This window comes from Micromonospora sp. NPDC005257, assembly GCF_042872445.1.
GTDB lineage: Bacteria > Actinomycetota > Actinomycetes > Mycobacteriales > Micromonosporaceae > Micromonospora.
The window spans coordinates 278,791-336,461 of the sequence record NZ_JBIAKL010000002.1 but is presented as its reverse complement, the minus strand read 5'-3'; the positions used below and the strand labels follow the sequence as shown (position 1 = coordinate 336,461).

The 57,671-nt window shown below is 72.4% G+C and carries 36 protein-coding genes and 1 pseudogene (2 of these 37 only partly in view); 21 read left to right on the top strand and 16 right to left on the bottom strand.

Features of this window, described 5'->3' with window-relative positions; translation table 11 throughout:
- Positions 1-1,152: the 5' portion of an acyl-CoA dehydrogenase gene (locus ACFYO8_RS05030; protein WP_354868396.1), read on the bottom strand. 954 nt of this gene lie to the left of the window's left edge; 1,152 of the gene's 2,106 nt are visible here — the first part of the coding sequence; it begins with the start codon at positions 1,150-1,152; its stop codon lies beyond the left edge, outside the window.
- A 188-nt stretch (positions 1,153-1,340) separates the two neighbouring features.
- Between ACFYO8_RS05030 and ACFYO8_RS05025 the strand changes: the two genes are divergently transcribed.
- The 5 genes from ACFYO8_RS05025 to ACFYO8_RS05005 all read left to right on the top strand — a co-directional run bounded on the left by ACFYO8_RS05025 (position 1,341) and on the right by ACFYO8_RS05005 (position 6,572).
- Positions 1,341-2,117 (top strand): alpha/beta fold hydrolase, encoded by a 777-nt coding sequence (locus tag ACFYO8_RS05025; RefSeq protein ID WP_354868398.1) that lies wholly within the window; start codon positions 1,341-1,343, stop codon positions 2,115-2,117.
- Between the two features lie 230 nt (positions 2,118-2,347).
- A complete protein-coding gene (locus ACFYO8_RS05020) occupies positions 2,348-3,427 on the top strand; it encodes an acyl-CoA dehydrogenase family protein (RefSeq protein WP_387187630.1) in 1,080 nt (359 codons plus the stop codon).
- A complete protein-coding gene (locus ACFYO8_RS05015) occupies positions 3,424-4,905 on the top strand; it encodes an amino acid adenylation domain-containing protein (RefSeq protein WP_387256826.1) in 1,482 nt (493 codons plus the stop codon). Before ACFYO8_RS05020 ends, ACFYO8_RS05015 begins: the two co-directional genes overlap by 4 nt.
- A 42-nt stretch (positions 4,906-4,947) precedes the next feature.
- On the top strand, positions 4,948-5,226 hold the full coding sequence (locus tag ACFYO8_RS05010; RefSeq protein ID WP_354868405.1) for a hypothetical protein: 279 nt from the start codon (positions 4,948-4,950) through the stop codon (positions 5,224-5,226).
- Positions 5,223-6,572, top strand: coding sequence for an NAD(P)/FAD-dependent oxidoreductase (locus ACFYO8_RS05005; protein WP_354868407.1), 1,350 nt, complete (start codon positions 5,223-5,225; stop codon positions 6,570-6,572). The genes ACFYO8_RS05010 and ACFYO8_RS05005 overlap by 4 nt, the downstream gene beginning before the upstream one ends.
- Positions 6,573-6,594: 22 nt before the next feature.
- On the opposite strand, the gene ACFYO8_RS05000 is transcribed toward ACFYO8_RS05005, so the two are convergent.
- A complete protein-coding gene (locus tag ACFYO8_RS05000) occupies positions 6,595-7,269 on the bottom strand; it encodes a 4'-phosphopantetheinyl transferase superfamily protein (protein WP_357707205.1) in 675 nt (224 codons plus the stop codon).
- A 75-nt stretch (positions 7,270-7,344) separates the two neighbouring features.
- On the opposite strand from ACFYO8_RS05000, the gene ACFYO8_RS04995 reads away from it, so the two are divergent.
- Positions 7,345-22,194: an SDR family NAD(P)-dependent oxidoreductase gene (locus ACFYO8_RS04995; protein WP_387256824.1), complete on the top strand. Its 14,850-nt coding sequence runs from the start codon at positions 7,345-7,347 to the stop codon at positions 22,192-22,194.
- Positions 22,191-28,757: an SDR family NAD(P)-dependent oxidoreductase gene (locus ACFYO8_RS04990; RefSeq protein ID WP_387188796.1), complete on the top strand. Its 6,567-nt coding sequence runs from the start codon at positions 22,191-22,193 to the stop codon at positions 28,755-28,757. Before ACFYO8_RS04995 ends, ACFYO8_RS04990 begins: the two co-directional genes overlap by 4 nt.
- Before the next feature lie 106 nt (positions 28,758-28,863).
- Here ACFYO8_RS04990 and ACFYO8_RS04985 read toward each other — a convergent pair whose 3' ends face one another.
- Positions 28,864-29,085: a DUF5988 family protein gene (locus ACFYO8_RS04985; protein ID WP_354874914.1), complete on the bottom strand. Its 222-nt coding sequence runs from the start codon at positions 29,083-29,085 to the stop codon at positions 28,864-28,866.
- 272 nt (positions 29,086-29,357) lie between these two features.
- Here ACFYO8_RS04985 and ACFYO8_RS04980 point away from each other — a divergent pair, with 272 nt between their 5' ends.
- Together ACFYO8_RS04980 and ACFYO8_RS04975 are read left to right on the top strand one after the other, a co-directional pair.
- Positions 29,358-30,392: an ATP-binding cassette domain-containing protein gene (locus ACFYO8_RS04980; RefSeq protein ID WP_387187623.1), complete on the top strand. Its 1,035-nt coding sequence runs from the start codon at positions 29,358-29,360 to the stop codon at positions 30,390-30,392.
- Between the two features lie 58 nt (positions 30,393-30,450).
- The gene (locus tag ACFYO8_RS04975) at positions 30,451-31,287 is read left to right on the top strand and encodes an ABC transporter permease (RefSeq protein WP_354874910.1); all 837 of its coding nucleotides are present in this window, start codon (positions 30,451-30,453) and stop codon (positions 31,285-31,287) included.
- 32 nt (positions 31,288-31,319) lie between these two features.
- Here ACFYO8_RS04975 and ACFYO8_RS04970 read toward each other — a convergent pair whose 3' ends face one another.
- From ACFYO8_RS04970 to ACFYO8_RS04955, 4 genes are all read right to left on the bottom strand, one after another.
- On the bottom strand, positions 31,320-34,061 hold the full coding sequence (locus ACFYO8_RS04970) for an AAA family ATPase (RefSeq protein WP_354874908.1): 2,742 nt from the start codon (positions 34,059-34,061) through the stop codon (positions 31,320-31,322).
- Positions 34,062-34,140: 79 nt separating this feature from the next.
- The gene (locus tag ACFYO8_RS04965; RefSeq protein ID WP_354874906.1) at positions 34,141-35,418 is read right to left on the bottom strand and encodes a cation:proton antiporter; all 1,278 of its coding nucleotides are present in this window, start codon (positions 35,416-35,418) and stop codon (positions 34,141-34,143) included.
- Between the two features lie 42 nt (positions 35,419-35,460).
- Positions 35,461-36,051 (bottom strand): response regulator transcription factor, encoded by a 591-nt coding sequence (locus ACFYO8_RS04960; RefSeq protein WP_354874904.1) that lies wholly within the window; start codon positions 36,049-36,051, stop codon positions 35,461-35,463.
- A 1,364-nt stretch (positions 36,052-37,415) separates the two neighbouring features.
- Positions 37,416-38,102 carry a TetR/AcrR family transcriptional regulator C-terminal domain-containing protein gene (locus tag ACFYO8_RS04955; RefSeq protein ID WP_354874902.1) on the bottom strand — a complete coding sequence of 229 codons (687 nt, stop codon included), beginning with the start codon at positions 38,100-38,102 and terminating at the stop codon, positions 37,416-37,418.
- 208 nt (positions 38,103-38,310) lie between these two features.
- Between ACFYO8_RS04955 and ACFYO8_RS04950 the strand changes: the two genes are divergently transcribed.
- Positions 38,311-39,780, top strand: a complete 1,470-nt coding sequence (locus ACFYO8_RS04950; protein WP_355047517.1) for an MFS transporter — start codon at positions 38,311-38,313, stop codon at positions 39,778-39,780.
- Positions 39,781-40,087: 307 nt separating this feature from the next.
- Positions 40,088-41,029: a cation diffusion facilitator family transporter gene (locus ACFYO8_RS04945; protein ID WP_354874898.1), complete on the top strand. Its 942-nt coding sequence runs from the start codon at positions 40,088-40,090 to the stop codon at positions 41,027-41,029.
- Between the two features lie 197 nt (positions 41,030-41,226).
- Here ACFYO8_RS04945 and ACFYO8_RS04940 read toward each other — a convergent pair.
- Both ACFYO8_RS04940 and ACFYO8_RS04935 read right to left on the bottom strand, forming a co-directional pair.
- Positions 41,227-41,478 (bottom strand): annotated as a pseudogene (locus ACFYO8_RS04940) (hypothetical protein); the annotation flags it as partial.
- A gap of 38 nt (positions 41,479-41,516) precedes the next feature.
- Positions 41,517-43,154 carry an ABC-F family ATP-binding cassette domain-containing protein gene (locus tag ACFYO8_RS04935; protein WP_354874822.1) on the bottom strand — a complete coding sequence of 546 codons (1,638 nt, stop codon included), beginning with the start codon at positions 43,152-43,154 and terminating at the stop codon, positions 41,517-41,519.
- 85 nt (positions 43,155-43,239) lie between these two features.
- Here ACFYO8_RS04935 and ACFYO8_RS04930 point away from each other — a divergent pair, with 85 nt between their 5' ends.
- The 3 genes from ACFYO8_RS04930 (at position 43,240) to ACFYO8_RS04920 (ending at position 44,795) form a co-directional block, all read left to right on the top strand.
- Positions 43,240-44,010 (top strand): ROK family protein, encoded by a 771-nt coding sequence (locus tag ACFYO8_RS04930; RefSeq protein ID WP_354874824.1) that lies wholly within the window; start codon positions 43,240-43,242, stop codon positions 44,008-44,010.
- A gap of 88 nt (positions 44,011-44,098) precedes the next feature.
- The gene (locus tag ACFYO8_RS04925) at positions 44,099-44,461 is read left to right on the top strand and encodes a tetratricopeptide repeat protein (protein ID WP_354874826.1); all 363 of its coding nucleotides are present in this window, start codon (positions 44,099-44,101) and stop codon (positions 44,459-44,461) included.
- 79 nt (positions 44,462-44,540) lie between these two features.
- A complete protein-coding gene (locus ACFYO8_RS04920; RefSeq protein WP_013288724.1) occupies positions 44,541-44,795 on the top strand; it encodes a Smr/MutS family protein in 255 nt (84 codons plus the stop codon).
- Between the two features lie 786 nt (positions 44,796-45,581).
- Here the strand turns inward: ACFYO8_RS04920 and ACFYO8_RS04915 are convergent.
- Together ACFYO8_RS04915 and ACFYO8_RS04910 are read right to left on the bottom strand one after the other, a co-directional pair.
- Positions 45,582-46,151: a YciI family protein gene (locus ACFYO8_RS04915; RefSeq protein ID WP_354874829.1), complete on the bottom strand. Its 570-nt coding sequence runs from the start codon at positions 46,149-46,151 to the stop codon at positions 45,582-45,584.
- Between the two features lie 123 nt (positions 46,152-46,274).
- Positions 46,275-46,625: a helix-turn-helix domain-containing protein gene (locus ACFYO8_RS04910; RefSeq protein ID WP_354874831.1), complete on the bottom strand. Its 351-nt coding sequence runs from the start codon at positions 46,623-46,625 to the stop codon at positions 46,275-46,277.
- A 29-nt stretch (positions 46,626-46,654) separates the two neighbouring features.
- Between ACFYO8_RS04910 and ACFYO8_RS04905 the strand changes: the two genes are divergently transcribed.
- Complete coding sequence (locus ACFYO8_RS04905; RefSeq protein ID WP_354874833.1) at positions 46,655-47,539, top strand: NAD(P)-binding domain-containing protein; 885 nt, start codon at positions 46,655-46,657, stop codon at positions 47,537-47,539.
- Positions 47,540-47,649: 110 nt separating this feature from the next.
- Here the strand turns inward: ACFYO8_RS04905 and ACFYO8_RS04900 are convergent, their stop codons facing one another.
- The 5 genes from ACFYO8_RS04900 to ACFYO8_RS04880 form a co-directional block, all read right to left on the bottom strand.
- On the bottom strand, positions 47,650-48,360 hold the full coding sequence (locus ACFYO8_RS04900) for a hypothetical protein (RefSeq protein WP_354874835.1): 711 nt from the start codon (positions 48,358-48,360) through the stop codon (positions 47,650-47,652).
- Between the two features lie 128 nt (positions 48,361-48,488).
- Complete coding sequence (locus tag ACFYO8_RS04895) at positions 48,489-48,884, bottom strand: CrcB family protein (RefSeq protein ID WP_354874837.1); 396 nt, start codon at positions 48,882-48,884, stop codon at positions 48,489-48,491.
- The gene (locus ACFYO8_RS04890; RefSeq protein WP_355093540.1) at positions 48,884-49,036 is read right to left on the bottom strand and encodes a hypothetical protein; all 153 of its coding nucleotides are present in this window, start codon (positions 49,034-49,036) and stop codon (positions 48,884-48,886) included. Before ACFYO8_RS04890 ends, ACFYO8_RS04895 begins: the two co-directional genes overlap by 1 nt.
- Before the next feature lie 29 nt (positions 49,037-49,065).
- Positions 49,066-49,281, bottom strand: a complete 216-nt coding sequence (locus ACFYO8_RS04885) for a CrcB family protein (protein ID WP_354874839.1) — start codon at positions 49,279-49,281, stop codon at positions 49,066-49,068.
- 119 nt (positions 49,282-49,400) lie between these two features.
- A complete protein-coding gene (locus ACFYO8_RS04880; RefSeq protein WP_354874841.1) occupies positions 49,401-51,779 on the bottom strand; it encodes a M28 family peptidase in 2,379 nt (792 codons plus the stop codon).
- Between the two features lie 267 nt (positions 51,780-52,046).
- Between ACFYO8_RS04880 and ACFYO8_RS04875 the strand changes: the two genes are divergently transcribed.
- The 6 genes from ACFYO8_RS04875 to ACFYO8_RS04850 form a co-directional block, all read left to right on the top strand.
- The gene (locus tag ACFYO8_RS04875) at positions 52,047-53,285 is read left to right on the top strand and encodes a fused response regulator/phosphatase (protein ID WP_354874843.1); all 1,239 of its coding nucleotides are present in this window, start codon (positions 52,047-52,049) and stop codon (positions 53,283-53,285) included.
- 58 nt (positions 53,286-53,343) lie between these two features.
- Positions 53,344-55,089, top strand: a complete 1,746-nt coding sequence (locus tag ACFYO8_RS04870; RefSeq protein ID WP_355047200.1) for an ATP-binding protein — start codon at positions 53,344-53,346, stop codon at positions 55,087-55,089.
- Positions 55,086-55,538 (top strand): response regulator, encoded by a 453-nt coding sequence (locus ACFYO8_RS04865; protein WP_354874845.1) that lies wholly within the window; start codon positions 55,086-55,088, stop codon positions 55,536-55,538. Before ACFYO8_RS04870 ends, ACFYO8_RS04865 begins: the two co-directional genes overlap by 4 nt.
- Positions 55,531-56,340 (top strand): inositol monophosphatase family protein, encoded by an 810-nt coding sequence (locus ACFYO8_RS04860; protein WP_354874847.1) that lies wholly within the window; start codon positions 55,531-55,533, stop codon positions 56,338-56,340. The genes ACFYO8_RS04865 and ACFYO8_RS04860 overlap by 8 nt, the downstream gene beginning before the upstream one ends.
- Positions 56,341-56,524: 184 nt before the next feature.
- Positions 56,525-57,562, top strand: coding sequence for a hypothetical protein (locus ACFYO8_RS04855; RefSeq protein ID WP_354874849.1), 1,038 nt, complete (start codon positions 56,525-56,527; stop codon positions 57,560-57,562).
- Between the two features lie 35 nt (positions 57,563-57,597).
- Positions 57,598-57,671, top strand: partial view of a fused MFS/spermidine synthase gene (locus ACFYO8_RS04850; protein ID WP_387256821.1) — the beginning only. Its footprint extends 1,483 nt past the window's final position; only the first 74 of its 1,557 coding nucleotides appear in the window; its start codon is at positions 57,598-57,600; its stop codon lies beyond the right edge, outside the window.

Genomic DNA, 57,671 nt, shown 5'->3' with positions numbered 1-57,671 from the left:
TTCGGCGAGAGTGGCGCCGGCGCCGCCCTGCTCGACCGGCCAGGTGACGCCGAGCCAGTTGCGGGTCGAGATCGCGGTCACCAGGGCTGGATCGTCGCCCTTGGCGAACGACCTCTCCCGGGAACGCCGCTCGATGCTCAACGCCCGGACCTGGGCACGCAGGTGGGCGGCCGGGGTGCCGGCGTCGACGGCGGGCAGGCTGCCGGCGGTCCCGATCAGGATGTCGGCGACGGTGCCGTGGGGCGGTGGATACGCCGGCAGCAACGCGATGTCGGCATGGACCCGCCGGAACAGCCAGGGCGCCTCGTGCCCCTCGAAGTAGCCGCCCGCGCCGAGAGTCTGCTGCGCTCCCACCTGGATACGCGAGGCGACGGCGGCGGCGTGGGACACGGCGAGTTCGGTGGCGAGGAGCCGGTCCGGGGCCTCGTCGTCATGTCTGCGGACGGCGTCGGCGACGAGCATCTCGCCGGCCACGAGGTCGATCTCGCGGGCCGCCGTCCGTTGCTGGACCGCACCGAAGCCGCCGATCGTCTGACCGAACTGCCGGCGGACCTTCGCGTGGGCGATGGACCGCTCGTGGGTGCGGCGTGCCGCCGCCGTCGCCCGTGCCGCCAAGCCCAGCCGGAGCAGCGACAGCGCCCACGCGGCGCGCTCTGCGCCGACGTCGACCACGGCCTCCACCGGCCCCAGGTGGAGCCGGTCCCACGCGGGCGCCGCCAAGCCGGCCTGCGGGACGGTGAACTCCACCGGCCGTACCGGCGCCGGTCCACCCGCCGCAGGCAGGAGCAGGACGTGCGAGGCGGCACTCCCCGCCTCCGCGAACGGCACCGTCTCGGTCGCTGCGTCGGCCGGCACCACCAGGAGGCGGATGTCGCCCGCGGCGATGCCGGCCCGCAGTTCCGGGGCCCGGGTCAGGAGGCCGGCGGCGACGAAACCGTCCATCACGGGCAGCGGGCAGGCGGCCGCGCCCACGGCACGAACGAGCGCCACGGCCTCGGCGAGGTGGCGCGGCCCGAACCATCCCCGCGCCGCGGCCAGTCTCCACAGCCGGGTCAGTGCGGCACGGTCCGCCTGATCGGGGAAATGCCATTGGCGATCCAGCAGTTCGACGGCTTCCGCCGTCAATTCGGTGATTTCGACCGTGCTGACCATTCGGCCTTCCCCGCCCGCAGTATTAGTCGCCACACCGTGTGTCTCGGAAGCGTAGTAGTGCCATCGATTCCGGGCAATCAGGGGTTCCGATGTAGGGGCTCGATAGGGGTCTGCGGTGCGGGCTTGACGGATATGGTCGGATCGGCCGGCGAAACGGCCTTCCGGGCACCGTTCAGGGGGTCGCACTGGTGGAGAACACCGAGGATGACAGGTGGGTCCGTGTCTACCACCCGGCGCCCGACGCCGTACGCCTGTTCTGTTTCCCCCACGCGGGCGGCACCGCCAGTTACTTCTATTCCTGGTCGAAGGCGCTGGCGGGCAGCGTCGAGGTGCACAGCGTGCAGTACCCGGGCCGGCAGGACCGCAGGGGCGAGCCCCGCGTCCGTAGCATCCCGGAGCTGGCCGACCGGATCCATGCCGCGATCCAGCCGCGGCTGACGGAGCCGTTCGCGTTCTTCGGCCACAGCATGGGGGCGATCCTCGCCTTCGAGGTGGCCTGCCGGATCGCCCGGGACGGGCAGGCGGAACCGGCGCACCTGTTCGTCTCCGGCCGGCGGGGACCCTCGCGGGTCCGGCACGAGGAGTGGCACCGGGCGACCACTGCCGCGTTCACCGCGGAACTGCGTTCGCTGGGCGGCACCGACCCGCGTGTCTTCGCGGAGCCGGATCTGCTCGACCTCGTCCTGCCGACGATCCGCGACGACTACCGGGCGATCGAGACGTACCGGTTCCAGCCGACGCCGCCGCTGGCCTGCGGCATCACGGCGTTGGTCGGTGACAGCGACCCGAAGGCCGGCATCGACGACACCTCGGCCTGGTCGCAGCACACTCTCGGCCGGTTCGACCTCCGGGTCTTCCCGGGTGGTCACTTCTATCTCGACGAATGCCGGTCGGGGGTGCTGAACGTGATCTCGTCGGTGCTCGGCGGGGTGCCGCAGGACGCGGCCCGTGTCTCCGGTTGGTGACACCCCTGTTCGGGGTCTCCGCATAGGGGTGCGTTAAGGGTTGGGGCCGGCGCGGCGTGAATCTACGTTTGCTGACAGGTCGCAACGAAATGTGGCGGTGCCGTCCTCTCCGAATACGACCGTCGAGGTGGGACTGAAATGGCAATGGCCGAATACGCACCGAGGCGCTGCTGATGGACTTCGAGCCGTCACCGATTCAGCGGAAACGCTGCAACGGGATAGCGGAAGCTGTGGCCGAGCGGTTCACCGCACATGAGACGCGCACCGATCCGAAGTCGTTGCGGGTGGCCTGGAAGGACGCGGCGGGCATCGGCCTGGCCGGGCTGTGCCTGCCCGAGGAGCACGGCGGCGGCGGCCTGGGCGCACTGGACACCGCGCTGAGCCTCGAGGCGTTCGGCCGATCCTGCCCCGACATGGGCCTGGTCTTCGGCATCGCGGCCCACCTGCTGTCCTGCGCCGTACCCATTCAGGAGTTCGGGACGGACGAGGCCGGGCGGCTTCTCGCGGGCATGGCCTCGGGCGACCTCATCGCAGGTAACGCCATGACCGAGGACGAGGCGGGCTCGGACGTGGGCCGGCTCCGGACGACGGCCGTGCGTTCCGGCGAAGGGTACCGGCTCGACGGGGAGAAGTCCTTCGTCAGCAACGCCCCGGTCGCGGACGTCTTCGTGACCTATGCGGTCACCGACCCGTCCGCCGGGTTCCTGGGCATCTCGGCCTTCGCCGTGCCGCGGGACCTCGACGGCGTCGTCGTCGGTCCTCCGCTGCCGAAGATGGGGCTGCACGGCTGCCTGGCCGCACGGGTGCGGTTCGACGGCTGCGTGGTGCCGGCGCAGTACCTGCTCGGAGCCGAGGGCCGCGGCGGGGCGATCTTCCAGCATTCGATGGCGTGGGAACGGGGCTGCCTCTTCGCCGCGTACCTGGGGCTGATGGACCGGCAGTTGGCCGAGTGCGTGGCCCGCACGACCGGCCGGCGCCAGTTCGGGCGCAGGCTCGCGGGCTTCCAGGCCGTCGCGCACCGGATCGCCCGGATGCGGCAACGGCTGGAGAGCGCACGCCTGCTGCTGTACCGCGCTTGCTGGCTGCTCGACCAGGGCCGCTCGGACGTCACCGCGATCGCGATGGCGAAGGTCGCCGTGTCGGAGGCGGCGGTCGCGAACAGCCTCGACGCCATGCAGTTGTTCGGCTCGAGCGGCTACCTCGCCGGTACCGGGATCGAGGAGCAGCTCCGCGACTGCCTGCCGACCACCGTCTTCTCCGGCACGACGGAGATCCAGCTCGAACTGATCGCGAGGGAGACCGGCCTGTGACCCTCCATCAGCTCGTCATCGACGCCGCCGCGCGCCGTCCCGACGCGCCGGCCGTGAGCGGGCCGTCCGGTTCCCTGACGTACGGCGAGTTGGGCGCCGTGGCCGACAGCATCGCGGCCCGGCTCCAGTGCCGAGGTGTCCGGCGCGGTGACCGGGTGGTGTTGTGGGCGGGCAAGAGCCCCGAGGCGGTCGCGGCGATGCAGGCGGCCCTCCGGCTCGGCGCGGTCTACGTCCCGGTCGACGGCAGCAGCCCGGCGTCGCGCGTGGCGACCATCGCCCGGGACTGCGCGGCCCGCGTCGTCGTGACGCCACGGTCGTGGATCGAACGGATCGCGGACGAGCTGGGCGGGGAGGTCGGCTACACGGAACTCGACGGCCCGTACGAGCCGTCGCCGCCCGTCGACACCGCCACCGCCGAGGACGACCTGGCGTACATCCTCTACACGTCGGGGTCCACCGGCACGCCCAAGGGCGTGTGCCTGACCCACCGTAACGCGGGGGCGTTCGTCGACTGGGCGGCCGACGTACTCACCCCCACGCCGGACGACCGGTTCGCCAACCACGCCCCGTTCACCTTCGACCTGTCCGTGCTCGACCTCTACCTGGCGTTCCGGGCCGGCGCGTCGGTGCGCCTGATACCCGCTGAGCTGTCCTTCGCGCCGGCCCAGCTCGTCGAGTTCCTGCACCGCGAGCGGATCACCGTCTGGTACTCCGTGCCGTCCGCGCTGGCGGTGATGATGCGTCACGGTGGGCTCCTCGACCGCCCGGCGCCCGACACGCTGCACACGGTGTTGTTCGCGGGCGAGCCGTTCCCCATCACGCAGCTGCGGGACCTGGCCACCTGGACGAGTGCGCGGCTGATGAACCTCTACGGTCCGACGGAGACCAACGTGTGCACGTTCCACGAGGTCACCAAGGCGGATCTGGACCGCGACCGGCCGGTGCCGATCGGGAAGCCGGCCAGCGGGGACCAGGTCTGGGCGCTGCGCGAGGACGGGGCCGTCGCCGGTGTGGGCGAGGAGGGCGAACTCGTCGTGGAGGGCCCCACGGTGCTGGCCGGCTACTGGGGGCATCCGCCGCAGACCGGCCCCTACCGCACCGGCGACCTGGTCCGGGTCCTTCCCGACGGCGCCTTCGACTATCTCGGGCGCCGCGACCAGATGGTGAAGATCCGCGGGCACCGGGTCGAACTCGGCGAGGTCGAGGCGCTGCTCGGGAAGCACCCCGAGGTCGCGGACTCGGCCGCCGTGGCCGTGGGCGAAGGAGTCGACACCCGCCTGGTGGTGTTCGTGGCCCCACGCGCCGGCTGCGATCCGGGGCTCCTCGCCCTTCGCCGGTACCTCTCCCAGCATCTGCCGCGGTACCTCATCGCGGACGAGGTGCGGGTCATGTCTCCGCTGCCCAGGAACGGCAACGGCAAGGTCGACCGACTGCTCCTCAAGGAGCTCGCCGCCCGGACGGGCGGGGGCGTCTCGTGACCCGGATCCACCCTTTCCCTCCGACAACGAAAAGGGGCGACCATGACCGCCGATGAGGTCACACCGCGAATCATGACCTTCATCAGAGAGAGCTTTCTCGACGGTGACCCGAAGGGCGAGCTCACCGAGTCGACCCCGCTGCTCGAGTGGGAGGTGCTCAATTCGATGAACAGCGCCCTGCTGCTCAACTTCCTGCGAGAGCAGTTGCGGGTGGATGTGCCGCTCGCGGCGATCAACGCGGCCAACTTCCGCGATGTCGCCTCCATCAGCAAGCTCGTCTCCGGCCTGAGGGTCGTCGCAACGGAAGGCGTGACGCGATGAGTGTCGACTACGACGTGGTGATCGTCGGTGGCGGGCCGGCCGGCTCCTCCGCCGCCGCGTACCTGGCCATGGCCGGGGTGTCGGTCGCCCTGTTCGAGGGGGAGAACTTCCCCCGGCCGCACGTGGGTGAGTCGCTGGTGCCGGCCACGACACGCGTGCTGCTGGAGACCGGCGCGATGGACAAGATCGAGAAGGCGGGCTTCCCGCGCAAGTACGGCGCGGCCTGGACCTCGGCCCACTCGCGCAACGTCACAGCCGAGCAGGCCGACCTGCTCACGCACGAACTCGGCGTGGCCGACATCCTGTTCAGCGAGCGTGACCAGCCGGGCGTCGACCGGGACTACACGTTCCACGTCGACCGCAGCAAGTTCGACCTGATCCTGCTCAAGCACGCCGAAAGTCTCGGCGCGAAGGTGTTCCAGGGGATCCGGGCGCTGCGCGTGGACTTCGGCGACCCGGACAAGGTCACCCTGACCTGCCGACTGGGCAGCGCCGAGGTGGACATCACCGCCAAAATGATCATCGATGCCTCCGGCCGGCAGACCATGCTGGGCCGGCAGTTGAGGCTCAAGGAGGCGGACCCGGTCTTCAACCAGTACGCCATCCACGCCTGGTTCGAGGGTCTCGACCGCGCCTCGGTCGCCACCAACCCCGAGAAGGTCGACTACATCTACGTGCACTTCCTGCCGGACAGCGCCAGCTGGGTGTGGCAGATCCCCATCACCGACACCGTCACCAGCGTCGGGGTGGTCACCCAGAAGCACCAGTTCGTCAAGGCGAACATGGACCGCGAGGAGTTCTTCTGGCACTTCCTCGAGAGCCGGCCGGACCTGCACGCGGCGCTCAAGAAGACCGAGCAGGTGACGGCGTTCAAGGTCGAGGGCGACTACAGCTACGCCATGCGCCAGATCTGCGGCGACCGGTGGGTGCTGCTCGGTGACGCGGCGCGCTTCGTCGACCCGATCTTCTCCAGCGGGGTGAGCGTCGCGTTGAACAGCGCGCGGCTCGCCTGCCGGGACATCGTCGAGGCCGTCAAGGCGGACGACTTCTCGCAGGCCCGGTTCGCCACGTACGAGAAGACCATCCGCAGCGGCGTACGGAACTGGTACGAGTTCATCACCGTCTACTACCGGCTGAACATCCTGTTCACCACGTTCGTGCAGGATCCGCGCTACCGGCTCGACGTGCTGCGGCTGCTGCAGGGCGACCTCTACGACGAGGAGGAGCCGGAGGTGCTGCGGGTCATGCGTGAGACGGTCGCCGCCGTCGAGGCGGACCCGTCCCACCTGTGGCACTCGCACCTGGGGAACCTGCGCTCCTCGGCCCTGGCGTCGTCCTTCCGATGACCCGCGGTGGCCCTTCCGGAGGTCAGGCCTCGTCGGCGGGCAACGCCAGCGTCCGGGACGACACCCGGACGCGTGGCGCCCGGACGGCGACCGAGGCGATCACGTCGTCCGCCACGGTGAGGTCGGCCAGCGACCAGGCGGACGCCGGGCCGCACTCGTCCGGAAGGGACACCACGACACCGTCGACAGTGGTGACGATGGCGCGCAGATCGGTGGCGAGCCCGGTGCCGAGGGCCTTCGCCACGGCCTCCTTCCGGGTCCAGAACCGGAGCACCCGCGCGTCGCGGAGGGCTTCCGGCGCCTCGTCCACCGACCGCTGCTCGACGTCGGACAGGGCCGTGCGGGCCAGCCCGGCACGGTCGGCGAGCGGCCGCAGTCGCTCGACGTCGACACCGACCGGGACGTCCCACGACAGGGCGGCCGCCACCACGGCCTCGGCGTGGCTCAGGCTCACCTGGAGCCCGCCGGGTTCGACGACGAGCGGCCGCCCTCGGGCGTCGTGTGCCCAGACCTGCCGGTCCGGCGCACATGCCGCGTACGCCGCGACGAGCCGCCGGCCGATCCGGTGCGCGTCGGCCCGCGCCCGGCGATATCGCCGGGCGCGCTCGTCCAGGCGGAGCAGGGTGCTCGGCGACCGTGTGCCGAGCGCTACCCAGACGACGGCGCAGCCAGGCCCCGCGCGACGCGGGTCGTTCATCGGTCCCTCCTTCCCGTGCCGTCGTGAAACCGGTGCGGGACAGCGGAAAGTCAGTGTAGGGAAGGGTCTTCTGTGATGGCTGAACGGTCGTCGAGAACCGCGCACGATTCGCCGATCGCCGTCGTCGGTGTGGGCTGCCGATTTCCCGGTGGCGTCCGCGACCTGTCCTCGTTCGGGGCGGTGCTCCGGTCCGCCACCCCTGTCTTCCAGGACGTGCCGGCGACCCGCTGGAACCCGGCCGACGCCGGCGCGGACACGGCCGGCCGCGTCGGCGCCTTCCTCGACGACATCGACCGGTTCGACGCCTCCTATTTCGGGATCTCCGCGCGCGAGGCCGGCGCGATGGACCCGCAGCAGAGGCTGATGCTCGAGGTGGCCTGGGAGGCCATGGCCGACTCCGGGCGGCCCGCGCAGGCGTGGGCGGGCACCCGCACCGGGGCGTACTTCGGGGTGTTCACCCACGACTACGCGACGCTGCACACCAAGACGCTCGGAGTCAGGGGCATCGGGCCGCACTACGGCAGCGGAACCGAACTCAGTTTCGTGGCGGGCCGCCTGGCGTACACCTTCGACCTGCGCGGGCCCATGGCCTCGGTGACCACCGCCTGCTCCTCCTCCATGCTCGCCGTGCACCTCGCCGCGCAGAGCCTGCGGTCCGGGGAGAGCGACGTCGCCCTCGCCGGTGGCGTCAGCCTCATGATCACGCCCGAGCTGAGCGTCTTCATGGGCCGCATCGGTGCGATCTCGCCGACCGGGCGGTGCCGGCCGTTCGCGGCGGACGCCGACGGCATCCTGCGTGGCGACGGGTGCGGTGTCGTCGTTCTCAAGCGCCTGTCCGACGCCCTCGTCGACGGGGACCGGATCTACGCGGTCATCCGGGGGTCCGCCGCCAATCACGACGGCCGCAGCCTCGGCATCACCGCCCCGAACGGTCTCGCCCAGACCGAGCTGCTCCGCTCGGCGCTCGACACCGCGGCGATCGGCCCGTCGGATGTCGACTACGTGGAGGCCCACGGCACCGGAACCCCGCTCGGCGACCAGGTCGAGCTCATGGCGCTGGACCAGGTGTACGGCAGCGGACGCGGTCCGCACCTCCCACCGCTCTACGTGGGCTCGAACAAGGCGGTGTTCGGGCACACCGACAGCGCCGCCGGCATCGCCGGTCTCCTCAAGGGCCTGTGGGTCGTCAACGCGCGGGAGGTGCCCGCCCAGCCCGATCCCGGCCGGCTCACCTCGGCGGTCGCCTGGGACTCCGGCACGCTGGCGGTGCCCACCGGCGCGGTCGACCTCACCGCGCTGGGCCGTCCGGTCCGCGTCGGGGTCAGCTCCTCGGGGCTCAGCGGCACCAACCTTCACCTGATCATGGAGGGTGTCGAGTCTGCCGACGTCCCGCACGAGGACGACCGGCCGGTGGGTCCGCATGTGCTGCTGGCCTCCTCCTTCCACGAGCACCACCTGGCCGGCCAGGTCGCCGCGATGCGGGAACGGGTGGTCGACGCCTCGGGCGGACTGGGCGACCTCGTCGCCTCCGCCGCCACGCGGCGCACACACGAGCGGCACCGGTTCGCCGCCGTCGCGGCGGGACCTGACGAACTGGTGGCGGCCCTCGGTGAGTTCGAGGAGGTGCCGGACGGCACCTACGTCGGCGACGTCGATCCCGATGCCGCCCCCGACCCGGTGTTCGTGTACTCCGGCCAGGGCGCGCAGTGGGCGGGCATGGCGGTCGACCTGTACGAAGTCTCGCCCACGGTGCGCGCGGTGCTCGACGAGTGCGACGCGTTGATCCGGCGCGACGCGTCGTGGTCGCTCATCGACGAACTACGCGCCGACGCCGGGCTCGACCGGCTTGCCCGCACCGACGTCGCCCAGCCCGCCCTCATGGCCGTGCAGACGGCGGTGACGAGCTGGCTGGCCGACTGCGGCGTACGGCCCGAGGCGGTGGTCGGACACAGCGTCGGCGAGATCGCCGCGGCGCACGCCGCGGGCGTGCTCTCCCGTGCCGACGCGGTGCGGCTGGCCGTCCGGCGTGGGCTGATCCTCCAGGAGACGGCCGGCCGGGGCGCCATGCTCGCCGTTCGCTCGGACCCGGAGACGGTCCTCCAGACGCTGGCCGACACCGGGCTGCCGGTGGTGGTCGCCACGGTCAACGGACCGGCGGCGGTCGTGCTGAGCGGACCCGGCGACGCCATCGCCGCCGCGGCCGCGCTGCTCGAGGAGCGCGGTCTGCGGTGCAAGCGGCTCTCCGGCGACTACGCCTTCCACAGCCCGGTGGTGGCCGAGTGCGGTCCCCGGCTGCGGGCCGCGCTGGCCGGCCTGACCACCGCCGAACCCACGGTGCGGCTGATCTCCAGCGTGCTGCCGGACGAGCCGGACGTCCGCTTCGACGCCGGATACTGGGCGCGGAACCTCACCGACCCGGTGCTGCTGTGGCCCGCTGTCGACCGGCTGCTCGCCCAGGGCGACCGGGCCCTGGTCGAGATCGGCCCGCACCCGACGCTGACCCGCCCGTTGGCGGACGCCGTCCGGCACCGGCAGCGCCGGGGGCCGGTGGTGGCCACCCTGCGACGTGGTGAGCCCGGGCTGCTGGCGCTGTACAAGACGGTCGCGCGGCTGCACGTCGACGGCGTCGACGTGGACTGGGCGAGCATCACCGGGACGCCGGGCCGGTACCGGACCCTGCCGGTGCCCTCCTGGGGCGGTGACCGGCACTGGCTGCCCGGGATCGAGGTCGGCGAGCAGGGGCGCGGCCCGGCGGAGGCGCCCGCCGCCCGGGTACGCCCGAGCCCGCTCGACGATCCGGCGGGGGAGGCCGTCGCCACCCGCAGGCGGCCGGTGGACCGAGGGCCGCTGGGGCGGGTCGAGAAGCACGTCGCGGCGGTCCTCGGCCTCTCCGACGGCCAGCCGCTGGCGCGGCGTCGCGGCCTGTTCGACCAGGGGCTGGACTCGCTCACCGCGCTTGAGCTGCGGGACCGGCTGGCGGCCGAGTTCGGCCTCGAACTGCCCACGACGCTCATCTTCGAGAAGCCGACGATCGAGGCGCTCGCCGCGTTCCTGGCGCAGGCCGCACCGGACGCCGACGGCCGGGAGCAGGTGACCCTGCCGGACGGCCGGTCCGGCCGGGCCGTCGGCAGCGAGCCGGCGGACGACGCCGTGGCGGTGATCGGGCTGGCCTGCCGGCTGCCCGGCGCGAACTCCCCGGAGCAGTACTGGACGCTGCTGACCGAGGGCCGCAACGCGGTCCGCGACATGCCGGCCGCCCGGCGGGCGGACCCGGCCTGGGCCGAGGCCGCCCCCGACGTTCCGCTGCGGGGCGGATTCCTCGACGCGGTGGAGGGGTTCGACGCGGAGTTCTTCCGCGTCTCCCCGCGTGAGGCCAGGTCGCTCGATCCCCAGCAGCGCCTGCTCCTGGAGGTCGCCTGGGAGGCGATCGAGGACGCCGGGCAGCCCGTCGCCGCGCTGGAGGGGCGGGCCGTCGGCGTCTACTGCGGCCTGAACACGGCGGACTACCAGCAGTTGCTGACCCGGGACATGGCCGACGTGGACCACTTCTTCGGGACCGGTACGACCTTCGCCGGGGCGGTGGGCCGGCTGTCGTACTTCCTCGCCTTGAGCGGCCCCAGCATCGCCGTCGACACCGCGTGCTCGTCGTCGCTCACCGCCGTCCACCTGGCGTGTCAAGGGCTGCGGCAGGGGGACTGCGAGATCGCCGTCGTGGGCGGGGCCAACGTGATCGTCGCCCCGACGGTGTCGGTCTCCATGTCGGGCGCCGGCGCCCTGGCCCCGGACGGGCAGTGCAAGACCTTCGACGACGCGGCCGACGGTTACGGCCGGGGCGAGGGCGCGGTGGCCCTCGTCCTCAAGCCGCTCGCCGCCGCGAAGCGCGACGGTGACCGCGTCTACGCGACGATCCGCGGCACCGCTGTCAACCAGGACGGCGCCACCGGCGGCATGACCGTGCCCAACGCCTCCGCGCAGGTCGCCGTGATCAGGCGGGCGGTCGAGGCGGCGGGGTGGGCGCCGCACGAGGTCGACTACGTCGAGGCCCACGGCACCGGCACCCCCCTCGGCGACCCGATCGAGGTGCGCGCCCTGGCCGAGGCGCTGGGCCCCGGGCGGACGGCGGACGAATCCCTGCTGATCGGCGCCGTCAAGGCCCGCATCGGGCACCTGGAGGCGGCGGCCGGCGTCGCCGGGCTGCTCAAGGTGATCCTCGCGCTGCACCACGGTGAGCTTCCGCCGCATCCGTTGAACCGGCCGTCGACGCACATCGACTGGGAGCGGATCCCGGTCTCGGTGGTGACCGAGCGGCGGCGCTGGCCGCAGCGGGACCACCCGCGCCGGGCGGGCGTCAGCGCGTTCGGGTTCAGCGGCAGCAACGCCCACGTGGTCGTCGAACAGCCACCGGAACTCCCGGAGCCGGCGGCGGCCGCGCCCCGCTGGGCGCCCTACGTGCTGATGGTCACCGCGGCGGCGGAACCGGCCCTTCGCCGGGCCGCCGGACGCCTCGCCGCCCGGCTGCGGCACGCGCCCGCCGATCTGGACGACGTCGTCTTCACCGCCGCGTACCGCCGTACGTGGCTGGGCAACCGGCTCGCCGTCGTCGGCCGGGACGCCGCGGCCGTCACGGCGGCCCTGGAGGCGGCGGCGCGGGGCGACCACACGCCGGCCGTACGGACCGGGCAGGTACCCGACGGCACGGTGCGCACCGTGGCGTTCTGGTACCGCGCCGAACCACCGGCCGCCGCCCTCCGCGACCTGCTGGCCGAGATACCGGAGTACGCCGACACGGCGCGCTCGTGCGCCGAGCGCCTCACCGTCCTGACCGGCGCGACGGTCGACCCGTTCGGCGAGCCGCCGTCCGATCTCCCGGCTGCCTACCTGCTGTGCCACCACGTCGCGGCGGCACGGCTGTGGGCCTCCGTCGGGCTGGCACCGGAGGTGGTGATCGGCGAGGGGCCGGGCCACGTGGGCGCCGCCTGGGCGGCTCGCCGCCTGGACCTCGACGACGCGCTGCGCGTGGCCGCCGGGCAGGCGTCCGGTGTCGTGCTGCGGCCCGGCCACGTACCGGAGTCTTCGGCGGACGGCGCCGCGCCCGCCGAGACGGCCGAGGACCTGGCCGCTCGCGCATCCGGTCGGGCCGACGCCGAAGCCTCGCGGAGCCTCGGCGACGACCTCACGGCCGCGGGCGTGGACGTTCTCCTCGACATCCTGCCGCGGGACCTGCCCGAGGAACTGGCCGGCCGGTTCGGGGTGGAGACCGACGCCGCCGACCTGCCCGAGCGGTTCACCGGCACCGCCGCCGAACTCTTCGTGAGCGGCGCCGCCGCCGCGCCGGCCGGGTTCTCGCGCCGGCCGGTCAGCCTGCCCGCCTATCCGTGGCAGCACACCCGGCACTGGTATCGCGAGGCCCCGGAGCCGGCCGGCGACCAGCCGGCGGTGCCGTTGACGCTGTCGGCCGCCAGCGTCACGGGACTGCGGGCCCGTGCCGTCGCGCTGCGCGACCTCGCGAGGCGCGTCCCGGAACCCGGCCTCCCGGACGTCGCGTCCGCCCTCGCCGCCGTGCCGGGCCCGGCCGGACACCGCGCCGTCGTGCTGGCCGGCGACACCGGGGGCGCCGACGAGGGACTGACCGCCCTCGTGGAGGGCCGGACGGCGGCGAACCTGATCCAGGGCACGGTCGGGGACGACCCGAGGACCGCGCTGGTGTTCCCGGGGCAGGGCGCACAGTGGCAGGGCATGGCCGCCGAGCTGATGGCGGCCGAGCCCGTCTTCGCCGAGCGGATGCGCGCGTGCGGGGAGGCGCTGGCCGAGTTCACCGACTGGTCGCTCAGCGCGGTGATCGGCGGCGAACCGGGTGCCGCGCCGCTGGACCGGGTCGACGTCGTCCAGCCGACGCTGTTCGCCGTGATGGTCTCGCTGGCCGACCTCTGGCGCTCCCACGGGGTCGCGCCGGCCGCCGTGGTGGGCCACTCGCAGGGCGAGATCGCCGCCGCGTACGTCGCCGGTGCGCTGTCGCTGCGCGACGCGGCCCGGGTGGTGGCGTTGCGCAGCGCGGAACTGTCCCAGCTGTCCGGCCAGGGCGGCATGGCCTCGATCGCGGTCGGCGTGGACGTGGCCGTCGGCCTGCTGGACCGCTTCGCCGACCGACTGTCGATCGCCGCGATCAACGGCCCCGCCAGCGTGGTGGTGGCGGGTGACCTCGACGCGCTGGACGAGCTGGCGGCCGTCTGCGAGCGCGCCGGCCACCGGTTCCGGCGGGTCGACGTCGACTACGCCTCGCACTCGCCGCACGTGGAGCAGATCCGCGACCGGCTCGGACACGTCCTCGCCGGGATCAGGCCGCGCGCCGGGCAGGTGCCGTTCTACTCCTCGGCCACCGGCGGGTTGCTGGACGGCGGCGAACTCGGTCCGGACTACTGGTACTTCAACCTCCGCCGGCGGGTGCGGTTCGACGAGGCGGTCCGCGCCCTGCTCCAGGACGGTCACGACCTGCTCATCGAGTCGAGCCCGCACCCGGTGCTCGTGCCGGCGGTCGAGGAGACGATCGAGGAGACGGGCCGCCGTGCGCGGGCCCTGGGCACGCTGCGCAGGAACGACGGCGGCACCGGACGTCTGCTCGTCTCCCTCGCCGAGGCCTACGTACACGGTGCCGACGTCACCTGGCCGTCGGTCCTCGCCGGGCACGAGCCGGAGCCGACCGTCCTGCCGGATCTGGCCGGCCACGAACTCGACGCCTGGCGCTATCGCATCGACTGGCGCCCCGCCACCGAGCCCGCGGCGCCGTCGCTGGGGGGAACCTGGCTGGTCCTGGCCCCCCACACCGGCCCCGGCCGCGACCACGCCCGGGTCGTCGAGGCAGCCGTCTCCGCGCGGGGCGCGGAGGTACGCCGGCTGACGCTGGACCCCGCCGTCGACGGCCGGGACCGGGCCGCCGAGCTGTTGCGGAGTGAGGGCGTCGCGGACGCGGCCGGTGTGCTGTCGCTGCTGGCGATGGACGAACGCCCGCACCGGGATCTCCCCGACGTGCCCGCTGGCACCTCCGTCACCCTGGCGCTCGTGCAGGCGCTCGGCGACGTGGGCGCCGACATTCCGCTGTGGCTGCTCACCAGCGGCGCGGTCCAGGTGGACGGGGACGACCCGGTGTCGCCCGTACAGGCCCAGGTGTGGGGCATGGGGCGGGTGGCGGGTCTGGAGTCTCCGCAACGCTGGGGTGGGCTGATCGACCTGCCCGCCGAGCCCGGTGCGGACGCGCTCCGGTGGCTGGGCACGGTGATCGGCGGCGGCCTGGGCGCGGAGGACCAGGTGGCGTTGCGGGACGGTGGCGCGTACCTGCGGCGCCTGGTGCACGACCCCGTGGCCGACCTGCCCGTGGACCGGCCCTGGCGACCGCACGACAGCGTGCTGATCACGGGCGGCACCGGCCGGCTGGGCCGGCGCCTGGCCCGCTGGTTCGCGGCCTGCGGCGCGCCGCACATCATCCTCGTCGGCCGGCGGGGCCGGTACGCGCCGGGCGCCGCCGACCTCGAGGCGGAGCTGGTGCGCTCCGGCGCGTCGGTGACGCTGACGGCCTGCGACGTGACCGACCGCGAGGCGATGGCCGCCGTGTTGCGGTCGGCCCGGTCCGCGGGACGGCCGGTGCGCACCGTCGTCCACACGGCCGTCGTCCCCGAACGCGACCCGCTGTCCGAGACGACGCCGGCCCAGTTGGCCACCGCGCTGCACGCCAAGGTGACCGGGGCGCAGGTGCTGGACGAGTTGCTGGGTGAGGACTGCGCGGACACGGTGGAGTCCTTCGTCCTCTACTCGTCCGTCGCGGGTGTCTGGGGCGCGGCCGACCACGGCGTCTTCGCCGCCGCCGACGCCCACCTGGAGGCGCTCGCCGTGCGGCGCCGGGCCAGGGGCCTGGCGGCTACCTGCGTGGCCTGGGGTGTCTGGAACCCGTTCGGCGAGCCGGACGACGACCCGGCGATGCTCGAACTGCTCGCGAGCCAGTCGGAGCGGCAGGGCCTGCCGCTGCTCGACCCGGAGCAGGCGCTGCGGGCCCTGCGTCAGGTCCTCGACCGCGACGACACCTCAGTGGTGGTCGCCGACGCGGAGTGGGACCGGTTCGCCGCCCTGTTCACGGCGGCCCGCCCGCGGCCGTTGCTCGACGAGTTGCCGGAGGTGCGGGCCGCCGCCGGTGCCGACGGGCAGGGCGTGGACTCGGGCAGCGCCCTCGGCCGGCTGCTGGCCGGCGTGGCCGAGTCGGAACGCGCCTGGGTGGTGCTCGACCTCGTCCGGACCGAGGCGGCGGCTGTCCTCGGGTACGCGCGCGCCGCCGACGTCGACCCCGACCGTGCCTTCACCGACATGGGCTCCGACTCCGTCACCGCCGTCGAGTTCCGCACCAGGCTGAACGCGGCCACCGGGATGCGCCTGTCCGCGTCCGTCGCGTTCGACTATCCCAACGCCGCGGCCGTCGCCGACCATCTGCTCGAACTGGCCCTCGGTGAACTCACCGCGCCGGCCGCCGAGCCGGTGGAGACGCCGGCTGACGAGGGCGAGCCGGTGGCGATCGTGGGGATGGCGTGTCGTTATCCGGGGGGTGTGGTGTCTCCGGAGGGGTTGTGGCGGTTGTTGGTGGAGGGCCGGGACGCGGTGGGCGGTCTTCCGGAGGATCGTGGGTGGGATCTGGGGTCGTTGTTTCATCCGGATCCGGATCGTTCGGGGACGTCGTATGTGCGTGCGGGTGGGTTTCTGGGTTCGGTGGGGGATTTCGATGCGGGGTTCTTCGGGATCTCTCCGCGTGAGGCGTTGGCGATGGATCCGCGTCAGCGTCTGTTGTTGGAGACGTGTTGGGAGTTGTTCGAGAACGCCGGTGTCGACCCGGGAAGCCTGAAGGGCAGCCGCACGGCGGTGTTCGTCGGCGCCAACCCCACTGACTACGTGACGGCGTCGGCGCAGGTGCCGGAGTGGGCCGAGGGCTACGCCGCGACGGGGAGCACCGGCAGCGTGATGTCCGGGCGGCTGGCGTACGTCTTCGGCCTGGAGGGCGCGGCGATGACGATCGACGCCGCGTGCTCGTCGTCGTTGGTGGCGCTGCACCTGGCCGGCCAGGCGCTGCGCTCGGGTGAGTGCACGATGGCGGTGGCCGGCGGCGCGGCGGTGATGGCCAGCCCGAAGGAGCTGATCGAGTTCAGCCGGCTGGGCGCACTGGCCCCCGACGGGCGGTGCAAGGCGTTCGCCGCCGGCGCCGACGGGATGAGCCTGGCCGAGGGCGTCGCGCTGTTCCTGGTGGAGCGGCTCAGCGAGGCCAAGCGCAACGGCCACCAGGTGCTGGCGGTGATCCGCAGCTCCGCGGTCAACCAGGACGGCGCCTCGAACGGGCTGACCGCGCCGAACGGTCCCTCTCAACGGCGGGTGATCCAGTCGGCACTGGCGCGGGCCGGCCTGACGGCGTCGGACGTCGACGTGATCGAGGCGCACGGGACAGGCACCTCGCTGGGCGACCCGATCGAGGCGCAGGCGCTGCTGGAGACCTATGGGCAGGGGCGTACCGCCGACCGGCCGGCGCTGCTGGGGTCGGTGAAGTCGAACATCGGCCACACCCAGGCGGCCGCCGGTGCGGCGGGTGTGATGAAGATGGTCCTGGCGATGCGGCACGGGTTGGTGCCGGCCACCCTGCACGTGGACGAGCCGAGTGAGCACGTGGACTGGTCGTCGGGTGCGGTGCGGCTGGTGACCGAGGCGGTGCCGTGGCCGGAGACGGGCCGCCCCCGTCGGGCCGGTGTGTCCGCCTTCGGCATGAGCGGTACGAACACCCACATCATTCTCGAACAGGCGCCGGCCGACGATCCGGATCCGGTGGTGGACGCGACACCCGCTCCCATCACCACCGACGCGGCTGCGGCGTTCGCCACTGACGCGGCCGCGGTGCCGTTGCCGGTGTCGGCGTCCTCCCCGGCCTCGCTGCGCCGGCAGGCCACGAGACTGCGCCGGCTGCTGGAGGGCGACCCGGGTCTGCGTCCGCGCGACGTCGGCTGGAGTCTCGCCACCACCCGGGCGATGCTGCCGTACCGGGCGGTGGTGCTCGGCTCGGACCGGGACGACCACCTCGACCTGCTGACCCGGCTCGCCGTCGACGAGCCGGGGCCGGGGCTGGTCCAGGGCACGGCGCAGCGCAAGCCGCGTATCGTCTTCGTCTTCCCCGGGCAGGGTGGTCAGTGGCCCGGCATGGCAGCGGAACTGCTCGACTCCTCCCCGGAGTTCGCCGAGTACATCGGCGAGTGCGAGCTGGCCCTCGCGCCACACACCGACTGGTCGCTGACCGAGGTGCTCCGCCAGGTGGACGGCGCACCCACCCTGGACCGGGTCGACGTGGTGCAGCCCGCCCTGTTCGCGGTGATGGTGTCGCTGGCCCGCCTGTGGCAGCACCACGGCGTGCACCCGGCAGCCGTGGTCGGCCACTCCCAGGGCGAGATCGCCGCCGCGTACGTCGCGGGCGTGCTGTCGCTCGACGACGCCGCCAGGGTGGTGGCGGTACGGTCGGCGGCGCTGTCCCGGTTGACCGGCGCCGCCGGGATGGCGTCGGTGCAGGCCGACGAGGACCAGGTCACGGCACTGCTCGAACCGTGGCACGGACGGGTGACCGTCGCGACGGTGAACAGCCCCGCGCAGGTCGTCGTGGCGGGCGACATCGACGCCTTGGACGGCCTGACCGCCGAGTGTGAACGGCGCGGGCTCAGGATCCGGCGGATCGAGGTCAGCTACGCGTCCCATTCGCCGCAGGTCGAGCCGATGCGCGACGAGCTGCTGGCCGAACTGGCCGGAATGACGCATCAGCGCGCCCGCGTGCCGTTCTACTCGGCGGTGACCGGGGAGCCGCTGGACACCAGCACGCTGGACGCCGAGTACTGGTACCGGAACCTGCGGGAACCCGTGCGGTTCGCGCGCGCCGTCCGGAAGCTGCTCGACAACGGCTTCACCATGTTCGTCGAGGCGAGCCCGCACGCGGTGCTGACCGGCGCGGTGCTGGACACCGCCGCGTCGGTCGACGGTACGGCCGAGCCGGTGACGGTGGGCTCGCTGCGGCGTCAGGAGGGCGGCCCGACCCGCTTCGCCACCTCGCTGGCCGAGGCCTGGGTGAACGGCGCGGACCTGGACTGGGCCGCGCTGATCCCCGGAGGTGCGCGGGTGGCGTTGCCGAACTACGCCTTCGACCGGCAGCGTTACTGGCGGGATCAGCAGCCGACCGCCGTGGACCCGGCGGCCCTGGGGGTGACGGCCCCGGACCATCCGCTGCTCGGCGCCGCCGTGGAACTCGCCGACAGCTCCGGCCTGGTCTTCACCGGGCGGCTGTCGGTCCGTACCCGGCCCTGGCTGGCCGACCACGGGGTGAACGGGGTGTGCCTGCTGCCCGCGGCCGGGTTCGCCGAACTGGCCCTGCGGGCCGGCCGGGAGGCGCACCGTCCCCGGATCGAGGAACTGACGCTGGAGACGCCGCTGATCCTGACGGGTGAGGACGCGGTGAGCATCCAGCTGGTGGTGGGAGCGCCCGACGACGCGGGACACCGGCCACTCGCCGTCTACACGCGACCCGAGGCCGGCGACGGTGAGCCGGCCGGCTGGACACGTCACGCGTCGGTGGTCCTGGCCGCCGCCGGGCCGCCCGTCGCGGACCGGATGGTCACCTGGCCCCCGCCCGGCGCGGAGCCGGTGCCGACGGACCCGGAGTCCTTCTACGCGGCGGCGGAGGCGGAGGGCGGCTACGGCTACGGGCCGGCGTTCCGCGGGCTGCGGCGGGCGTGGCGGCACGGCGACGACGTGTACGCGGAGGTGTCGCTGCCCGCCGGGGTCCGCGACGAGGCGGACCGGTACGGCGTGCACCCGGCCCTGCTCGACGCGGCGCTGCAGGCGATGCTGTTCAGTCCGGCCGGCGGACCGGGCGGCGTTGACCGCGGGACGGTCCGGCTGCCGTTCAGCCTGACCGGCGTGTCGCTGTTCGCGCCCGGCGCGCGGGACCTACGGGTACGCGTCTCGCCGATCGCCCCCGACACGGTCCGGATCACCGCTGCCGACGAGACGGGCGTTCCCGTCCTGGCGATCGAGCGGCTGGTCTCCCGGCCGGTGCCGGCCGGTCAGCTCACCCCGGCTGCGGACCCGGCCGACCGGTCCCTGTTCGCCGTGAACTGGGCCGAGCTTCCCGATCCCGGACGGCCGGTCGCGCAGCGTTGGGCACTGCTCGGCCCGGATCCCCTCGGCCTGGCGGTAGGGCTGCTCGCGTCCGGTATCACCACCGATCGCCATCCCGATCTGGCCGCCCTGCTCGCTGGGGTGGCCGGCGGCGCGGAGTGTCCCCGTACCGTGGTGCTGCCCGCCGCTGCGCCGGCGGGCGCCCGGTTGCCCGAGGCGGCCTTCGACCTGGCCGGCGCGGTGCTCACCGATGTGCAGGCATGGCTGGCCGACCGGCGGACGGCGGACGCCCGCCTGGTCGTGGTGACCCGGTCGGCGGTCCCGGCCGGTGTGGCCGGGGAGGTGCCCGACCTCGCCGCGGCGCCGGTGTGGGGTCTGCTCCGCTCGGCGCAGACCGAGAATCCGGATCGGATCGTGCTGGCCGACGTGGACGGGCCGGACGGCGTGCCCGCGCTCGCGGCGGCGCTGGCCGGCGACGAGCAACAGATCGCGGTACGGCGTGGCGCGGTGCTGATTCCCCAGATGGAGCCCCTGCCCTCGGCCCGGCACGGGCTGACCGCGCCGCCCGGCGGCCGGTGGCGGCTCGTACCGGATCGGTCCGGGGTGCTCGACGCCATGTCCCTCCAGCCGTGCCCCGACACCGCGACGCCGCCGGCGTCCGGTCAGGTGCGGGTGCGGCTGCGGGCGGCCGGTGTCAGCTTCCGCGACGTCATGGTGTCGCTCGGGATGTCCCCCGGCGGCGGTGACTTCATCGGCGGCGAGGGCGCCGGCGTCGTCCAGGCCGTCGGTCCCGACGTCGCGGGGCTCAAGCCCGGCGACCGGGTGACGGGGATGATTCCCCGGGCCTTCGCCACCGAGGCGGTGACCGACCACCGTTGGCTCGTCCCGATCCCGGACGACTGGTCCTACGAGGAGGCGGCCTCGATCCCCTCCGTGTTCCTGACCGCCTACTTCGCCCTGGTCGAGACGGTCGGGCTGGGCGCCGGCCAGCGGGTCCTCGTGCACGCGGCGACCGGCGGCGTCGGTATGGCGGCCGTCCAGATCGCCCGCAACCTGGGTGCCGAGGTGTTCGCCACGGCCAGCCCGGCAAAGCACGACGTCCTCCGGCGGCTGGGCCTGGACGACGACCACATCGGCTCGTCACGCGACGCGAGTTTCGCCGACCGGATGCGCGAGGCCACCGGCGACGCCGGAGTCGACGTCGTCCTCAACTCGCTCACCGGCGAGCTCGTCGACGCGTCGCTTCGCCTGGTGGCCAAGGGCGGGTACTTCGTCGAGCTGGGCAAGACCGACGTGCGTGACCCGGAGCGGGTCGCCGACACGTACCCGGGGGTCGTCTACCGGCAGTTGGACCTGGTGCGGGACGCGAGCCCGGAGCTGATGCGGTCGATGCTCGACGACGTCGTCGGGCTGCTGCGCGACGGAACCCTGACGCCGCTGCCCACCCGGAGCTGGGACGTCCGCGACGCGCCGGAGGCGTTCCGCTTCATGGCGCAGGCCCGGCACGTCGGAAAGCTGGTCCTCACCATCCCGCCCGTTCCCGACCCCGAGGGCACGGTCCTGATCACCGGCGGCACCGGGACGCTGGGCGGGCTGGTGGCCGGGCACCTGGCCGGCACCTGGGGAATGCGCAGCCTCGTCCTGGCCAGCCGTCAGGGCGCCGCCGCGGCGGGCGCCGAGCAGTTGATCAGCGAGCTCACCGCGTCGGGCGTGGACGTACGGGTCGCCGCCTGCGACGTCGCCGACCGCGACGCGGTGGCACGACTGCTGGCCGACATCCCGGAGGATCGTCCGCTCACGGCCGTGGTGCATCTCGCGGGCGTGCTGGACGACGTGGTGTTCACCTCCCTGACCGGGCAGCGGCTGGAGGCGGTCCTGCGACCGAAGATCGCTGCCGCCGCGTACCTCGACGAACTGACCCGGGACCTCGACCTCGGGATGTTCGTCATGTTCTCGTCGGCCGCCGGAGTGACAGGCAATCCCGGGCAGGCCAACTACGCCGCCGCGAACGTGTTCCTCGATTCGCTGGCGGCGGCCCGGCGGGCCCGCGGCCAGGCCGGCACCTCGATGGCCTGGGGCCTGTGGGCACCGGACAGCGGGATGACCGGCACGCTCGACGAGCGTGGCCGGGAGCGCCTGGCCCGGGCCGGTGCGCAGGCCATGCCCGTGCCCGTGGCCCTCGCGTTGCTCGACGAGGGCGTCGAGTCGGGGCAGCCGCTGGTCGTGGCCGCGCGGCTCGACCGCGGCGCGCTTCGCGTCCAGGCCGACGAGGGGTCACTGCCCGCGGTGATGCGCCGGCTCGTGCCACGCGGCCGGCCGGCGCACGCCGCGACCGAGACCGGGACCTCCGCCGGGCTCGCCGACCAGCTCGCGGGGATGGGGCCGAGCGAGCGGGCCCAGGCGCTCCTGAACGTGGTCAGGAAGCACGCCGCCGCGGTCCTGGGCCACGCCTCGCTGACCGCGCTGGACGCCGATCGTGGCTTCCTCGACGTGGGCTTCGACTCGCTGACGGCCGTCGAACTGCGTAACCGGCTCGCCGCGGCCAGCGGGCTCCGGCTGCCCGCGACGCTCATCTTCGACTGCCCGACACCCGCCGAACTCGGACGCTGGCTGCACGAGCAGCTCTTCCCGGCGGACGAGACGGAGCAGACGACTGACCCTGCCGCCGACCGAGCCGATGCCGACGACGTCGACGCGGTGGACGACATGGACCTGGACGAACTGATCCGCGCCGTGCACAGCACCCGGGAGTGAGGGCTCAGATGAGTGCATCGATCGAACAGGTGACCGGCGCGCTGCGGGAATCGGTCAAGGAGATCCGCCGGCTCCGCCTGCGCAACGACGAGTTGGAGGCGAAGCTCGGCGAGCCGGTGGCGATCGTGGGGATGGCGTGTCGTTATCCGGGGGGTGTGGTGTCTCCGGAGGGGTTGTGGCGGTTGTTGGTGGAGGGCCGGGACGCGGTGGGCGGCTTTCCGGAGGATCGTGGGTGGGATCTGGGGTCGTTGTTTCATCCGGATCCGGATCGTTCGGGGACGTCGTATGTGCGTGCGGGTGGGTTTCTGGGTTCGGTGGGGGATTTCGATGCGGGGTTCTTCGGGATCTCTCCGCGTGAGGCGTTGGCGATGGATCCGCGTCAGCGTCTGTTGTTGGAGACGTGTTGGGAGTTGTTCGAGAACGCCGGTGTCGACCCGGCGGGCCTGAAGGGCAGCCGCACCGGTGTCTTCGTCGGCGCCGGCCCGTCGGACTATCCGCAGGGCGTCGAGGGTTACGTCGTCACCGGCACCACGCCGAGCGTGGTGTCGGGGCGGCTGGCGTACGTCTTCGGGCTGGAGGGCCCGGCCGTGACCGTCGACACGGCATGTTCCTCGTCGCTGGTGGCGCTGCACCTGGCCGGCCAGGCGGTGCGCTCGGGTGAGTGCACGATGGCGGTGGCCGGCGGCGTGTCGGTGATGTCGAGCCCGAAGGTCTTCGTCGAGTTCAGCCGGATGCGTGCGCTGGCGCCCGACGGGCGCTCCAAGGCGTTCGGGTCGGGGGCGGACGGGTTCGGGTTCGCCGAGGGCGTGGGCCTGCTCCTCGTCGAGACCCTGTCGGACGCCCGGCGCAACGGACACCCGGTGCTCGCCGTCATCCGGGGCTCGGCCACGAACCAGGACGGCGCGTCGAGCGGGCTGACCGCGCCGAACGGCCCCTCGCAGCGGCGGGTGATCCGGGCGGCCCTGAAGCGGGCCGGCCTGACGGCGTCGGACGTGGACGTGGTGGACGCGCACGGCACCGGCACGTCGCTGGGCGACCCGATCGAGGCGCAGGCGCTGCTGGCGACCTACGGCCAGGGTCGCGGCGAGGCGGGCCGACCGTTGCTGCTGGGTTCGGTGAAGTCGAACATCGGCCACACCCAGGCGGCCGCCGGCGCTGCGAGCGTGATGAAGATGGTCCTGGCGATGCGGCACGGGCTCGTGCCGGCCACCCTGCACGCGGACGAGCCGAGCGAGCACGTGGACTGGTCGTCGGGCGCGGTGCGGCTGGCCACCGAGGCGGTGCCGTGGCCCGAGGCCGGGCGGCCGCGGCGGGCCGGCGTGTCCTCCTTCGGCATCAGCGGCACGAACGCGCACCTGATCCTCGAACAGGCGCCGGAGCCGGAGCAGCCGCCGACCGGGCCCCGGGCCGGCGACGAGACGTTCGGCGCCACGACTGTGTCCTGGGTGCTGTCCGGGCGAGGCGCGGACGGCCTCCGCGGGCAGGCCGCGCGGCTGGCGCAGTTCGTGGCGGACCGGCCGGACCTGGAGGCCCGGGCCGTCGCCGACGCGCTGGTCCGACGCTCGGCACTGTCGCACCGGGCGGTGGTGCTCGGCGCCACCCGCGGCGACCTGGTAGCCGGGCTGCACGCGCTGGTCGCGGAGCAGCCCGCGCCGGGGCTGGTCCAGGGCACGGCACGGGTGCGGACGGGTGAGGCGGTGCTGGTCTTCCCGGGGCAGGGATCCCAGTGGGCGGGGATGGCGCTCGGTCTGCTCGCGGCACCGGTGTTCCGCGACCGGCTCGCCGAATGCGACAGGGCGCTGGCGCCGTTCACCGGCTGGTCGGTGCACGACGTGCTCCGTGCCGCACCCGGTGCCCCGGATCTGGACCGGGTGGACGTCGTCCAGCCGACGCTCTTCGCGGTCATGGTGTCGCTGGCCGCCCTGTGGCAGCACGTGGGCATCGTGCCCGCCGCGGTCGTCGGGCACTCGCAGGGTGAGATCGCGGCCGCCTGCGTGTCGGGTGGACTGTCGCTGCGGGACGCCGCGCGGGTGGTGGCGCTGCGCAGCCGCGCCCTGGGCGCGCTGTCCGGGCGCGGGGCGATGGCGTCGCTGGCGCTGGGGCCCGAGGAGGCCGAGGCCCGGCTGCGCCGGTGGGAGGGTCGGCTGGCCGTCGCCGTCGTGAACGGCCCCGGATCGGTGGTGGTGTCGGGCGACACCGACGCGGTGGCCGAACTGGTGGCGGAACATGAGAACTCCGAGGTGCGGGCACGCCGCCTTCCGGTCGACTACGCGTCGCACTCGCCGCACGTCGAGCGGATCCGCGACGACCTGCTGGCGCAGTTGAAGGACGTCACCGCCGGCCCGTCCCGGATCCCGTTCTATTCGACAGTGACCGGCGGCCAACTGGACACCGCCGAACTCGACGCCGACTACTGGTACCGCAACCTCCGGCAGCCGGTACGCCTCGACACGGCCACGCGGAGTCTGCTCGACCGCGGGTACGGGCTGTTCGTCGAGGTGAGCCCACATCCGGTGCTGACCGTCGGACTGGAGGAGACGATCGCTGCCGCGGACGCCTCGGCGGTCGTCGTCGGAACGCTGCACCGGGATCGTGGCGACGGGGACGACTTCGTCGCCTCGGTCGCCCAGGCTTACGTCACCGGCGTGCCGGTCGCCTGGGAGAAGGTGCTCGGCCCGCCCGGCGACGCCGGCGTCCGCCTTCCGTCGTACGCCTTCCAGCGGCGGCGCTACTGGCAGGACCCGGTGGTGCCGTCCCGGGACGTCCTCGGTCGGGTCGGGCTGCGGGCGAGCGAGCATCCGATGCTCGGTGCCGCGGTGGACGTCGCGGGCGACGGTGCCGTGGTGCTGTCCGGCCGCGTCTCGTTGCAGGCCCACCGGTGGCTCGCCGACCACCGGGTCGAGGGCCAGGCGCTGCTTCCCGGCACGGCGTTCGTGGAGTTCGCGCTGCGGGCGGCGGCGGAGACCGGCTGCCCTGGGATCGAGGAGCTGACCCTGGAGGCTCCGCTGGTGATTCCGCCGGAGGGCGCCGTCCAGGTGCAGGTGGTGGCCGGCGCGCCGGACCAGACGGGCAAGCGCCCGGTGACCGTGTACTCCCGGGCGGAGGAGGGCTCCCTCGACGGCGAGTGGACCCCCCACGCGGCCGGCGAGCTGGCCGGTTCGCCCGACACCGAGGACTTCGGCGACCTGGCGCACTGGCCGCCGGTCGGCGGGGAGGCGGTGCCCTCGGATCGGATCTACGCGGAGTTCGCGGAGCGCGGGTACGGCTTCGGGCCGGCCTTCCGAGGGATACGCCGGGCCTGGCGGCGCGGCGACGACATCTTCGCCGAGGTCGGCCTGCCGGCCCAGCAGCGCGGGGAGGACGCGTCGTTCGGCATTCACCCCGCCCTGCTGGACGCGGCCGCGCAGGCGGCGGGCCTGCTCGTCGCGGAGGCGGGCGCGGAGAGCGCGGAGATCCTGCTGCCGTTCGTGTTCAGCAAGGTGGCCCTGCTGACGACCGGCGTGACGGACCTGCGGGTCAGGGTACGGCGGATCGGCCCCGACCGGGTGGCGTTGACGGCCGCCGACCTCGACGGGCGTCCCGCCGTGTCGGTGGGCACCGTCGTCGTGCGACCGGCGTCGAGCGGGCATCCGCGTGCCGCTGCGGGGGCGCTGCGGGACTCGCTGTTCCGGCTCGCCTGGGCGCCGGTGACCCGGCCCGGGACCGAGCCGGCAGCGCTGCGATGGGCGATGCTCGGTCCGGACGGGACGGCCCTCGCCGATCGGCTCGGCGACCGCGGGGCGATCGTCGACGGGTACCCCGACCTGGCCGGGCTCCGTTCGGCGGTCGCGGACGGCAGGACCGCGCCGGACCTGGTGGTGTGGACCGTCCCCGAGCCCGTCGGGGCCCCTGATCCCGCCGCCCACGTCCGGGCGGTCACCGTGGCCGCGCTGGCGGTGCTGCAGGAGTGGCTGGCGGACGACCTGGGTGTCGAGCGCCTGATCGTCAGGACCCGGGGTGCCGTCTCGACTCCGACCGGGCGGGCCGACGTGAACCCGGCCTCGGCCGCCGTCTGGGGGCTGGTGCGTACGGCGCAGACGGAGCATCCCGGCAGGTTCCTGCTGGTCGACGACGGCACCGGCCGGGACGACGCCGGCTCCGGTGAGATCTGGGCGGCGTTGGCGGCCTGCGACGAACCTCAGCTCGCGGTGCGCGCCGGTGAGCTGCTGGCGCCGCGGCTGGCCCACGTCGAGGGGGGTGACGGTCTGCTGCCGCCGGCCGGGGCGGGCGCGTGGCGCCTGGCGCTCACCGACGCCCGGACCCTGGAGGGCCTGACGCTGGCGGAACACCAGCCACCGGCCGGTCCGCTCGGCCCGCTGGAGGTACGGGTGGCCGTGCGCGCGGCCGGCCTCAACTTCCGTGACGTCGTCACCGCCCTCGGCATGGTGCCCGGTGAGACCGACCTGGGCAGCGAGGGCGCCGGGATCGTCACCGCCGTCGGAAGCGACGTGCCGGACCTGGTGGCCGGCGACCGGGTCCTGGGCTTCTGGACCGACGCGTTCAGCCCGGTCGCGGTGACCGACCACCGGCTCCTCGCCAGGATGCCCGAGGGATGGTCGTTCGAGCAGGCCGCGTCGGTGCCGGTGGCCTTCCTCACCGCGTACTACGGGCTGTTCGACCTGGCCGGCCTGCGCGCCGGGCAGTCCGTGCTGGTGCACGCCGGCGCCGGCGGGGTCGGTTCGGCGGCGATCCAGCTGGCCCGGCACCGCGGGGCCGACGTGTTCGCGACCGCGGGCGAACCCAAGTGGCCGGTGCTGAGGTCGGCCGGTCTGGACGGCGCGCACATCGCGTCGAGCCGGAACCTGGACTTCGAACGGCAGTTCGCCGAGGTGACGGCCGGGCAGGGCGTCGACGTGGTGCTGAACTCGCTGGCCGGTGACTTCGTGGACGCGTCGCTGCGGCTGCTGCGGCCGGGCGGGCACTTCGTCGAGATGGGGAAGACCGACATCCGCGAACGCGCGGAGGTCGCCGCCACGCACCCGGGGCGCGACTACCGGGCGTTCGACCTGCGCGAGGCGGGACCGGACCGGATCAAGGAGATGCTGGCCGAGATCCTCGACCTGTTCCGCGCCGGTGCGCTCGAGTTGCCGCCGCTGACCACCTGGGACGTACGCGACGCGGTGGCCGCGTTCCGCTTCATGAGCCAGGCGCGACACGTCGGCAAGATCGTGCTGACCGTTCCGCGGCGTCCGGATCCCGAGGGGACGGTGCTCGTCACCGGCGGCACCGGGACACTCGGCGGCCTGGTGGCGCGTCACCTCGCGAAGCAGGGCGCGAAGCATTTCCTGCTGCTCAGCCGGCGCGGCCCCGACGCGCCCGGCGCCGAGGCGCTCGGCGCGGAGCTGGCCGAGTCGGGCGCCCGGGCGACGATCGTGGCCTGCGACGTGGCGGACCGGGCGGACCTGGCCCGGGCGCTTGCCTCGGTGCCGGCGGAGCATCCGCTGACCGCCGTGGTGCACGCCGCGGGAGCCCTCGACGACGGCGTCCTGCCCTCGCTCACCCCGCACGCCATCGAGACGGTCATGCGGCCCAAGGTCGACGCCGCCCTGCACCTGCACGAACTCACGGCGGACGCCGACCTCACCGAGTTCGTGCTCTTCTCCTCGGGCGCGGGGCTGACCGGTGCGCCGGGGCAGGGGAACTACGCCGCCGCGAACGTCTTCCTCGACGCGTTCGCCAGTCGACGCCGGGCCGCCGGCCTGCCGGCGACCTCCATCGCGTGGGGCCTCTGGGCGGAGACCAGCGAGTTGACAGCCGACATCACCGGCTCGCATCGCGCGCGCATCTCCGGCTATCTCGTTCCGCTGACGACCGAACAAGGGCTGGCCCTCTTCGACGCCGCGCGTAGTTCCGCCGAGCCCGTACTACTGGCATCCGCCGTTCGCGCCGACCGGCTGCGGTCCCTGGCCCGCGACGGCTCGCTACCGTCGCTGTGGCGAGGGCTGGTGAACACGCCGCTCCAGCCGAGGCTGACGTCGGCGGACCCCGCCGCCGGCCTGGCCCGGCAGCTGGCCTCGCTGAACGACAGCGAGCAGCAGGAGTTCCTGCTCCATCTGGTCCGGTCGCACGCCGCCGCGGCGCTGGGCGGAGGTGACCCGGAGGCGCTGGACCCGACCAGCCCGTTCCGCGACTTCGGTTTCGACTCGCTCACGGCCGTGGACCTGCGCAACAGGCTCGGCAACGCGACCGGTTGCCGGTTCCCGGCGACGCTGGTCTTCGATCATCCCAGCCCGGCCGAACTCGCCGACCACCTACGACTGACGCTCACCGCCGAGGCGGCACCCCGTCCGGAACCGGTGCTCGACGAGATCGAGCGTCTGGAGAAGGCGCTCCTACGCAGCGGCCCGGCGGAGGACCAGCGGGACGCGATCAACCGGCGACTCCAGGCACTGCTGGACCGGTGGCACGAGGCGTACCCCGGGAATCAGCCGGGGCGCGAGACGGCGCAGGTGGTCCTCGAATCCGCCACCGATGACGAGCTGTTCGCGATCATCGACGGCCGGCGGCCCGAGGGCGGTGACTGAGGGGAGGTGACGGCGCGGCGGTGCCGGTGACCACGAACGCCGACGGTCGTGGTCACCGTGAGAAGGCCGGCGGGTGGGCCGGTGCTTCGCTGCGGAGGCGGTCCGGTCACTCGGCCACGTAGGTGCTGCCGGTCCAGGTGAACACGGAAAGGTCGCCCAATCGGTGCTGGATGACCTCGGGCGTGCGCCGGAAGTGCTCGTACCGGTTGCCGTTGAGCACTTTGACGATCTGCTCGGAGTCGGCAGTGGAACGTATCTGGGCGGTTTCCGGAAAGTTCGCCGTCGGGCACCCGAGGAGAATTGTGTTCGGCCTGCTCTCGATGGTCATGTGAATTCCTTCCGGGCGGGGCGGCCGGGGAACCGGACGCGGCACTCGGCCGGCCGGAACGCGCCGAACCTGCGGGCATCGGAGAAGGTTCGTGTTCATGATGAGGCAGCCGGTTCGGTAGGGGTAACCCCTATTCTCACCATCCGACCGGGACGTACTCCCCGCCGCCTTCGCCGCCGCCCGACTCCTGCTCGCAGCGGAAATGTCATCGCCGACGGCCGATCAGGCCCGGCGGGCGGATCTCGGCTGGACAGTTTCCTCGCACGGCTCGAATGGATAGGGTTGGAGGCATGTCCCGGAATGGCGCAGATGAAAGTCTTTCGGTGGTCGAGACACGCGGCCTGACCAAGGTCTATGGGGAAAAGCGGGCGCTGGACGGAATCGACCTCACGATCGGCCGTGGCCAGGTATTCGGGCTCCTCGGCCCCAACGGGGCCGGCAAGACCACCATCATCCGCATCCTGACGACACTGGCCCGGCCGGACGGTGGCACCGCCCGCGTCCTCGGTCACGACGTCACGACGCAGGCGGACGCCATCCGGGCCCGGGTCGCGGTGACCGGCCAGTTCGCCTCCCTGGACGAAGACCTGACCGGGTACGAGAACCTGCAGATCCTCGGCCGGCTCCACGGACTGTCCCGGTCGGCCAGTCGACAGCGCGCCGACGAGCTGCTCGCCGCGTTCGACCTGACCGGCTCGGCCGGCCGTCCGGTGGGCGTCTACTCGGGCGGGATGCGTCGTCGGCTCGACATCGGGGCGAGCCTGATCGTGACTCCGGACCTGCTGTTCCTCGACGAGCCGACCACCGGCCTGGACCCACACAGCCGGAACCAGGTGTGGGATCTGGTCCGGCGGATCGCCGCGGTGGGCACCACGGTCCTGCTCACCACGCAATACCTGGAAGAGGCCGACCAGCTCGCCGGGCAACTGGCGGTCATCGACCACGGCCGGATCGTGGCCGAGGGCACGAGCGCCCAACTGAAGTCGCGGGTCGGCTCCGGCACTCTGCGGCTGCGGCTCGTCGACGGCGAGCAGCGCCCGCAGGCGCAACGGATCCTCGCCGACACCGTCGCCGGGACGGTCCGGCTCGACGCCGACCCCCTGGCCCTGTCCGTCGTGCTGACCGGCACGGCCGCCGCGACGGAGGTCGGCCGCCTGGTCGGGCAGGCCATGACCCGACTCGCGGACGCCGGGGTGGGCGTCGCCGATCTGTCCCTCGGCCAGCCCAGTCTGGAAGAGACGTTCCTGGCCCTGACGGGCCACGCGGCCGACCCGTCCACCTCCGAGCTTCAGGACGCGGCACCGTGAGTGTCAGTGTTCCCCGCCGCAACCCAGGTGCAGGATCGAGCGAAGTCGAGGTAGCCCAGTGAACGCCGCCGCCCCCGTCGCGCCGGACGCCGACCGGATCGACCGCCTGCTGGCCGCCGGACGGCAACGCCGCCGTGCCGGTGCCCTCGCCGCGTCCGCCACCTTCGGCAGGCGGGCGATACTCAAGGTCAAGCACGATCCCAAGCAGGTCGTGGACTCGGCCGCCATCCCGATCCTGTTCACCGTGCTGTTCACCTACCTGTTCGGCGGTGCGATCAGCGGCACCACCGGCGACTACCTCATGCAACTCCTGCCCGGCGTGCTCAGCATGAGCATCGCGATCGTCACCATGTACGGCGGCGCCCGCCTCGCCCAGGATCTGCGCAGCGGGTCCTTCGACCGGTTCCGCGCCCTGTCGATCTGGCGCGGGGCCTTCGTGCTCGGGGGCCTCTTTTCCGACGCCCTCCGCTATCTGTTCGCCTCTGCCATCGTGCTGGTCCTCGGCCTGGTCATGGGCTACCGCCCCGACGGCGGCGCGATCGGCGTCATCGCCGCGGTGGCTCTGGTGGTCGCCTTCGGGCTCTCGCTGTCGCTCGTGTGGGCCGCTGTGGCATTGCTCCTCCGGGACCCGGCCGTCGTGATCAGCATCGCCAACGCCGTGCTGATCCCGCTCTCCTTCGCCAGCAACATCTTCGTGCAGCCGGCCACGATGCCCGGCTGGCTCCAGGCCTTCGTCGACGTCAATCCGCTCAGCCATGTCGCGACAGCGGCCCGGGCGCTGATGAACGACACCGGCGATGCCGGCGGCGCGGTCACCTGGTCCCTGGTCCTGACCGCCGTGATCGCCCTCGTGTTCGCGCCGATCACCCTCCGTCTGTACGGCAGGCAGGACTGAGCACGAGCAACCGGGCCGACGGTACGACAGTGTCAGACGCGTTCGGACAGGAACGAGGAGAGCTGGGTACGGCGGCGGATGCCGAGTTTGCGGTACGTGCGGGTGAGATGCTGTTCGACGGTGCTGACCGTGATGAAGAGCTTCCGCGCGATCTGGTGGTTGGTGGAGCCGCGGGCGGCCAGTTCCGCCACCCGCAGCTCGGCGGAGCTGAGCTGGTGGACGGGATGGGTGCCGTCCCCGATGATCTCCGTCCCCGCGTCGTCGGCCGTCGCCTGCCGGTCCGGAAGGAGCACGGCACCACACCGGTCGGCCAGCGCCCTCGCCCGCTCGGCGTCGCGGCGGGCGTGGGTGACGTCGCCCAGTGACTCGTGGGCGTGGTGCAGGTCGGCGATCGTGTAGGCAAGGTTCAGCGAGTCGCCGCAGCGGTCCAGGTTGTTCGCCGCCCTCAGCAGCAGCGCCGGACGCTCGTCGGGCCGGACCGTCTCGGCGAGCGCGCGGTAGACCTGGCCGCTGACGCGGAGCTCGCCCGGGGGAAGCAGCGTCATCTGTTCGGTGAGCAGTTCCCTCGCCTGCGCTACGAGGCCCTTGTGCAGGTACGCACGAGCGGCGTGGACGCGCCAGGGCACCACGGCCGGGCAGTCCGCCTTCCAGAGCTTCATCAGGTGCCCGGCCGCGAGGAAGTCGCGCACGGCGGCGTCGTGACGGCCGTGCGCGAGGTGCAGATGACCGCGCGCGTTGAGGTACAGCACCCCGCCGAGGGTCGAGAAGGCGGCACCGGGGACGGGGGAGTCCAGATGCCGTTCGGCCGCGTCGAGATCCCCTCTCGCGGTGGCGATGAGGATGAGAAGCGAGAGCGGTACGACGATCGCCGCTCCCCAGCTCTCGCGCGGCATGAGGGCGAGGGCGTTGAGGACCTGCCGCTCGGCGCCGCGCAGGTCGCCGTGCCGATAGTGGATCTCCGCCCGGGTAGCGACGAACAGGGCGTTCCACACGAGCCCGTACATCTGCCCGGTGGAGGCGAGGAGGGCGTCGCACCACACCGACGCCTTGTCGAGCTTGCCGGCATAGACGAGCACCAGGAGCGCGGCGAGTGAGGACGGCGGGCTCGCCGCGCCGGTCAGCGCCTCCCGGAGGACGAACTCCGCGGCCGCGACCGTCCCCTGGTCGCCGGTGCCGTCCAGGACGGCCCGGAGCGCGGCAGCGGCTCGATGGTCGGCGGGGCCCAGTCCGCCGCTCGCCACGGGCACCGCCTCGACCTCCGGTGCGGTCGCGATGCCCGGAAAAGCGAGCGGGAGCCAGAGGCGCAGCCGGTCGGCGTACCCGGCTTCGGGCTGCGCGGAGCAATCGGGGCCGAAGCTGGACATCACCCGCGCCGCCTGATCAACCTGGCCGTTCCAGAGCAGACTTCGGGTGACGGAGACGGCCTGCCGGACGGAGAGTTCACCCTCCGCGGCCGCCGTGACCAGGTCGGGCAGGTATCTTCTGGCAGCCGCCGGGTCGTACCGCCACATGAGGTCGGTGAGCCTCGCCGCGGTGTCGATCCGCGCCCGCCGGCCCACGGATTCCCGGTGCGCCCGCTCCAGGAAGCTGATCGCGGCCTTGTGGTCTCCGCTGGCGAGCGCCTGATCCGCGGCTTCACAGAGCACGTGTTTCGCCCAGGGCGCCGCCTCGTCACTGCGTACGAGATGACCTGCGGTCACCAGGGCGGGAGCGGCCTCCTGGTGCAGCAGGCGGGCGGCGTGCGACTGCATGGCGTGGCGTGCCTGACGCGGGATGCTGCGCAGCACTGCCTCGCGCACGCCCGGCAGGCCGAGCAGGTCTGGTCGCAGCAGTCCGCCGACGGCGGGTGAGGCGGCCACCCGGGCGACGTACTCGGCATTGATCCCGCAGAGGCGCGCGACGACGGCGGCGGACCGGAACTCCCCGAGCAGGGCCGTCGCCTGCGCGATCTCGAGCACCACCGGTTCGGCCCGGTAGAGGCAGCTGAGCACGGCACGTGCGAAGGCCGGGCCGGGCGCGGGACGCAGGTGCTCGTCCGGCTCCCAGATCCGGTTGCCGTAGTCCTCGGCGAGGGCGTGCACCAGCAACGGCCGACCGCCGCTCAGCCGTGCGCACTCGGGCGCCGCCCGTCGCGCCGTCGCCAGATCGAAGTACCCCTCCAGGACGGTACCGACTCCCGTCTCCGACAGCGGCTGGACGTCGATCGGGATGTGGTGGGACATCCTGAGGATCTCCGCCTGGATGAGGCGTTGGACGGCGCTGCGACCCATGTCCGGGCAGTAGGTCAGGACGATCGAGGCCGGCGTGTTGTCCATCCGGCGGATGAGCCCGACCAGGTACCGCAGGGACTCGACGTCCATCAGGTGCGCGTCGTCGATGCACACGATCAGCGGCGACGAGTCGACGAGTCGCTCGAAGGCGGCGTGCAGCAGGTCGAGGACCGGCAGGGAGAGATCGTGGCGAGGTCCCGTCTCGTCGCGGCTCTCGGTCAACGCGCGGAGGTCACGGCTCACGTCGCCGACGAGGAGCCGGCACCTCCGAAGAAGCTGGTCGATGACCCCCAGCGGCTGGTCGCGTTCCAGGCTCGTCGCCGTGACGGCGAGGACGGTGGCGCCCGCGTCGGCGGTGTCGCGGGTGAAGGAGTCCAGCAGTGCCGTCTTTCCGCTCGCGAGCGAGCCGGCGATGGTGATCACCCGACTCTGGCCCGTGCAGCACTCGCTGTACGCGCGGGCCAGCGTTTTCTCTTCGTCATCCCGTTCGACAAGCTTGTCCATCACATCTCGTCATTCCGCTGTGCACCGATTGGGGCGAATGAGTAGACAATGGAGTTCCGTGCCGGCTTCCGTCGCGGGATCAGCCCGACGGCCTGGATGCCGCTGCCGAGAACGCGAGTGCCGGTGCCTGCGTCTCGCCGTGCCTGCGGTTGACCGCCGTGATGAGGGGTCCGGTCATCAGGGTCGTGACCAGCGCCATGACGACGAGGACCGAGAAGAGGCGTCCGTCGATGATGCCCGCGCTCAGTCCCACGTTGAGCGCGACGAGTTCGGTCAGGCCCCTGGTGTTCACCAGCGCCCCGATCAGGCCCGACTCCCGGGTGCCGAGACCGCCGAGTCGCGCCATGGCGTAACCGGCGAAGACCTTTCCGCCGATCGCGCAGACGAGGATCACGGCGAGCAGGAGCAGGTAGGGGCCGTTCAGCGCGCCGAGGTCGGTGGTCAGTCCGGTGACCACGAAGAACAGGGGCAGCAGGAGACCTCCGGTCCGCTCCATCGCGTTCAGCACGTCCGCGTCCGGCGCACCTCCCGGTCTCGGCATGGAGAGCCCCGCGACGAAGGCCCCGAAGATGGGGTGCAGGCCGAGAGAGGCGGTGGCCCAGGCCGCCGCGGCGGCGAGTACCAGCGCGACCGGAACGTGTCGTGCGACGACAGTGCCGGGGCGCTCGACCCACCACTTCAGCGCCGGCCGGACCAAGAGGATCATCACCCCGAGGAACCCCGCCAGGAGCAGGAACGTCGTGATCCAGGGCCGGCCCGTGGCCGCGTCGGTGCCGATGACGGCGGCGGCGAGGATGAGCCATGCGCCCACGTCCATCAGTCCGGCAGCCGCCGTGGCGATGTCGCCCACGGGTGTGCCGGCGATTCCGCGCTCCCTCATGATCGCGGCCAGTACCGGTAGGGCCGTGATCGACATGGCGATGCCGAAGAACAGCACGAAGGACCGGCCCTCCGAGTGCTGATCGGCGAAGAGACTCACGTGCTGCACCCCGACGGCGATCCCCGAACCGAGGGCGGCCGGGAGGAGGATCGCGCCGGCCGAGATCAGCAGGATCGGCCGGCGATTGCGTCGCACCGACCTCAGGTCGATCTCGTAGCCGACACCGAACATGAAGATCATGACGGCGACCTGGGCGATGACGGAGATGAAGGGTATGGAACTCTTCGTGAATATCTGATGCGTCGGATCGCCCGGCAATTGGCCCAGCAGGCTCGGCCCGAGGAGGATTCCCGCCGTTATCTGACCGATCACCGTGGGCTGCCCGAGGCGGCGCGCGAGGGCGCCGAGCAGGCTCGACGCCGCGAGAACGAGTGCGATACCGCCGATGACGTCAGCCGTCACCGATTCCATGTTCATCGTCAGAACTCCACTGCTCGATGTGATCGGCCAAATGGGCGTTCAGAACCAATGTGCGTCTCTTGCCATACGCAGCGCGTCGATGCGGTTTCGTGCGCCGAGTTTCGTCACGAGGGCGCAGAGGTAGTTGCGCACCGTTCCTTCCGACAGGTGAAGTCGCCCCGCGATCTCCCCGGTCGTGTCCCCGTAGGAGAGGCGTTCCAGCACCGACAGTTCGCGTGAGGTCAGCGGGCAACCGGAGTTCGCCAGGGCGGCGACCGTCAGATCGGCGTCGAACACGCGTTCGCCCCGGTGCACCCGCTGTAGCGCCTCGAAGAATCGACTGGGCGGTACGGTCCGGTGCAACATTCCGTCCACCACGCCGGAGAAAGCCCGTCGGACGATAGGCCTGGTGAAGCTCTCGGCCAGGACCACGGTCCGGCACTCCGGAATACCTGAGATCTTTTCGGCAAGGGCGATCACCGCGTGATCCGCACCGTCGAAGCAGATGATGACGATGTCCGGCCGATGCACCTCGGCGAACTCCAGAGTGTCGACGTCGCCGCCGACGGTCCCGGCGATCTCGATGTCGTGTTTCTCGATCAGTGCGGCGAGCGCACTCCGAGACAAGAGTATGTCGTCGGATATCAACACTCTCATTTCCTTACCCCTTCGAATTGCGCAGTTGACTCCAGGCGGGTGAGGGCGGTCTGGCCGAAATTCGCGCCGATGGTGCGGTCGAAGGCGGGCTCAACCGGCGCGAGGAGGCGTGTGGATCCGGAGCGGCGTGTCAGGGTGACCTGCAGTAGGCCGGGCGACGGTGGTGAACAGCCGGGAAAGTCCACTGCGACAGCAAATCGACAACCGTCTTGGTGCGGCTATTGCCGTAGCCCGGTTTCGGCTGGTTTCCGGCGGATCCCGACCCCACCATGGGCAGACGACCCGCGCGCAGACGCCATTCGCGTTCGAGGCGCCGTTGTCGTCGGGCTGCGAGGCAATCCCGCCTACCGAATTCTCTGTACCGCTGCATCACGACCACCCTCCGCCGAGATTCCGCCTCATCGAGGAGGCTGACACCTCGGCCGCCGCCCGGTCGGCTCGTGTCGACTCTGATTGCTGCCCTTGTCGGCAGGCCGATGGCCCAGAAAAACATTGCGATCCGGGTAGTCGCCACCTGATCGCCCGGCCGGATCTCCGCTATTGGTCCCGGTCGGTAAGTTCCGCTCGGGAAAATCTGGCGGCAACCCGGTTGAGGCGCGCGCCGGCATACCTGCCGGCGCACCCGGCGTCTCCCGTCGGCGGGAGCTGTCCCGCGTCGGCTGAATGGTGTCGTCGCAGCGGCTGGCGCACGCGGAAACGGCCGCTGGGAAGCCCGCGGTGGCTGCGCCACGGGATTCCTGTCGGGCGGCTAAGCGTGCCGCGGGCCCGAGCCGGATGCGACGAGAATGTCCTCAGCGTCGAGGCGGGGCGCCGAAGGAATGGCTGCTCCCGCGCGCGCCCCTCATCCGGTACGGCGTACGCCGCCCGAAATTGCTCGACCCGTCCTCACCGACCTGCATATTTCCCCCGTTCGACTGACCGTAGCTTCGACTTCCGTCAATGGAAATAGATCAAATAGGACTTCCATGGCTGGCTACGAGCAGAAGATAACCACATAGGTCAGGGGGGTCAAGGCCGTTCCAGAATGAATATGTAAACTGTAGCTAATAGTGCTTGGTAATGCTATGTCACCGATTGTACGTTTGAGGGCTGCACTGAGTGCTGGGCAGCGCTGTGAGCTGGGGTTATGGCTCATCGGGCACGCCTCGGACGGCGGGCTCGCCCGGGCCCGGGCCTACCGCTCGTCAACCATTTCGTGTCGCAGATCTGTCGGATGAAGGGCGGCGGTGGATCGCCGCACAACCTTTTCGGGTGGTCGTCGACGCGGTCACCCGCCGGACCCGGATCATGGATCGCGACCGCCGGCGTGACCGGATCCGGTCACGCCGGCACGGGCCCGTCAGCAGGGCGAACGCGGCTCAGGCGACGCCGGCCCGGCCCGGGTCGGTCTCCGCGGCAAGCGACGGCGCGGGTTGTTCCTGCTGCGGCCGGACCGAGGGCAGTCGGCAGAGCCCCGCGATGAAGACGGTCAGCCCGAATTCGAAGCGTTCCGCCGGGGCCGCCGCGGTCAGCGCCGTGAGAGCCGCCGCGTACTGCGGCGACACCTCGACGCCGAGCCGTTCGGTGCGGGACCGCCAGCCGTCGTTCGGCTGCTGCCGCAGCTGCGCCTGCTCCTCGATGGTGTGGCCGAGAACGTAGTAGAAGAGGGCGAAGGTGGCGGATCCGGCCTCGGTGGGCGGGAGTCCGGCCCGGCACAGCACCTGAACGGCCAGGTCCGAGCCGACAACGGTGTTCACGCCGGGCGCGAATGTGCCGGCCACCACCCGGGCGCCGTCGCGGCGGCTGATCAGGGCCTTACGCAGCCGGTTGCCCAGGATCCGTATCTGCTCGGTCCAGGGGACGTCGGGCAGTGGCGCGCCGACACCCTCGATGATCCGGTCGGCCATGGCGTCGAGCATGGCTTCCTTGTTGGGGAAGTGCCGGTAGAGGGCTCCGCCCTGCACGTTGAGTGCCGCGCCCAGCCTGCGCATCGTGAGCTGGTCCAGACCCTCGGCGTCGAGCAGGCGTAGTGCCTCGTCGACGACGTCCGCCTTGCGCAGTGGCATGGATTCTCCTCCTCGGGCGACGAGTCACCGGCGGTGACCTGCGGGTCATGGCCGCCGACCGGGGTGCCCGGACGGGCGGTGCCACGTGTGCCCGCCGGGATCCGTCCCCGGGATCTGCCGTCGGCATGTGCGTCCGCCCTTGATTGAGCCCCCGTCGGACGGTAGCGTGAACAGCGTTCACTCACAGTCGGGCTATCGAGGAGACTCCATGTCTGAGACGCGGGTCGCGTCGACGCACCCGGCTGCCCAACCGAATCCGCGGTTGGGCATCGTCGTGGCCGTCGCCTGCCTCGCCCTCTTCATGGCAGTTCTCGATTCCACCATCGTAACCATGGCCCTGCCGAACATGAAGATCGGTTTGGGGCTGTCGGACGGCCAACAGCAGTGGGTCGTCAGCGGCTACCTGGTCACCCTCGGTGGCCTGCTGCTCCTGGCGGCCAGGGCCGGTGACCTCTTCGGGCACAAGCGGGTCTTCCTCTTCGGGGTGGTCGTCTTCACCGCCGCGAGTCTCGTGGGCGGCCTGGCGACAAACGCGACGGTGCTGATCGCGGCCCGGATCGTCCAGGGTGCCGGCGCCGCCGCGCTGACCCCGACCAGCTTGAGCCTCATCACCGCGAGTCATCCCGAGGGCCCTCTGCGCGCGCGTGCCCTGGCGCTGTGGAGCATGATGGGAGGCGTCGCCGGCCTGGTCGGCGTCGTCCTCGGTGGGGTGCTCACCGCCGAGCTGAGCTGGCGCTGGGTGCTGTTCGTCAACATCCTGCCCGGCATCGTGCTCCTGGTCGCCGGGCAGCGTTACCTTCTGCCCACGGTCAGGGCCGCGCACGTCCGGCTCGATCTGATCGGCGCTCTGTGCGTCACCGTCGGCGTCGGAGCTCTCACCAATGGTTTCTCCGAGGCGTCGACCGCCGGATGGGGCTCACCGAAGGTGGTGATCCCGCTGGCCGTGGCTGCCGTCCTCATCGCCGCGTTCCTGGTGGCCGAGGTCAAGGCGCCGCAACCGCTCATCCCGCTCGCCCTGGTCCGACCGCGGAACCTGCGGATCGCGAACCTGCTCATGCTGTTCGTCGGCGTGACGCTGACAGCGCTGATGTACTTCCTCTCGCTGTACTGCCAGCAGGTTCTCGGCTACAGCGCGCTACGGACCGGCATGGCGTTGTTGCCCGTCACCGTCGTCTTCGTCATCGGCGGTCTCACCTCTCGCCACCTCGTCCCCAAGTTCGGCTCCCGGCCGGTCCTCGTGGCCGGTGGCCTCATCGCCACCGTGGGCATCCTCTGGCTCGCCACCGTGCCCACCCACTCCGCCTACGTGACCCACATCCTCCTGCCCAATCTGGTCGGCGGCTTCGGTGTCAGTGTCATGCTGCTCGCCATCACGATCAGTGGCACCACCGGCGTGGACGCGGAGAACGCCGGTGCCGCCTCCGGGCTGCTCAACACGTCCCGGCAGATCGGCGGCGCAGTCGGTCTCGCGGTACTGGTGAACATCGCGTCCAGTGTGACCTCTCGGGTGAGTCACGACAATGGTCAGCTCGACGCACTCGTCCAGGGCTACCGCATTACTTTCCTCGTGAACGCGGGTCTCATGTTCCTCGCCGTGCTCGTCGCCCTGGCGTTGTCTCCTGCGGTGCCCCGCGCGGAGGAGACGCACGAAGCGCTCGACGAGCCGGTAGGAGCGTAGGCGCCTCACTGCCCGGGCGGCGTGCCCTCGTTGGAACGGTGACCGACCGGTACGGGCAGCACCCGGTGCACGTGCACCCGCTACCGGTGCAGGAGCACATCCTCGAGGCCTTCGGCCGGCTCGGCTTCGACTTCACGTGCGCCGGTGTGGTCGGTGGCGCCGCCCTCGGCACCGCCTGCCAGTCGTCGACTGCTCCAGCCCGCTCGTCGGGCCGACTTCTCGACCGGCACCCCTGTCGGCGGGTCGGCCGGACCGCTGGCACACTGACCCCCCAAAAACCGTGACGTACGACGAGGGGGAACAGCCGATGGCTGCGGAAGGCAGCACCAAGGCAGTGGTGACGGCGCTGGCCGCGAACCTGGGCATCGCGGTGAGCAAGTTCGTCGCCGCGGGCATCACCGGGTCCGCGTCCATGCTCGCCGAGGGCGTGCACTCGGTCGCGGACTCCACGAACCAGGCCCTTCTGCTGGTGGGCGGGAAGCGCGCCCGCCGCGCCCCGACCGCGCTGCACCCCTTCGGGTATGCCCGTGAGCGCTACGTCTACTCGTTCATCGTTGCGATCATCCTGTTCACCCTCGGCGGTCTGTACGCCCTCTACGAGGGCTACCACAAGATCAGCGACCCGCACGAGCTGTCCTCGCCGCTCGTCGCCGTCGCCGTCCTGCTGATCGCGCTCGCCCTGGAGGGCTTCGCCCTGCGGACCGCGGTGAAGGAGGCGAACAAGGTACGCGGCAAGCGGACCTGGGTCTCCTTCGTCCGCCACGCCCGCGCCCCGGAACTGCCGGTGATCCTGCTGGAGGACGCCGGCGCCCTGCTCGGCCTGCTGTTCGCCCTGTCCGGCGTGGGCTTGAGCGTGCTCACCGGGAACGCGATCTTCGACGGCATCGGCACCCTGTGCATCGGCGTCCTGCTGGTCGTCATCGCCGTCGTCCTCGCCGTCGAGACCAAGAGCCTGCTCATCGGCGAGGCCGCCGTGCCCGAGGAGGTGAGCACGATCCACGCCGAGCTGGTCTCCACCCCGGGCGTCGACCGGGTCATCCACCTGCGCACCCTGCACCTGGGGCCGGAGGAACTCCTGGTCGCCGCGAAGATCGCGATCAGCACCTCCGACCGGGGATCCGACGTCGCCGCCACCATCGACGACGCCGAGGCGCGGATCCGCCGGGCGCTGCCCACCGCCACGGCGATCTACCTCGAACCCGACATCGACCGGCAGCCCGCACCCGCCGCCACCACGTCCGGCACCTGACGACGACCCAGGTGCCCCCGACGCCAGGACTCGCGGCTGCCCGCTCGATCATGGAGTTTCGGCCCGGACCAAGCTCGCAAAAAGGGGCAGGCGAAGGGCCGCAACTGCAAGATCGCGCGGGCGGGGCGGGGTTAGGGGGAGAGGGTGCGGCGGACCGTGCGGGAGCCTCGCATGCGCTGGCGGGGCTGGGCGGGAGCAGTCTTCGGGCGCTTGAGGTGGTAGCGGTGCAGCTCGTTGTTGCCGGGAAGCGACGGGTCCTCGCTCATCGCGACCAGTTCCCAGCCCTGGTCACCGGCCCGGTTCAGGTGGGCCAGCGCGGTGTCGCCGTAGGGCGTCACGTCGATCATGGAGCCGTCCGGGCCGTACCAGATGAAGACGACTTCGAACCCGAGGTCGGTCGTGGCGGGTTGACGACGGCGGACCAGCAGCGCGTACTCCCACTTGAGCATGCGCTCATTGTGGACCGGCGCGCGCCGGTCGGCACGGATCAGTGCTCGGCGATCCGTCCGTCCGCCACGCGTAGCCGCCGGTTCACGCTCACCGCGTCGAGCATCCGCCGGTCGTGGGTCACCAGCAGCAGCGTGCCCGGGTAGCTCGCCAGCGCCGACTCCAGTTGCTCGATAGCGGTCAGGTCGAGGTGGTTGGTCGGCTCGTCGAGCACCAGCAGGTTGACCCCGCGGCCCTGGAGCAGAGCCAGCGCGGCCCGGGTCCGCTCGCCGGGGGACAGCGTCGCCGCCGGTCGCAGCACGTGGTCGGCGCGCAGCCCGAACTTGGCCAGCAGCGTCCGCACGTCCGCCGGGGCCAGATCGGGTACGGCGGCACCGAACGCGTCGAGCAGCGGCTGGTCGCCGAGGAACAGTCCCCGGGCCTGGTCGACCTCGCCGACCACCACACCCGGGCCGAGCGCGGCGTGTCCCTCGTCCAGTGGCAGCCGGCCGAGCAGCGCGGCGAGCAGGGTGCTCTTGCCGGAGCCGTTCGCCCCGGTGATCGCGACCCGGTCGGCCCAGTCGATCTGCAGGTCCACCGGTCCGAGCGTGAAGCCGCCACGGCGTACCACCGCTTGCCGGAGCGAGGCCACGACGGCGCCGGCGCGGGGCGCGGCGGCGATCTCCATCCGCAGCTCCCACTCCTTGCGCGGCTCCTCGACCACATCCAGCCGCTCGATCAGCCGGGCGGTCTGCTTGGCCTTGGCGGCCTGCTTCTCGGTCGACTCGGCGCGGAACTTGCGGCCGACCTTGTCGTTGTCGGTGGCCTTGCGCCGGGCGTTCTTGACGCCCTTCTCCATCCACGCCCGCTGGGTGCGGGCGCGCGCCTCCAGGCCGGCCTTCGTGTCGGCGTACTCCTCGAACTCCTCGCGGGCGTGCCGGCGCGCCACCTCCCGCTCCTCCAGGTAGGCCGCGTAGCCACCGCCGTAGTGCTTGACCTGCCGCTGGTGCAGGTCCAGCTCGACGATCCGGTTGACGGTGCGGGTGAGGAACTCCCGGTCGTGGCTGACCAGCACGGTCCCGGCGCGCAGGCCGGTGACGAAGCGTTCCAGCCGGTCCAGCCCGGCCAGGTCGAGGTCGTTCGTGGGCTCGTCGAGCAGGAAGACGTCGTACCGGCTGAGCAGCAGCGACGCGAGCCCGGCGCGGGCCGCCTGCCCGCCGGACAGGCCGGTCATCGGATGGTCCAGGTCGACGTCGAGACCCAGCTCGGCGGCGACCTGCGCGGCCCGCTCGTCCAGATCCGCGCCGCCGAGGTCGAGCCAGCGTTCCAAGGCGTTCGCGTACGTGTCGTCGGCGCCCGCCGCCCCGGCGGTGAGCGCCTCGGTCGCGGCGTCCAGCGCGGCCTGCGCGGCACTCACCCCGGTCCGCCGGGCCAGGAAGTCGCGGACCGTCTCGCCGGGCCGGCGCTCCGGCTCCTGCGGCAGGTAGCCGACCGTCGCCGTGGGCGGGCTCAGCGCCACCGAGCCCTGCTCGCGAGGGGCAAGACCCGCGAGGGTACGCAGCAGCGTGGACTTGCCGGCGCCGTTCACACCGACCAGGCCGATCACGTCGCCCGGCGCGACGACCAGGTCGAGGTCTTCGAAGAGGATGCGGTCACCGTGGCCGGCGGTGAGGTCCTTGGCGATCAACGTGGCGCTCATCAGGGAACCGAGCCTACCGGCGGGCGCATCCGGATTACGGTGACCCGCGCCCGCGGCGGCACCGATCTGAGGGAGACTCACAGCCGTGGTGACCACACTGGCGATCGACTGTGGTGGCGGCGGGATCAAGGCCTCCGTGCTGGATGCCGCCGGGACCATGCGCTCCCGGCCGCTTCGCGTGCCCACGCCGTACCCCCTGCCGCCCGGCCTGTTCGTCAAGACGCTGCTGGATCTCGGCGCCCGGCTGCCCACGGCGGACCGGCTCACCGTCGGCATGCCCGGCATGATCCGGCACGGCGTCGTGGTGGCGACGCCGCACTACGTGACCCGCTCCGGGCCGCGCAGCCGCGTCGACCCGGACCTGGTGGCCGAGTGGTCCGGGTACGACGCGCGCACCGCGCTGGCCGAGGCGTTCGGGGTGCCGGCGCTGGTGCTCAACGACGCCGAGGTGCACGGCGCGGGTGTGGTCGCCGGGACCGGTTGCGAGCTGGTGCTGACGCTCGGCACCGGGCTGGGCAGCGCGCTGTTCGACGGCGGGGTGCTGGCGCCGCACCTGGAGTTGTCGCACGCGCCGGTGCGGTGGAACACCACCTACGACACGTACGTGGGGGAGCCGGAACGGCGGCGCCTGGGCGACGCGTTCTGGTCGCGGCGGATCCGGCAGGTGGTGGACGGCCTGCGGCCGGTGTTCCGCTGGGACCGGCTGTACCTCGGCGGCGGCAACTCCCGGTTGATCCGGCCCGAGCAGGTGGCCCGGATGGGGGACGATGTGGTGATCGTCCCGAACACTGCCGGAATCGTGGGCGGTGTCCGGGCCTGGGACCTGATCGGCGGCCGGTACGACCCGACCACCTGATCTTTCACCCCGCAGGAACACTCGCGGTTCCGCCGGTGTTGTGCCAGCGTCGGACCAAGGGCTGGCGCGATACGAGGAGGTGGGTCGAGTGGATCTTCTGGCGGATTACCGGCGGGCGACCATGTTCTTCGAAGCGGGTGACCCGACCGGGGCGGCCCGGCTGCTCGAACCGATCATCGAGGCGGAGCCGGACAACTCCTCGGTCCGGCAGCTGCTGGCCCGCGCGTACTTCCAGTCGGCCCAGCTGAACCGGGCCGAGGAGCAGCTGCGCGAGCTGGTCGACCGCGACCCGAGCGACCACTACGCGCACCACGTGCTCGGCCGCACGCTGGAGCGGATGAACCGGCCGGTGGACGCGCTGCGGCACCTGCGCATCGCGGCCGCGATGTACTCGACGAACACCGACTACGCCACCGCTCTGCGCCGGGTGGAGGGCAAGGTCGGTCGTTGACGGGCCATGCCGGTCGTTGACGGACCGCGAGGAAGGGCAGCCCAGGCGGGCTGCCCTTCCGCGTACCTAGGATGGGACCGTGAAGCTCAAGCTCGACCTCCACGACATCTACAACAAGGGCCACGACATCGATCGTGCGCTGCGCGGGATCATGGACGAGGCGGTGGCGAAGAAGGCCACGCTCGTGGAGATCATCCCGGGCAAGGGGTCGGGCGCGCTGAAGAAGAAGGTGCTGCGCTTCCTCGACCAGAAGGACGTGAAGCAGCTCTACCACCGGGTCGAGAAGGACTCGAAGAACTTCGGCCGCCTGTTCGTGCACTTCCGCTGGAAGTAGAGCCTCTGCAAGCCAGGTCAGCCGGCCGTACCGTGCAGGTGGGCGACCAGCCGACCGTATTCGTCCGGCTGCCGATGGCGGTCCGACCGCCCGGGTGGGCGACGTAGTGGTCGACGACGGAGGCGAGGAAGCGCGGCTGGACGCCGTCGGCGGGTATCGCCGGGCGACCCACCAGGCCACGACGCCGCACCAGCGCGGGGTCTGCGAACGTCAGCGGCAGCCGCATCATGGACCGCATGTCGTTGCTCGGCGCCTCGACGCGCGGCAGGGCCTCCCACGGGATCGTGCGCGACCCGAGGAGTCCCATCGTGCGAATGCCGTCCGGGCTGAGCCGCACGCTGTGCCCGCGCCACGCCGTGGCTACCACCAGCGTGACCAGCGCGAGCCAGGGCAGGTCGATGACGAGCTCGGACGTGGTCGCGGTGCCCGCGTCCGCGGAACGCAGGTATGAGCCGACGGTTGCGGAGGACTGACCGAGGAGTCCCAGGGCGAGGAGAACCCGCCACGCCGGGACCGGCGAGGCGAAGGCCGCGTTTCGCGGCAGCACCACCAGAGCGGCGGGCCGTGTCCCCATGCCGATGACTGCCAGGATCACGAGGGTCAGCGCGAGGAGGAGAAGCGGGAGGGCCGACGCCCGCGCCACGTCCGGCGCGTAGCCCATGGCGGCGGCGTTCCCGGCCGCTACCAGCAGGCCCGCGACCAGGAGGGGACGTCGGTGCCGCACCACGGCGGCAGAGATCGCGTCGAACACCCCCGCGACCCTACAACCGGGGTGCACCCGTTCCGCTACGCCGAGGCGGCGGCATCCGGGTCCGGGCGGCCGCCGAACACCCATTGGCGCACCTCGACCTCGGCGTACCGGTCGGCGGCCAGCACCGAGCGCGCCTCGTCCGGCCCGGTCGCCCGCACCAGCGCCGCCGTGCCGAGCCACGTCACGCCGTCGTCGGACAGCAGCGGTCCGTACGCGATCAGCCCGTCCTGTCGCTGCGGAAGCACCGGGCCTGTGCTCTGCGCTGGACCGAGGCCGAGCACCAGGTACCGGTTGCCGCCCGAGCGGCCGCCGGGAAAATCCCACATGGTGCGGCCCAGCATGTTGCGCCACCGGCGCAGCATCACGTCCCGGTACGCGCCGGCCTGGTAGTTGGGCTCGTCGAAGGCGAACGCCCGGGCGGCGGCGGGGTCGGGCAGGCTCAGGATGTGCACGCTGCCGGTCGGCGAGCCGTCGTCGGCGAGGGTCGGGCCGCGCGCGATCATCTGCTCCGCGAACCGGTCCATGTAGGACCAGTGTTCCTCGACCAGTTCCCGACGCAGAGCTGCCGAGCCGAGCCGATCGCGGTGGTAGCAGAAGAACTCCATGCCCCGAGTCTCCCGGACGTGGGCTCGCCGTCGATCACCAGGCGTAGCCACTTTTTTGTGGGTACTTGTCGCCGGGCGCGGCCGCGACGAACCTGGTTGTGGGCGGAGGCGGAAGAGGGCGGGTCAGGAGGCGGTGCGCGCTTCGGTGAGTTTGTCCAGCCGGCGGTGCCCCCAGTCGGAGAGGGGGGTCAGCGCCTCGGCGAGTTCGCGGCCGAACGGGGTCAGCGAGTACTCGGTCTTCAACGGCAGCACCTCGTACGCCTCCCGGTGCACCAGCCCGTCGCTCTCCATCTCGCGTAACGCCTGAGTCAGCACCTTCTCGGTGAGGCCGCGAAGCTCCCGGCGCAGCTCACCGGGGCGGCGCGGGCCGGATTCCAGCAGCCAGAGCAGGGCTGTCTTCCACTTGCCGTCGATCACGGCGATCGCGGCGGTCACTCCACAGACGTTCAGATCCTGGGCCCGGCTGCGCGTCATCTGCGTCCCATTCAGCAAGAGGAGTCTGCGTGAACATCAATCCCGACAAGTCTGTCACGGTGCTCGGCCTGGGCCCGATGGGTCGCGCGCTGGCCGGCGCCTTCCTGGACGCCGGAATCTCCACCACGGTCTGGAACCGCACACCCGGCAGGGACCGCGAGCTGGTCGAGCGGGGCGCGGCAAGCGCCCGGACCGCCGAAGAAGCCGTAGCCGCGAGCAGGCTGACGGTGGTCTGCGTGGTGAACTACGACGCGTCGGACGCGATCCTTCGCCGCGATGCGGTGGCCGCCGCGCTCCACGGGCGCACCGTCGTCAGCCTGACGGCAGACACCCCGGGCCGGGCCCGGGACACCGCCGACTGGGCGGCCGGACACGGCATCCGCTACCTCGACGGTGCGATCATGACGCCGACCACCACCATCGGCACCGAGGACGCGGTGCTCATCTACAGCGGTCCGGCGAGCGTCTATCAGGAGCATCAGCAGGTGCTCGACGCGCTCGGCGGCAGCCACACCCACCTCGGCGAGGAGATCGGGCGCGCGGCGGCGTACGACATCGTGCTGCTCGACATCTTCTGGACCGCGATGGCGGGCTACGCGCACGCGCTGGCCGTGGCGAAGGCGGAGGGCGTGACGGCCCGGGAGTTGACGCCGTTCGCCGCCGGCATCGCGGCGATCCTGCCGCCCATCTTCGAGGAGGGCGCGGCGGAGATGGACGCGGGCGACTTCCCCGGCGATGGCAATCCGATCACCTCCGCCGTGTCGTCGATGGCCCACATCGTGCACACGTCCGAGGCGCACGGCATCGACGCCGGGGTGATGCGCGCGGCCGAGGGCATGGCACGCCGCGTCGTCGGACTGGGCCACGGTACGGACGGGTTCCTGCGGGTCGCCGAAATCCTGGGCCGGCGCTGACCCCACCCACGCCACGTCGGCCAACGTTCCGGGCGTGGGCGGCTCGTCCGGGTTGAACCAGCCGTCGCGCTAGGCAGCACGGACGACGGTTTCAGACCCGCTCACCTCGGTCAGGCCGGCGTGAGCACCGTTATGGGGGAGCCGAAGGTGGTTGTTCCGGGACCGTGCCCGATGCCGACCAGGACCCGGTTGTCGAGCGGAGCGGCCAGGCGCACCACCACCTCGCGCTCTTCGGCGTAGGCCAGTCGAATGCCGTTCCCGTCGCGGGCGATCTCCACCGGCTCGACGAGCACCGCCGTGTCCGTTTCGTACACCAAGGCGTCGGGGTAGTCGGCATATTGCGTGGGCGTTCCGATGAACCGGAACGTCAGAGTGCGCCCATCGGTCGCGAGCACGGCCTCCTCGTGATGAGTGGCCCGTACGCCGGGTGGCCGCCACGTCATCCGACGCTCGAAGTCGGGCTCCAGAGCGATGAACGGCCATCGCCGGTCGTCGGGGTACATCATCCACGCCGGGAGTTCGCGGACGCCTCGGTCGGTGGCGAACGGCCCGGTCGCCCGGATGATGTTCGCCAACGGTCTCTGTGCCCCGCTCTGCACGTCACGGCAGTAGTCGACGGCTGCCGGCGCGATCTCCGGCGGCAACTCGGACTCCGGAACGCCGGGGGTGTCGAACAACGCCCGCCACCGGGTGTCCGCCATCAGCCGGTCGAGCGCCCTGACGCCCATCGCTGTCAGCACGATCGGGCGCGGCTCGCGGTGAACAGGAAAAGCCTCCCACATCGCCAGCGCCTGCCGGACTCGCTCCACATCGGTCGGCACACCGGCAGCCTAGCTGCCTCTTGTGGGTACCTGGCGACGCGATCATCACGCCGGCCACCACCATCGGAGCTCATCCACGGCAACCCGGCGAGCCTTGACCAGGAGCACCAGCTGGTGCTCGACATGGTTCAGATCTGCTCGCCGAGCCAGAGGCCGAGCGCGGCCAGCACCAGGCTCGCCCCCAGGCTCCCGAGCACGTTGAACGCCTCGACGGCGGCGCTCTTGCGCAGCAGCCCCAGCGTGTGCCACTCCTCGGTGGAGAACGTGGTGTACGCCGCGATGAAGCCGGTCCCGACGATCGTGGCGAAGTCCCGCGCTCCGGCGCCGACGTGCTTCGCGGCGAAGCCGGTGACGACGCCGAGCGCGAACGCGCCCGAGACGTTGATGAGGAAGGTGCTGGCCGGGAACGCCTTGCCGGACCCGGAGACCCGTGCCGCCCACCAGGGCTTGACCACCGCGTCGACCCCGGCACGGGCCAGCGCGCCGAGCCCGCCGGCCAGGAACACCCCGATACCTACCCACATCACGCACGCCCGGCCGGGTGACGGCCCGTCGCGAGTTCGGCGAGGCGGGCGCCGAGCGCGGCGGCGGCGACACCGCCGATGATGCTCGCGACCAGGTAGATGATGGCCGGCCCGGTACGCCCGGTGCCGATCAACTGGTCGGACTCGACGATGAAGTGCGACCAGGTGGTGAAGCCACCGATCAGCCCGGTGGACAGGAACGGCTTGCCCCACGGCCCTTGAGCAGGTGCGCGGCGACGAGTGTCGTCACGGCGGCGAGGGCGAACGCCCCGACCATGTTGATCCCGAAGGTGACCCAGGGGAAGTGCGGCGGCGTGGGCTCGGCGAAGCTCTGCCACAGCACGTACCGCAGGGTGGCGCCGATCCCACCCCCGAGGATGATGGCGAGCGTCTTCACACGTCCCAATGTCCGGCAGCGGCGGCTGCCGCCGACGGTGTCGGGCCGTTCTCACCCGGACGGCTGACCACCCGGACGGCTGACCGCCCGCGCGTGGGCGGTCAGCCGTCCGGGGCGGGTCAGAGCGGGTACGTGCGCGCCACCGCCAGCATCTCCGAACTGTGCGAGCCGACCACGCCCACGCGCGCCGGCCGGGGCCGGAAACCGGGCACCGCTGACAGCCCGTCGCTGGCGTCCATGGCGCGTACCGACACGGCCCCGGTGCCGGGCACGAGCGTCAGCGTCACCTCGACACCCTCCGGCGGCGGGGCGTGGAACACGATGCCGAACCCCCACTTCCCGCCGCCCGGCTCGACCGGCACGTCCCGCCCGGCCACCGAGGCGGACCGCACGGTGGCGGTGGTGGTGTCGACGTGCAGCGTGAGCAGGCGTACCTGCCGCTGCGGCGTCACCCGCACGCGCAGCACGCGCTGGTCACCAGAACTGCTGTCGTCGAGCAGGTCCAGCTTCGGGGCGGGCAGGGGCGCGGCGTCGGCCGGTCCGGCGCGCATCTCGCCGTTGCCCAGGCCCGGGAAGTCGTCGGCGACCGAGATCGTGCGGTCGACATAGCCGTCGGTCCAGGGCTGCGGCTTCTCCTCCCGGCTGAGCCACGCCGCCTTCCCGGTACCCGCGTCCAGCGCGTACATCAGGTGGGTCGGCACGGGGTGCGCGGCGTCGAAGCGGTCCACCGCCAGGCCGACCCCGGCGAGCACCACCGCCGCCAGCGCGGCGGCCCCGGCGGGCAGCGCGCCCAGCCGGCGTGCGCGCAGCGCGAGCAGGCCGCGCTGGCCGCCGGCCCGGGGGTGCAGCAGGTCCACCACCGGGAGTACGGCGAGGCCGAGCAGCACCGCGACGAGCGCGGCTACCGCGCCCATGCCCATGCCGAGCGCCGGGAACAGCAGCACCACCGGCGGCAGCAGGACCACCACCGCCACCGCGGCGGCGAGCGTCACCGCCACCACCGGCCACGGGCCGTCACGCCGGGTGGCGAGCGCCGCGAACCCGGCGAGCGCGCCGGCCAGCGCCGGCACTGTCGTCAGGTACGCCCCGCCGGGCACCGCCACGGCGAGCAGCACACCGAAGACTGCCAGCCAGGCCAGCCCGCCGAACGCCAGCGCGGCCGGGCCGACCCGGCGGCGCAGCAGCGCGTACCAGCAGAACAGCACCGCGGCGGAGAGCGCCACCACGGCGAGCCGGTACGCCACCGGGCGGTACGGGTCGAGCAGTTCGGCGTACCCGGGGCGGATCGTGGTGATCGCGGCCCAGAGCAGCCACGCGCCGAGCGGTGCCACGACAACCGGCACCAGGGCCAGGCCGAAGCCGGCAGCGAGCGTGCCGGCGGTGGCCCGGCCCCGGCGGCGCAGGAACCAGCCGAGCGCGCCGACGGCGAGCAGCGCGACCACGGCGAGCGGCACTGTCAGCCAGCCGGAGTAGCGGACCAGCCCGCCGAGCACCGGGAAGTAGGTGTCGTCGTGGCCGGCGCGCAGGTCGCCCAGGTCGGTACGGCCGAACTCGCGGGCCAGGCCGAGCGCGTTGTCGCCGTGCATCTGGAGGCTGCCCCGGTCCACCCGGGCGGGCACGTCGAGCGGGGTGTGATAGATCGCCCCGCCGTCGATGTACGCGGAGTTCAGGCCGACGAACCTGCGGTCCAGGAACGCGGTGAAGTCGGTGTCGTTCGGCAGCGCCCGGTAGATCTCCACCGCGAACGACGTGCCCACCGGGTGCGGCGCGGCCTTGCCGAAGACCTCCACCAGCTTCGCGTTGTTCCGGGACGTCTCGAACATGATCACCGGGCCGGTGGAGCCGCGCGCCTCCAGGTTGAGCACCACCCCGCCGTCGCGGGCGAGCGGGTGGTAGGCGGCGAATCCGGCGGCCCCGCACAGGCACGCCTCCTCCGCGTCGGTGAGCACGAAGACGATGTCGTTGCGGGGGCGCGGGCCGGTGGTCAGCGCCCGGGCCACCTCCAGGATCGCGGCGGTGCCGGCGGCGTCGTCGTTGCCGCCCGGCCCGGTCTGCACCGAGTCGTAGTGCGCGACCAGGAAGACCTTCCCGGTCGGATCGGTGCCGGCCAGCCGGGCCACCACATTGCGGACCCGGGCCAGCGTCGCCCCGCCCGCCGCGCCGGACAGCTGCCCGGCCTCGGGTGCCACCGCGTCCTGCACCTCGGTCTCCAGACCCAGCCCGCGCAGCGTCGCCACCAGGTGTTCGCGTACCCGGTCGTTGGCGGCGCTGCCCGCCGCGTGCGGCTCGGCGGCGATCACCTCGACGTTCCGGTACGCCCGGGCCGCGCTGAACTCGTTCGCGGGCGCGTCCGCCGGACGCGGTGCCGGGGTGGAGAGGCCGACCAGAACGCCCGCCCCGACGGCGAGCAGTGCGAAAAGGGCGGCCACGGCGGCGATCGGCCGGCGGCGGGGCCTGGTGAACGCGCGGTCGGCGGGGCGGGTGGGGGGTGCGCCCACGGGGACTCCTCGGGGTGGATCTACGGGGGTGGGGATCATCCTGCACCCCCGAGGGCTGCGGCGGCAGTCCTCGGTCGGTGCGCTGCCGGTGCGACAACTGTTGCCGCGTAACATCGTGGGTCGACCGTGCCGCTGTGGGAGTGGACCGGTCACACGCTCCGCCGCGCCGGTGCCGGTCGCGTTGTGTGCGACTGTTGTCTGAGTCAGGATCAGCAGGGCATTCGGAAGGAGCCCGACATCACCAGCGAACTCCCGCGACTCGCGGCGGTGACCCGACCGCTCCGGGGAGCCGGCGCGTCGGGTGCCGCCTACGTGCCGTCGGCCGGGGCGGGGCTGCACGGCGGCGTGCCGCCGGGCGAGCGGCTGCGGGTGCTGCTGGTCGAGGACGACGAAGGCGACGCCTTCCTGGTCGGCGAGCTGCTCGCCGAGACCAACTCGATGATCGACCTGCTGGTCGCGACGAGTCTCAGCGAGGCACGGCAACGCGTGATGGGCGTGGACTGCGTCCTGCTCGACCTGGGTCTGCCGGACGCGCAGGGCCTGGACGGGTTGCGCCGGGTGCTGGAGATGGCGAGCGGCGCCGCGGTCTGCGTGCTGACCGGCCGGTCCGACGAGCACCTGGGCATCGTCGCGGTCGCCGAGGGCGCGCAGGACTACCTGGTCAAGGGCCAGGTCGACGGTGTCCTGCTGACCCGGGCCCTGCGGTACGCGGTGGAGCGCAAGCGGGCCGACGAGAACGCCCGACGGCTGCGCGAGGTGGAGCTGCGCCAGGCCGAGTCCGCCCGCCTGGAGCGGGGCCTGCTGCCGCAGCCGCTGATGACCACCGACGAGGTGTCGGTGCACACGTTCTACCGGCCCGGCCGGCACGCCGCGCTGATCGGCGGCGACTTCTACGACGTGGTGCAGACCCAGCCGGACCGCATCGACCTGATCGTCGGCGACGTGTGCGGGCACGGCGTGGACGAGGCCGCGCTCGGCGTCGAACTGCGCGTGGCCTGGCGGGCCCTGGTGCTGGCCGGGGTGCCCGACGACGAGGTGCTGCCCGCGCTGGAGCAGGTGCTGATGAGTGAGCGCCGCCTCCAGGAGATCTTCGCGACGGTGGCCACCACCCGGCTCGACCTGGCGTCGGCGCGGGCCACCGTACGCCTCGCCGGTCACCCGCCGCCGCTGCTGCTCAGCGGCGGCAAGGTCGCGCCGGTGCCGGCCAAGGGCGGGTTGCTGCTGGGCGTACGCCCGCGCCGCCCGATCGCCTTCGACCTGGAGTTCGACACCGACGACTGGTCCCTGCTGATGTATACGGACGGCCTGATCGAGGGCCGGGTGGACGGCGGGGACGAACGCCTCGACGTGCCGGGTCTGACCGGGCTGCTCGCCGACCCGGCGAACCGGGCGGTGCCGCTGGCCGAGCTGCCCGCCTGGCTGGTCGGGCGGGCCGAGCAGATAAACGGCGGCCCGCTCGCCGACGACGTGGCGATGCTGCTGGTCACGCGGGGCAGCGGCCGGTGAGCGCTGAGCCGGCCCCGCTGGCGCGAGTGAAGATGATGCGGTGAACGGGGAGGAACCTGTGAAGGCGTACCAGCAGGGGTGGACCCTGCGGCGGCGGGTGGTCGCGCTCCTCGGCGTGGTGGTGGTGCTGCTGCTCGGGCTTGCCGCCGCGGAGGCGGCGGTCGCCGCGAAGAACCGCGAGAACATCGACGCGGTGCTGCTCAAGACCGGCCCGCTGCGCGTCGAGGCGCAGGAGCTGATGAGCGTGCTGCTCGACCAGGAGACCTCGGTGCGCGGGTACGCGGTGAACGGTGACCGCACCGACCTGGAGCCCTACCAGCAGGGCGTGCAGCGGGAGCAGAGCCTGGCCGCGTCGATCCGGGATCTGTCCGCCGACTATCCGGAAGTACGCCGGTCGCTGGAGGTGGTGGAGCGGGAGACCGCCCAGTGGCGGGCCCAGGTGGCCGAGCCGGTGATCACCACGGTCGAGCGGGACGGCCCGGAGGCCGGCCAGGCGCTGATCACGGACCAGACCCGCCAGCAGTTCGACGGCATCCGGTCCGCGGTGAACACCCTCCAGGACGAGATCCTCACCGTCCGGGAGGAGACGGCCGACCGGGTCAACTCGACGAGCAACGCGCTTGTCGTGCTGCTGATCATCGCCGCGTTGGTGGTGACGACGGCCGGCGTGGTCATGCTGCTCTCGCTGGACCGGATCCTGATCCGCCCGCTGGCCGCCCTCGTCAGCCAGGTACGCGAGGTGGCCGACGGCGACTACCGGCACCACATCGAGGGCTCCGGGCCGCCGGAGTTCCGCCGGCTGGCCGAGGACATCGACCAGATGCGCATGAAGATCGCCCGCGAGCTGGACGAGGTACGCGAGGCGCGGGAGCGCATCGAGTGGGTGAACAGCCAGTTGCAGAAGCAGGCGGAGGAGCTGACCCGGTCCAACCGTGACCTGGAGCAGTTCGCGTACGTCGCCTCGCACGACCTCCAGGAGCCGCTGCGTAAGGTGGCCAGCTTCTGCCAGCTCCTCCAGCGGCGCTACGCCGGCCAGCTCGACGAGCGGGCCGACCAGTACATCGCGTTCGCGGTGGACGGCGCGCAGCGCATGCAGCGGCTGATCAACGACCTGCTGGCGTTCTCCCGGATCGGCCGGTTGACCACCGGTTTCACCGAGGTCGACCTGAACAAGGTGATGGGCGACGTGGCGGGGCAGACCGAGGCGGCGTTGCAGTACGCCGACGCGGAGCTGACCTGGGGCGAGATGCCGACCATCCGCGGCGAGGAGCCGCTGCTGACCAACCTGCTGGTCAACCTGGTCAGCAACTCGGTGAAGTTCCGCCGGCCCGACGTGCCGCCGAAGGTGCACGTGTCGGCCCGGCTGGTGGACGGCGAGTGGGAGATCAGTTGCCGGGACAACGGCATCGGGATCGAACCGGAGTTCGCCGACAAGATCTTCGTGATCTTCCAGCGGCTCCACTCGAAGGACGCGTACCCGGGCACCGGCATCGGACTGGCCATCGTGAAGAAGATCGTGGAGTATCACGGCGGCCGGGTCTGGGTGGACACCGACGCCGACGAGGGCACGACCATCCGGTTCACGCTGCCCGCGCTGGAGGCCGACATCGAGGCCGCCCGGGCGGCGGAGGCCGCGCCGGACGCGGAGGACGCCGCGGAGCCGGCCGAGGCGCCGGCCGCCGAGGGTGCCGACGACGACCCGGCGGGCGTCGAGCGGCAGCCGGACGGCGAGGCACGCGAAGAGCCGCCCGCGGAGGCGGACCGACACGGTACAAACGGTGGCATGAAGGAGACGGTGGGATGACCGCGCCCGCGGACGGCAAGAGCCCGATCGAGGTCCTGCTCGTCGAGGACGACCCCGGTGACGTGCTGATGACCCAGGAGGCGTTCGAGGAGCACAAGCTCCGCAACCGCCTCACCGTCGTCTCCGACGGCGCCGAGGCGCTGGCCTACCTGCGCCAGGAGGGCCAGTACGCGGACGCGGTGACGCCCGACCTGATCCTGCTCGACCTGAACCTGCCCCGGCGCGACGGCCGGGAGGTGCTCAAGGAGATCAAGAAGGACGAGCAGCTCCGGCGCATCCCGGTGGTGGTGCTCACCACCTCGCAGGCCGACGAGGACATCCTGCGCAGCTACCAGTTGCACGCCAACGCCTACGTGACCAAGCCGGTGGACTTCGAGCGCTTCATCTCGGTGGTCCGCCAGATCGACGAGTTCTTCGTCAGCGTGGTCAAGCTGCCTCCGCGTGGCTGACCCGCTGCTGGACGACGTCGGCGCGCTGCTGAAGGAGGCGGCGGCCAAGGTCGTCGTGCCGTTGTTCCGCCGGCTCGACGCGTCCGACATCTCCGAGAAGGCACCGGGCGAGGTGGTCACCGTCGCCGACCGCGAGGCCGAGGCGCTGATCTCCGAAGGGCTGCGGCGGCTGCGCCCCGGCTCGGTGGTGGTGGGCGAGGAAGCCGTCGCGGAGGACCCGGACCTGCTGCGGCACCTGGGTAGCAGCGGCGACGTGTGGCTCGTCGACCCGGTCGACGGCACCTCCAACTTCGCCGCCGGCCGCCGCCCGTTCGCGCTGATGGCGGCGCTGCTCACCGACGGCGTACCGGTGGCGTCCTGGGTGTACGACCCGCTGGACGGCACGATGGCGGCGGCCCGGCTCGGCGCGGGCACCCGGCTGGACGGGGCGTCGCTGTGGACGCCGCACGAGGAACCCGAGGTGCGCGCGCTGCGGGGCACCGCGGCGACGAAGTTCCTGCCTCCGGACTTCCGCCGCCAGGTGGAGGAGGGCGGGCGCCGGATCGGCGAGCTGCTGCCCGGCCAGCACTGCGCCGGCCGGGAATACCTGGACATCCTCACCGGCGCGCAGCAGTTCGTGCTGTTCTGGCGCACCCTGCCGTGGGACCACACGCCCGGCGCCCTGCTGGTGCGCGAGGCCGGTGGCGTGGCCCGCCGGTTCGACGGCACCGACTACCATCCGGCCGACGAGGGCCGGGGACTTCTCGTGGCGGCCAGCCCGGAGATCTGGGACGAGGTAAGCGCCGCCCTGCTGGGCGGTTGAGCGGCGCTGCGCGACGAGCCCGGCACGCTGCGTCGACGTCGGACGCCGTACGCCGTCGCCGGCCTGGCGTCCCGGGCGCGGTCCGGTATCGTGACCGGCGGTCTCCGCCAGCAGGCCGCCGTCCGGCGCCGGCGGAGACGCCGCTCGGTGTGCGGGGGCCGGCGGTCGACGGAAGGACCATCACGTGCCCAGGACCAGCCCTACCGGCCGACGTGTCCGGCGGTCGCTGCTCGCCGTGCTCGCCGCGGTGGCCGTGCTTCTCGGCTCCGGCGTGGCCGCCGGACCGGCCGCCGCCGTACCCAGCCCGAACGCCCCGAACGAGGGCGGCAGCAAGCAGCTGCGGGCGGCGTTGGAGGCGGCGGCGAAGGGTCACATCGAGGCCCAGAACAAGCTGGAGAACTCCAAGCGCCGGCAGAAGGCGCTCGCCGCGCAGCTCGCCGACGTCGAGTCGCGTCTCGTCGGGCTCAGCGCGCAGGCCGGTGAGGTGGCCGCGCAGTCGTACCGGATGGGCCGGCTGACCGCGACGTCGATGCTGCTCGCCAGCTCCGACCCGAACGACTTCCTCAAGCGCGCGGCCGAGCTGGACGTGATGGCCCAGCGGGACAGCAAGCGGCTGCGCGAGCTGGCCGACGCGAAGGCGCAGGCGGCCGAGGCGAAGCTCGCCATCGACGCCGAGGTGCGGGAGCAGGCCAAGCAGGTGGCGGTGCAGGCCCGCAAGAAGAAGGACGCCGAGGTGGCGCTGGCGAAGGTCAGTTCCGGCAGCGGCTCCGGGTTCAACGGCACCACCTCCTCGGCGAAGCCCGCGCCGCGCAGCTCGGACGGCTCGTGGCCGTCGGAGTCCTGCTCGGTGGACGACCCGACGCCGGCGTCCGGCTGCATCACCCCGCGCACGCTGCACATGCTCCAGCAGGCCAAGGCGGCCGGTTACAAGCGCTACGCCTCGTGTCACCGCAGCGGTGGCGGCGGCGAGCACCCCAAGGGCCGGGCCTGCGACTTCTCCGCCGCCAGCGGCGGGTTCGAGGACAAGACCGCCACCGGCGGCGACAAGGCGTACGGCGACAGTCTCGCCGCCTGGGCGAAGAACAACGCCAACCGGCTCGGCATCATGTACGTGATCTGGTATCGGCAGATCTGGATGCCGAACACCGGCTGGCGGGCGTACAGCGGCGGCGGCAGCCCGGCCGCGGACCACACGAACCACGTTCACATCTCGATGTACTGACCAGCCTGCCGCGACCGCTGCGTAGCATCGCCACGGTGAGCAGCACATCGTCCGACGTCGTCGCGCAACCGGCGGCCGGCGCCCCGGTTCCGTCCCGGGCCCTGCCCAA

Coding starts and splice junctions, on each gene's coding strand:
- ACFYO8_RS04910 (WP_354874831.1), bottom strand. CDS start 46,625: ATGACGCGCAGCCGGGCCCAGGATCTGAACGTCTGTGGAGTGACCGCC.
- ACFYO8_RS04985 (WP_354874914.1), bottom strand. CDS start 29,085: ATGACCATCGAGAGCAGGCCGAACACAATTCTCCTCGGGTGCCCGACG.
- ACFYO8_RS04965 (WP_354874906.1), bottom strand. CDS start 35,418: ATGAACATGGAATCGGTGACGGCTGACGTCATCGGCGGTATCGCACTC.
- ACFYO8_RS05010 (WP_354868405.1), top strand. CDS start 4,948: ATGACCGCCGATGAGGTCACACCGCGAATCATGACCTTCATCAGAGAG.
- ACFYO8_RS04995 (WP_387256824.1), top strand. CDS start 7,345: ATGGCTGAACGGTCGTCGAGAACCGCGCACGATTCGCCGATCGCCGTC.
- ACFYO8_RS05005 (WP_354868407.1), top strand. CDS start 5,223: ATGAGTGTCGACTACGACGTGGTGATCGTCGGTGGCGGGCCGGCCGGC.
- ACFYO8_RS04945 (WP_354874898.1), top strand. CDS start 40,088: ATGGCTGCGGAAGGCAGCACCAAGGCAGTGGTGACGGCGCTGGCCGCG.
- ACFYO8_RS04935 (WP_354874822.1), bottom strand. CDS start 43,154: ATGAGCGCCACGTTGATCGCCAAGGACCTCACCGCCGGCCACGGTGAC.
- ACFYO8_RS04865 (WP_354874845.1), top strand. CDS start 55,086: ATGACCGCGCCCGCGGACGGCAAGAGCCCGATCGAGGTCCTGCTCGTC.
- ACFYO8_RS04980 (WP_387187623.1), top strand. CDS start 29,358: ATGGATAGGGTTGGAGGCATGTCCCGGAATGGCGCAGATGAAAGTCTT.
- ACFYO8_RS04895 (WP_354874837.1), bottom strand. CDS start 48,884: ATGTGGGTAGGTATCGGGGTGTTCCTGGCCGGCGGGCTCGGCGCGCTG.
- ACFYO8_RS04970 (WP_354874908.1), bottom strand. CDS start 34,061: ATGGACAAGCTTGTCGAACGGGATGACGAAGAGAAAACGCTGGCCCGC.
- ACFYO8_RS05000 (WP_357707205.1), bottom strand. CDS start 7,269: ATGAACGACCCGCGTCGCGCGGGGCCTGGCTGCGCCGTCGTCTGGGTA.
- ACFYO8_RS04955 (WP_354874902.1), bottom strand. CDS start 38,102: ATGCCACTGCGCAAGGCGGACGTCGTCGACGAGGCACTACGCCTGCTC.
- ACFYO8_RS04915 (WP_354874829.1), bottom strand. CDS start 46,151: ATGGAGTTCTTCTGCTACCACCGCGATCGGCTCGGCTCGGCAGCTCTG.
- ACFYO8_RS04950 (WP_355047517.1), top strand. CDS start 38,311: ATGTCTGAGACGCGGGTCGCGTCGACGCACCCGGCTGCCCAACCGAAT.